Annotated in this window: 52 protein-coding genes (1 of these 52 running past the window's edge); 38 read left to right on the forward strand and 14 right to left on the reverse strand. The window is 63.5% G+C overall.

All coding sequences use genetic code 11. From position 1 onward, the window contains the following. Positions 1-23: 23 nt before the first annotated feature. Together AC56LH_RS13930 and AC56LH_RS13935 are read left to right on the forward strand one after the other, a co-directional pair. A complete protein-coding gene (locus AC56LH_RS13930) occupies positions 24-3,212 on the forward strand; it encodes an efflux RND transporter permease subunit (protein WP_499646938.1) in 3,189 nt (1,062 codons plus the stop codon). Continuing rightward, positions 3,209-4,657, forward strand: coding sequence for an efflux transporter outer membrane subunit (locus tag AC56LH_RS13935; protein WP_499646940.1), 1,449 nt, complete (start codon positions 3,209-3,211; stop codon positions 4,655-4,657). Before AC56LH_RS13930 ends, AC56LH_RS13935 begins: the two co-directional genes overlap by 4 nt. 100 nt (positions 4,658-4,757) lie before the next feature. On the opposite strand, the gene AC56LH_RS13940 is transcribed toward AC56LH_RS13935, so the two are convergent. The 4 genes from AC56LH_RS13940 to AC56LH_RS13955 form a co-directional block, all read right to left on the reverse strand. Beyond that, on the reverse strand, positions 4,758-5,018 hold the full coding sequence (locus AC56LH_RS13940) for a PAAR domain-containing protein (RefSeq protein WP_499646941.1): 261 nt from the start codon (positions 5,016-5,018) through the stop codon (positions 4,758-4,760). Further along, positions 5,011-6,393, reverse strand: coding sequence for a T6SS immunity protein Tli4 family protein (locus AC56LH_RS13945; protein ID WP_499646943.1), 1,383 nt, complete (start codon positions 6,391-6,393; stop codon positions 5,011-5,013). Before AC56LH_RS13945 ends, AC56LH_RS13940 begins: the two co-directional genes overlap by 8 nt. Further along, positions 6,390-8,129 (reverse strand): PGAP1-like alpha/beta domain-containing protein, encoded by a 1,740-nt coding sequence (locus AC56LH_RS13950; RefSeq protein WP_499646945.1) that lies wholly within the window; start codon positions 8,127-8,129, stop codon positions 6,390-6,392. Before AC56LH_RS13950 ends, AC56LH_RS13945 begins: the two co-directional genes overlap by 4 nt. A gap of 75 nt (positions 8,130-8,204) precedes the next feature. Beyond that, positions 8,205-10,937: a type VI secretion system Vgr family protein gene (locus AC56LH_RS13955; RefSeq protein ID WP_499646947.1), complete on the reverse strand. Its 2,733-nt coding sequence runs from the start codon at positions 10,935-10,937 to the stop codon at positions 8,205-8,207. A 282-nt stretch (positions 10,938-11,219) separates the two neighbouring features. On the opposite strand from AC56LH_RS13955, the gene AC56LH_RS13960 reads away from it, so the two are divergent. Then, positions 11,220-12,005 carry a zinc-binding metallopeptidase family protein gene (locus tag AC56LH_RS13960; RefSeq protein ID WP_499646949.1) on the forward strand — a complete coding sequence of 262 codons (786 nt, stop codon included), beginning with the start codon at positions 11,220-11,222 and terminating at the stop codon, positions 12,003-12,005. Between the two features lie 13 nt (positions 12,006-12,018). On the opposite strand, the gene hemW is transcribed toward AC56LH_RS13960, so the two are convergent. The 5 genes from hemW to AC56LH_RS13985 all read right to left on the reverse strand — a co-directional run bounded on the left by hemW (position 12,019) and on the right by AC56LH_RS13985 (position 16,632). Continuing rightward, positions 12,019-13,269 carry a radical SAM family heme chaperone HemW gene (gene hemW, locus AC56LH_RS13965; RefSeq protein ID WP_499646951.1) on the reverse strand — a complete coding sequence of 417 codons (1,251 nt, stop codon included), beginning with the start codon at positions 13,267-13,269 and terminating at the stop codon, positions 12,019-12,021. Position 13,270: 1 nt separating this feature from the next. Then, on the reverse strand, positions 13,271-13,861 hold the full coding sequence (gene rdgB, locus AC56LH_RS13970; protein ID WP_499504254.1) for an RdgB/HAM1 family non-canonical purine NTP pyrophosphatase: 591 nt from the start codon (positions 13,859-13,861) through the stop codon (positions 13,271-13,273). Between the two features lie 79 nt (positions 13,862-13,940). Continuing rightward, positions 13,941-14,672 carry a ribonuclease PH gene (gene rph / locus AC56LH_RS13975; protein WP_258835280.1) on the reverse strand — a complete coding sequence of 244 codons (732 nt, stop codon included), beginning with the start codon at positions 14,670-14,672 and terminating at the stop codon, positions 13,941-13,943. Between the two features lie 11 nt (positions 14,673-14,683). Further along, positions 14,684-15,613, reverse strand: a complete 930-nt coding sequence (locus AC56LH_RS13980; RefSeq protein WP_499646954.1) for a PP2C family protein-serine/threonine phosphatase — start codon at positions 15,611-15,613, stop codon at positions 14,684-14,686. 8 nt (positions 15,614-15,621) lie between these two features. Further along, positions 15,622-16,632, reverse strand: a complete 1,011-nt coding sequence (locus AC56LH_RS13985) for a serine/threonine-protein kinase (RefSeq protein ID WP_499646956.1) — start codon at positions 16,630-16,632, stop codon at positions 15,622-15,624. Between the two features lie 93 nt (positions 16,633-16,725). Here AC56LH_RS13985 and AC56LH_RS13990 point away from each other — a divergent pair, with 93 nt between their 5' ends. From AC56LH_RS13990 to AC56LH_RS14005, 4 genes are all read left to right on the forward strand, one after another. After that, complete coding sequence (locus AC56LH_RS13990) at positions 16,726-17,613, forward strand: YicC/YloC family endoribonuclease (protein WP_499580613.1); 888 nt, start codon at positions 16,726-16,728, stop codon at positions 17,611-17,613. Positions 17,614-17,749: 136 nt separating this feature from the next. Next, positions 17,750-18,397 carry a guanylate kinase gene (gene gmk / locus AC56LH_RS13995; protein ID WP_499646958.1) on the forward strand — a complete coding sequence of 216 codons (648 nt, stop codon included), beginning with the start codon at positions 17,750-17,752 and terminating at the stop codon, positions 18,395-18,397. 78 nt (positions 18,398-18,475) lie between these two features. Next, complete coding sequence (gene rpoZ, locus AC56LH_RS14000) at positions 18,476-18,679, forward strand: DNA-directed RNA polymerase subunit omega (protein ID WP_019922806.1); 204 nt, start codon at positions 18,476-18,478, stop codon at positions 18,677-18,679. Positions 18,680-18,757: 78 nt separating this feature from the next. Beyond that, positions 18,758-21,010, forward strand: coding sequence for a RelA/SpoT family protein (locus tag AC56LH_RS14005; protein ID WP_499646960.1), 2,253 nt, complete (start codon positions 18,758-18,760; stop codon positions 21,008-21,010). A 41-nt stretch (positions 21,011-21,051) separates the two neighbouring features. Here the strand turns inward: AC56LH_RS14005 and AC56LH_RS14010 are convergent, their stop codons facing one another. Further along, positions 21,052-21,654, reverse strand: a complete 603-nt coding sequence (locus AC56LH_RS14010) for a biliverdin-producing heme oxygenase (protein WP_499646962.1) — start codon at positions 21,652-21,654, stop codon at positions 21,052-21,054. Between the two features lie 28 nt (positions 21,655-21,682). Next, complete coding sequence (greB, locus tag AC56LH_RS14015; RefSeq protein ID WP_499646964.1) at positions 21,683-22,249, reverse strand: transcription elongation factor GreB; 567 nt, start codon at positions 22,247-22,249, stop codon at positions 21,683-21,685. 47 nt (positions 22,250-22,296) lie between these two features. Between greB and AC56LH_RS14020 the strand changes: the two genes are divergently transcribed. The 12 genes from AC56LH_RS14020 (at position 22,297) to AC56LH_RS14075 (ending at position 34,885) form a co-directional block, all read left to right on the forward strand. Continuing rightward, positions 22,297-22,989, forward strand: a complete 693-nt coding sequence (locus AC56LH_RS14020; protein WP_499646966.1) for a sensor histidine kinase — start codon at positions 22,297-22,299, stop codon at positions 22,987-22,989. After that, complete coding sequence (locus AC56LH_RS14025; protein ID WP_499646968.1) at positions 22,982-23,629, forward strand: response regulator; 648 nt, start codon at positions 22,982-22,984, stop codon at positions 23,627-23,629. Before AC56LH_RS14020 ends, AC56LH_RS14025 begins: the two co-directional genes overlap by 8 nt. Positions 23,630-23,730: 101 nt before the next feature. Further along, positions 23,731-25,341 (forward strand): GGDEF domain-containing protein, encoded by a 1,611-nt coding sequence (locus AC56LH_RS14030; RefSeq protein WP_499646970.1) that lies wholly within the window; start codon positions 23,731-23,733, stop codon positions 25,339-25,341. Between the two features lie 192 nt (positions 25,342-25,533). Then, positions 25,534-26,994, forward strand: coding sequence for a flagellin N-terminal helical domain-containing protein (locus AC56LH_RS14035; protein ID WP_499646972.1), 1,461 nt, complete (start codon positions 25,534-25,536; stop codon positions 26,992-26,994). An 85-nt stretch (positions 26,995-27,079) separates the two neighbouring features. Then, entirely contained in the window at positions 27,080-27,424 is a 345-nt protein-coding gene (locus AC56LH_RS14040; protein WP_258835290.1) for a flagellar protein FlaG, read from the forward strand. 180 nt (positions 27,425-27,604) lie between these two features. Next, positions 27,605-30,229, forward strand: a complete 2,625-nt coding sequence (gene fliD / locus AC56LH_RS14045) for a flagellar filament capping protein FliD (RefSeq protein ID WP_499646975.1) — start codon at positions 27,605-27,607, stop codon at positions 30,227-30,229. A gap of 26 nt (positions 30,230-30,255) precedes the next feature. Then, positions 30,256-30,708, forward strand: a complete 453-nt coding sequence (fliS, locus tag AC56LH_RS14050; RefSeq protein WP_499646977.1) for a flagellar export chaperone FliS — start codon at positions 30,256-30,258, stop codon at positions 30,706-30,708. Between the two features lie 8 nt (positions 30,709-30,716). Continuing rightward, positions 30,717-31,052, forward strand: coding sequence for a flagellar protein FliT (locus AC56LH_RS14055; RefSeq protein ID WP_499646979.1), 336 nt, complete (start codon positions 30,717-30,719; stop codon positions 31,050-31,052). Between the two features lie 22 nt (positions 31,053-31,074). Beyond that, a complete protein-coding gene (gene fliK, locus AC56LH_RS14060; protein ID WP_499646981.1) occupies positions 31,075-32,223 on the forward strand; it encodes a flagellar hook-length control protein FliK in 1,149 nt (382 codons plus the stop codon). Continuing rightward, a complete protein-coding gene (locus AC56LH_RS14065; protein ID WP_499646983.1) occupies positions 32,216-32,560 on the forward strand; it encodes an EscU/YscU/HrcU family type III secretion system export apparatus switch protein in 345 nt (114 codons plus the stop codon). The genes fliK and AC56LH_RS14065 overlap by 8 nt, the downstream gene beginning before the upstream one ends. Positions 32,561-32,569: 9 nt before the next feature. Next, complete coding sequence (locus AC56LH_RS14070) at positions 32,570-33,322, forward strand: flagellar brake protein (protein ID WP_499646985.1); 753 nt, start codon at positions 32,570-32,572, stop codon at positions 33,320-33,322. Between the two features lie 69 nt (positions 33,323-33,391). Beyond that, on the forward strand, positions 33,392-34,885 hold the full coding sequence (locus AC56LH_RS14075; protein WP_499646987.1) for an HD domain-containing phosphohydrolase: 1,494 nt from the start codon (positions 33,392-33,394) through the stop codon (positions 34,883-34,885). On the opposite strand, the gene AC56LH_RS14080 is transcribed toward AC56LH_RS14075, so the two are convergent. Both AC56LH_RS14080 and AC56LH_RS14085 read right to left on the reverse strand, forming a co-directional pair. Next, positions 34,882-35,466 (reverse strand): PEP-CTERM sorting domain-containing protein, encoded by a 585-nt coding sequence (locus AC56LH_RS14080; protein ID WP_499646989.1) that lies wholly within the window; start codon positions 35,464-35,466, stop codon positions 34,882-34,884. The two genes, AC56LH_RS14075 and AC56LH_RS14080, sit on opposite strands and share 4 nt — an antisense overlap. 35 nt (positions 35,467-35,501) lie before the next feature. After that, the gene (locus AC56LH_RS14085; protein WP_499646991.1) at positions 35,502-37,745 is read right to left on the reverse strand and encodes a phosphocholine-specific phospholipase C; all 2,244 of its coding nucleotides are present in this window, start codon (positions 37,743-37,745) and stop codon (positions 35,502-35,504) included. A gap of 298 nt (positions 37,746-38,043) precedes the next feature. Between AC56LH_RS14085 and AC56LH_RS14090 the strand changes: the two genes are divergently transcribed. The 15 genes from AC56LH_RS14090 (at position 38,044) to AC56LH_RS14160 (ending at position 52,118) form a co-directional block, all read left to right on the forward strand. Continuing rightward, the gene (locus tag AC56LH_RS14090; RefSeq protein WP_499646993.1) at positions 38,044-39,873 is read left to right on the forward strand and encodes an ATP-binding protein; all 1,830 of its coding nucleotides are present in this window, start codon (positions 38,044-38,046) and stop codon (positions 39,871-39,873) included. Further along, a complete protein-coding gene (locus AC56LH_RS14095; protein ID WP_499646995.1) occupies positions 39,870-40,247 on the forward strand; it encodes a response regulator in 378 nt (125 codons plus the stop codon). Before AC56LH_RS14090 ends, AC56LH_RS14095 begins: the two co-directional genes overlap by 4 nt. 27 nt (positions 40,248-40,274) lie before the next feature. Next, the gene (locus AC56LH_RS14100) at positions 40,275-41,828 is read left to right on the forward strand and encodes an HD domain-containing phosphohydrolase (protein ID WP_499646997.1); all 1,554 of its coding nucleotides are present in this window, start codon (positions 40,275-40,277) and stop codon (positions 41,826-41,828) included. Then, a complete protein-coding gene (locus AC56LH_RS14105; RefSeq protein WP_499646999.1) occupies positions 41,825-43,861 on the forward strand; it encodes an ATPase, T2SS/T4P/T4SS family in 2,037 nt (678 codons plus the stop codon). The genes AC56LH_RS14100 and AC56LH_RS14105 overlap by 4 nt, the downstream gene beginning before the upstream one ends. 5 nt (positions 43,862-43,866) lie before the next feature. Then, positions 43,867-44,991: a type II secretion system F family protein gene (locus tag AC56LH_RS14110; RefSeq protein ID WP_499647001.1), complete on the forward strand. Its 1,125-nt coding sequence runs from the start codon at positions 43,867-43,869 to the stop codon at positions 44,989-44,991. A 142-nt stretch (positions 44,992-45,133) separates the two neighbouring features. Next, the gene (locus tag AC56LH_RS14115; protein WP_499647003.1) at positions 45,134-45,688 is read left to right on the forward strand and encodes a prepilin-type N-terminal cleavage/methylation domain-containing protein; all 555 of its coding nucleotides are present in this window, start codon (positions 45,134-45,136) and stop codon (positions 45,686-45,688) included. A 17-nt stretch (positions 45,689-45,705) separates the two neighbouring features. Further along, positions 45,706-46,260: a prepilin-type N-terminal cleavage/methylation domain-containing protein gene (locus AC56LH_RS14120; RefSeq protein ID WP_499647005.1), complete on the forward strand. Its 555-nt coding sequence runs from the start codon at positions 45,706-45,708 to the stop codon at positions 46,258-46,260. Positions 46,261-46,274: 14 nt separating this feature from the next. After that, a complete protein-coding gene (locus tag AC56LH_RS14125; protein WP_499647007.1) occupies positions 46,275-46,721 on the forward strand; it encodes a hypothetical protein in 447 nt (148 codons plus the stop codon). Further along, positions 46,718-47,212 (forward strand): PilW family protein, encoded by a 495-nt coding sequence (locus tag AC56LH_RS14130; RefSeq protein ID WP_499647009.1) that lies wholly within the window; start codon positions 46,718-46,720, stop codon positions 47,210-47,212. The genes AC56LH_RS14125 and AC56LH_RS14130 overlap by 4 nt, the downstream gene beginning before the upstream one ends. Further along, the gene (locus AC56LH_RS14135) at positions 47,209-48,090 is read left to right on the forward strand and encodes a DNRLRE domain-containing protein (protein ID WP_499647011.1); all 882 of its coding nucleotides are present in this window, start codon (positions 47,209-47,211) and stop codon (positions 48,088-48,090) included. Before AC56LH_RS14130 ends, AC56LH_RS14135 begins: the two co-directional genes overlap by 4 nt. A gap of 16 nt (positions 48,091-48,106) precedes the next feature. Further along, on the forward strand, positions 48,107-49,243 hold the full coding sequence (gene pilM, locus AC56LH_RS14140; protein WP_499647013.1) for a pilus assembly protein PilM: 1,137 nt from the start codon (positions 48,107-48,109) through the stop codon (positions 49,241-49,243). Continuing rightward, entirely contained in the window at positions 49,236-49,898 is a 663-nt protein-coding gene (locus AC56LH_RS14145; protein ID WP_499647015.1) for a PilN domain-containing protein, read from the forward strand. The genes pilM and AC56LH_RS14145 overlap by 8 nt, the downstream gene beginning before the upstream one ends. Continuing rightward, positions 49,895-50,431: a GspMb/PilO family protein gene (locus AC56LH_RS14150; RefSeq protein ID WP_499647017.1), complete on the forward strand. Its 537-nt coding sequence runs from the start codon at positions 49,895-49,897 to the stop codon at positions 50,429-50,431. The genes AC56LH_RS14145 and AC56LH_RS14150 overlap by 4 nt, the downstream gene beginning before the upstream one ends. Beyond that, positions 50,428-50,772 carry a hypothetical protein gene (locus AC56LH_RS14155; protein WP_499647019.1) on the forward strand — a complete coding sequence of 115 codons (345 nt, stop codon included), beginning with the start codon at positions 50,428-50,430 and terminating at the stop codon, positions 50,770-50,772. Before AC56LH_RS14150 ends, AC56LH_RS14155 begins: the two co-directional genes overlap by 4 nt. Next, a complete protein-coding gene (locus tag AC56LH_RS14160) occupies positions 50,769-52,118 on the forward strand; it encodes a type II secretion system protein GspD (protein ID WP_499647021.1) in 1,350 nt (449 codons plus the stop codon). The genes AC56LH_RS14155 and AC56LH_RS14160 overlap by 4 nt, the downstream gene beginning before the upstream one ends. A 4-nt stretch (positions 52,119-52,122) precedes the next feature. On the opposite strand, the gene fliE is transcribed toward AC56LH_RS14160, so the two are convergent. Then, positions 52,123-52,497 (reverse strand): flagellar hook-basal body complex protein FliE, encoded by a 375-nt coding sequence (gene fliE / locus AC56LH_RS14165; protein WP_499580679.1) that lies wholly within the window; start codon positions 52,495-52,497, stop codon positions 52,123-52,125. A 188-nt stretch (positions 52,498-52,685) separates the two neighbouring features. Between fliE and fliF the strand changes: the two genes are divergently transcribed. The 4 genes in view from fliF to fliI are tightly spaced (at most 1 nt apart) and all read left to right on the forward strand, a layout consistent with a single transcriptional unit that may run on beyond the window. Next, on the forward strand, positions 52,686-54,386 hold the full coding sequence (gene fliF / locus AC56LH_RS14170; protein WP_499647023.1) for a flagellar basal-body MS-ring/collar protein FliF: 1,701 nt from the start codon (positions 52,686-52,688) through the stop codon (positions 54,384-54,386). Beyond that, entirely contained in the window at positions 54,379-55,383 is a 1,005-nt protein-coding gene (gene fliG / locus AC56LH_RS14175; RefSeq protein ID WP_482899802.1) for a flagellar motor switch protein FliG, read from the forward strand. The genes fliF and fliG overlap by 8 nt, the downstream gene beginning before the upstream one ends. Next, positions 55,383-56,126 carry a flagellar assembly protein FliH gene (gene fliH / locus AC56LH_RS14180; RefSeq protein ID WP_499647025.1) on the forward strand — a complete coding sequence of 248 codons (744 nt, stop codon included), beginning with the start codon at positions 55,383-55,385 and terminating at the stop codon, positions 56,124-56,126. The genes fliG and fliH overlap by 1 nt, the downstream gene beginning before the upstream one ends. A gap of 1 nt (position 56,127) precedes the next feature. Beyond that, positions 56,128-57,290 carry the 5' portion of a flagellar protein export ATPase FliI gene (gene fliI, locus AC56LH_RS14185; RefSeq protein ID WP_482899804.1) on the forward strand. Its footprint extends 262 nt past the window's final position, so the window shows 1,163 of its 1,425 coding nt (coding positions 1-1,163); its start codon is at positions 56,128-56,130; its stop codon lies off the right edge, out of view.

Genomic DNA, 57,290 nt, shown 5'->3' on the forward strand with positions numbered 1-57,290 from the left:
AATAAAACGAACAGGACTTTTCAATGGCACGTTTTTTTATTGACCGCCCAATTTTTGCATGGGTGATCGCGCTGTTCATCATGGTGCTGGGTACGGTCGCGATCAAGCAGTTACCGATCGCCCAATACCCATCCGTGGCGCCACCCGCGATCGTCGTCAACGTCACCTACCCGGGTGCGTCGGCGCAGACTCTGGAGGATTCCGTCATCTCGATTATTGAACGCGAGATGAACGGTGCCCAGGGCATGATCTACATGGAATCGACCAGCCAGGCCAACGGCACTGGCTCGATCACCATTTCGTTCGAGACCGGTACTGATCCGGAACTTGCTCAGGTTGACGTTCAGAACCGCCTGTCGCGCGCGACCCCGCGTCTGCCGCCGGCGGTGACGCAGCAGGGTGTGCGCGTCGACAAGTCGCGCTCGAACTTCCTGCTGTTTACGATCCTGTCGTCGGATGACCCGAAGATGGACAATATTGCGCTGGGTGACTACGCCTCGCGCAATGTACTGCCTGAAATCCAGCGTATTACCGGTGTGGGCCAGGCCCAGCTGTTCGGTACCGAGAAGGCGATGCGGATCTGGATCGATCCGACCAAGCTGGTTGGCTACAACCTGTCGCCAGCCGATGTCACGAGCGCGATCTCGCAGCAGAATGCCCAGGTCGCATCGGGCACGATCGGCGACTTGCCGATCACGCAGGGGCAGCAGATCAGCGCCACCGTCATCGTCACAGGCCAGCTGTCGAACGTCGAACAGTTCGGCAACATCGTGCTGCGCGCCAATCAGGACGGTTCGACCGTGCGCCTGAAGGATGTCGCACGCATCGAAGTCGGTGGCCAGTCGTATGCCACCTCGGCGCGTCTGAACGGCAAGCCATCGGCCGGTATCGGCGTGCAGCTGGCGCCAGCCGGTAACGCCCTTGAAACCGCCGATCTGATCAAGGCCCGCATGGCCGAACTGCAGAAGCTGTTCCCGGCCGGTGTGAAGTACTCGATCCCTTACGACTCCACCACCTTCATCTCGATTTCGATCGAGCAAGTGGTGCACACGCTGATCGAAGCGATCGTGCTGGTGTTCCTGGTGATGTACCTGTTCCTGCAGAACTTCCGCTATACGCTGATCCCGACCATCGTGGTGCCAATCGCACTGCTGGGCTCGTTCGCCTGCCTGCTGGCGATGGGCTTCTCGATCAACGTGCTGACCATGTTCGGCATGGTGCTGGTGATTGGTATCGTCGTCGATGATGCCATTGTGGTGGTCGAGAACGTCGAGCGCATCATGAGTGAAGAAGGTCTGCCGCCACTCGAAGCGACGCGCAAGGCAATGGGCCAGATCTCGGGCGCCATCATCGGCGTGACCGTGGTCCTGATCGCCGTGTTTGTCCCGCTGGCCTTCTTCGCCGGCGCGGTCGGTAACATCTACCGCCAGTTCTCGGTGGTCATGGTCACGTCGATTGCCTTCTCGGCCTTCCTGGCGCTGTCGCTGACCCCGGCGCTGTGCGCACACCTGCTCAAACCTATCGAAGCCGGCCACAATCACACCAAGAAGGGCTTCTTCGGCTGGTTCAACCGCAAGTTCACCACCGGCGCCAAGAAATACGAAGGCTTCGTCGGCGCCCTGATGCGGCGTGCCGGCCGCTGGATGGTCGTGTTTGCCGTGCTGGTCGTGGTAGTCGGCGTGATGTTCACGCGCCTGCCGAATTCGTTCCTGCCGAACGAAGACCAGGGCTATGTGATCGCCAACGTCCAGCTGCCGCCAGGTGCGACGGCTGAACGTACCGGCGCCGTCATGCGTGCAATGGAAGAGTTCGTGATGAAGCAGCCGGAAACGGCGAACATCGTGGCCCTGACCGGCTTCTCGTTCTCGGGCCAGGGCCAGAACATGGGTCTGGCGTTCATCCCGATGAAGGCATGGGACGAGCGCAAGGGTGACGGCCAGGACGCGCAATCGTTCGCAGGTCGCATCATGGGCCACATGGGCGCGCTGCGCGACTCGTTCATCTTCGTGGTGAGCCCGCCGCCGATCCCGGAGCTGGGTACCGGCACCGGCTTCTCGTTCCGCCTGCAGGATCGTGCCGGCAACGGTCACGCCGCCCTGCTGGCTGCGCGTAACCAGATGCTGGGCATGGCCTCGCAGAGCAAGATCCTGACGGGCATGCGTCCGGAAGGTCTGGAAGATGCACCGCAGCTCAAGCTGAACATCAACCGCGACAAGGCGCAAGCGCTGGGCGTGACCTTCGCCGCGATCAATACGGCGCTGTCGACGTCGATGGGTTCGTCGTACGTCAACGACTTCCCGAACGCCGGCCGCCTGCAGCGCGTGATCGTGCAGGCCGATGCGCCACAGCGTATGCAGCCGGACGACCTGCTGCGCATCAATGCGATGAATACCCAGGGCCAGCCGGTGCCACTGTCATCGTTCGCGACGACCGAATGGACCACCGGCCCGATGCAGACCAACCGCTACAACGGCTATCCGGCAATGAAGCTGACCGGTGAAGCAGCGCCGGGTTACTCGAGCGGCGAAGCGCTGGATGAAATGCAGCGTCTGGCCGAACGCCTGCCGGCTGGTTTCTCGTACGAGTGGACCGGCCAGTCACGCGAGGAACTGCTGTCGGGTTCGACCGTGTTCATCCTGATCGGCTTCGCGCTGCTGGCTGTGTTCCTGGCCCTGGCCGCGCTGTATGAAAGCTGGACCATCCCGGTGGCCGTGCTGCTGGTGGTACCGCTGGGTATTCTTGGCTCGCTGCTGGCGGCCAATATGCGCGGCTTGTCGAACGACGTCTACTTCAAGGTGGGCCTGATTACCATCATTGGTCTGGCGGCGAAGAACGCGATTCTGATCGTTGAATTTGCCAAGGATCTGCAAGCCGAAGGCAAATCACCGTTCGATGCGGCGCTTGAAGCGGCCCACCTGCGCTTCCGCCCGATCATCATGACGTCGCTCGCCTTCATCCTCGGCGTGCTGCCGCTGGTCCTCGCGGGCGGCGCCGGTTCGGCATCGCAACGTGCGATCGGTACCGGCGTGATGGGCGGTATGATTACGGCGACCGTGCTGGGCGTGATCTTCGTGCCGGTGTTCTTCGTCGTGATCCGTACGCTCTTCAAGGGCAGCGAACGCCAGAACAAGATGTACGCCCATGCGCAGGAAAAACAGCATGAGCTGGAGAAACAGGAACGCCAGGCCGCAGAACAAGGGAAACAACTATGATCAAGCACATCAAACTGATCGTCACGCCACTGGCGCTGTCGATGGCACTCGCCGGCTGCATGTCGCTGGCGCCGGACTATGAGCGCCCTGCTGCCCCGGTGGCAAGCGCCTTCCCGGCCGTGCCGCAGGCAGCCACGGCATCGACCAGCCCGGTGATCAACCAGGCCCCGGCCGCCGTCGCATGGCAGCAGTTCTTTGCCGATCCGCGGCTGCGTCAGCTGATCGACCAGGCACTGGTCAACAACCGTGACCTGCGCATCGCCATCGCCAACATCGAGCAGGCGCGTGCCCAGTACCGCATCACGCGCGCCGATCGCCTGCCTTCGGTGGGCCTGGGTGTCAGCGGCAACCGCCAGACCGTTGGTGAAGACCAGCCGATCAACAGCACCTACCAGGCCGGCCTGCAAGTCACGTCGTTCGAGCTCGACCTGTTCGGCCGGGTGCGCAACCTGAGCGAAGCCGCGCTGGCGCAATACCTGGCCACCGAAGAAGCGCGCAAGACCACGCAGATCAGCCTGATCGCGTCGGTTGCCAACGCGTATCTGCAACTGCTGGCCGACGAAGAGCTGCTGCGCATCACGCAGGACACGCTCAAGACGCGCCAGGATTCGGATCGCCTGACGCAGCTGCGTTTCGATAACGGCGTCGCATCGCGCCTGGATATCCAGCAATCGCGTTCGCTCGTTGAAACGGCCCTGGCCACGCTGGCGCAGCAACAGCGCTTCCGTGCCCAGGACATCAACCTGCTGACGCTGCTGGTCGGCCAGCCGCTGCCGGCCGATGTCTCGACCGGCGCTACACTGGCCAAGACCGAGCTGCCCGACCTGCCTGCCGGCCTGCCATCGGACCTGCTGGCCAACCGTCCGGACATCCGCGCGGCCGAGCAGGATCTGATCGCGGCCAATGCCAATATCGGTGCAGCGCGCGCGAACTTCTTCCCGCGCATCTCGCTGACGGCCAGCGCCGGCAGCGCCAGTAGCGAGCTGTCGGGCCTGTTCGAGAGCGGCACCTGGGGCTGGTCGTTCGCACCGCAGGCGATCCTGCCAATCTTCGACTATGGCCGTAACACCGCCACACTGGGCGCCGCCCGTGCCCAGCGCGACATCGCCGTAGCGCGCTACGAGCAATCGATCCAGACCGCGTTCCGCGAAGTGGCGGACGCCCTGGCCGGCCAGGCGACGTACAGCGAACAGCTGCGCGCGCAGGCAGCCGTGACCCAGGCCGAAGCCGACCGCTTCAACCTGTCCGACCTGCGCTTCCGCAGCGGCGCCGCCAGCCAGCTCGACCTGCTCGACGCACAGCGTTCGCTGTTCCAGTCGCAGCAGTTGTCGGTGCAGGCAAACCTGCTGCGTCTGCAGAACCAGGTCGCGTTGTATCGCGTGCTGGGCGGTGGTTGGGTGGAACCGGCGGCGCAAGCTGATGGAGCGCCGGTGGCGGTGAGGTAAGTTACCACGCTACTACTGACGTGAATAAGAACCGGGCCTGTTTGGCCCGGTTTTTTTTACATGTGAAGGTTGGCTGGGCAGGTACGACACATGGCTCGCCCTAGCTGTGGGTGAAGGTTGGGATGGAAGAGATTAACGTAGCGCCGCAGCTGGTCTTGTGGCCGTTATAAGCGACTGGCTTGCCATCGATCGTATGCATGGGCCCGCCCTCCACAATAGTGCCGTCACCGTGGATCGGGCATGCACATTTGTCGCCAATGCAGGCGACGGCGATGCCACCAACGATGAAAGGCGTAGCAGCGACGGCAGTGACCTTGCCGCCGTGGCTGGTGGGATCGTGCAGGCGGATGACGTTAGGCATGGCTATCTTTTGATTTGTGGATATCTTCGCAAAGACCATCGATTTCCTCTGCGATAGAAGACGGTGGGGAATAGGCTACCAATTGCCATTCAGTTTGAGCAATACGGTAAACGTCACCGATAAGTGTCCTTAGAAGACTCTTATGGCCCGCCACAATCACTGGTGGGATTTTCTCCCCTTCGCAGAATATACGAGATCGCTCCCCCTCGATTCTTCGCTTGTCAATGCATTGCCATTGCCCCGCTTGCGGGCATACGTTGCCTGATTGAATTGTAGTTCCTAGCGGTGCTTTTTGACTTAGCTTTTTGGCCACGGTTGCATCGCTTGACTGGCGTATGTCGATAGACGGCAGCAATCTGTCCCACAGAGCCAAGGCTTCGTCATCTGTAAGGGTGGGTTTGACCTTGGCTTTCGCGTCATCCTTTACGCCAGAATCGAGTCGAATATCCAGCAAAGGATGCAGCGAGTTGTTTGCCTCACCAACGCTGAAGAACCGGAATTCATGTGCATCTGTATCATTCTTGTAAGCCGGTCGCCTGGTGAGAATTTCTTCACCATGCCAGACTCCCAGTTGACGGGGTCCTTCTCGTAGCATTTTTATACTGGAGAAAAAGTTTCCTAATCCAAGATTGGCAGCATGTTCTTTCGCTTGTTGCCGCAACCGCCCCGGAGCACTATCCTCTTGCAAATGATCATGGTTTCTACGTGCTTCGATAGAAATTCGGACATCTGGAATCTCTTTTAGATAAATACCTATAGCACTGTTTTCGTATTCTGCATCAACTTCTAAAAACCCCCCTTCAACGCACATTCCCATTTCTTCAGGAATTTCATTCTCAGAGCGGGATCTAAGCTGACCAGCAATTTTATTTATCAATGAAACATTGTCCTCACTGGGCATTGCACTGCTGATGTAGTGAATAAAAAGGTCATTTTTCATCGGGATATAAGAATGAATCGAATAACTTACTGAACTTTTCGCCCCGAAGACAATTTTCTGACCTGGAATAACACCATCGACGACTTCTCCAATTTTTGGCAGTTTGGCGAGTGAGTAATCTGCCAAGTAGCTTTTTTCCACTTTGATTTCTTGCAAACGTGAATTTACCAATGTAGAGATATTCGAGGATTGGTCGGGGTAAAACTGTATATTTCCATCAACTGAAATAGGCCCGTAGATGACAGATGCGTCCTTCGGAATTTTTACGCGCAATCGTCCAAAACATACCATACGTGTATGCTCAAATATTTTATTTATTTTCTGAGACGCTGGCATCACCTTATCCTCTCTTCCGTTGACGATTATAATAACTAACAATATCGCCAGTATAAAAATCAACCATGCAAAAAAATGAGAAATAAGCCTTCTCATCATTTATCCCATTTCATTGTTGAAATTATTTTAAATAGACAATATAAAGTTGATGCCAATACAATAGGATTCGAGTAACTCCCCTGATGCTCGTAGCCTTGCTGTCGGAATACACCTTTAAATTTTCTACTTAAAAGCTGTGCATCTGCTGAATGCGACGGCACGGTTTGATCGCCAGGAGCATCTGGACCAAGCATCTCGACACTTAAAAAATTAACCTTTCTGACATCTTCTGGTGCTTTCAGATCGACCAGACTAAGACTTCCTTTTCGATTGTCTTCGACAATCTTTAACGAATCAATATTTTTTGAATCGACCACATCATCAACCTTCCAAGTCACTTTGTGCCAAGCCTTTCTATCAGGATCGACCCCATAGTGAGCGTAACTTTGATCGTGATAAGTATTCTCAATTTTAGCGTGGAAGCTCTTAGCGTCGTCCAATAAATTCAAAGTCTTTTGAATTCCAACTCCTATCGCATTTGCCGGATTAATCCATCGTTCTCGGAACAGACTAAACCACTTCGCTCTTACTTTATAAATTTCCTCGTATGGACACTGCGCAGGCCAGCTTTTCAATATTTTCTTTTCGTCTCGAAATTCCAGCCAATGAGCCCCGTAAAACTGATTTGGAAGCAGCTCTAAGGCACCTTGAGCATTCGCGAGTACTGCAGTTACGTCTTGTGCGTTATCTCCCAAAACCCCTGCTGTTATTCTTTCTGTCGGTGCTGTCCATTCGCCCTCAACGCCACAACGCATTCGCTTGTAGGCTGCCCCTGCACCCATGGCAGGCATAACTCCGTGAACGACCCCCAAGATTTTATCGTTTGCTTTTCCAATCGCAGGATGTATAACCGCGCGTGCGACTATCCCTCCCATCGAATGTGTTATAAGGATTACTTTTTCACATTCAAAGCCTTCACTTTTATACTTATCAATCAAAGCATTAATTTTTTTTGCAATAACAACACCAGATTCAAAATTTCCTTTAAGCCAGTTATAACCCATTGCATGTACTGGAAACCAACACCCTTTAACAGCGTCTCGCATGGAACTCTCATCAAGGGGGAGCATAAGAATGCTCGGATCTGCCTGCCACTTTTTTGGGTCGATTTTTAGAATGTTGGTCTGCAAATATAGATCCATTGCACCGCCTGAAAATGCAGAATTGAGCTTACTCTCACAGATCTCAAGAACTTTTTGATAACTTCCAAAATAAATTTCCCCCCAGCCTCGTTCCCGAGCTTTTTGGTCCTGGTTACGGCGATTTTTAGTCCCCGGCAAATCTGGCTGTAGTAGGGGCCCATCGAGTCTGTTCCAGCCTCTATATCCTCGGGTATATGTTACACTTTGATTGCGTAAGTCCGAACTTTCCTCAAGGTTTCCGGTCGTGTTTTTCAAAGGATCGTAGGTGTCAACTTCAGTGTTTTCTGGATCCAGACGCAATTGCCTCTCAATTGGACTATCGTTGTATTGCGCCACAGTCACGCTGGAATTATCTGGCCGCCAGGATATATTATGCATCCCATTAAGCTCTTTCTGGCGGGTTTCCGTCATTCTCAGATTTGACCCCATAATTCCCGGTATAAAAACGATTGGTAACACCCGCTTAGGCGGAATTTTTTGAACTTGTGGATTTTTGTCTTGTTTAGGTGTGACGAAACCTTGAGAAATTTTTCCTTGTTTTTTATCTGGATTGATTGGCAGCTTGTATCCATTTTTCTTTGGAACAATCTTCATCGCATACCTTTCTTGATTCTTACTGCTGATAGCATCAATGTGACATCTAATACTGATTTTTCACCTTTACTATAGTTAGTCGTCGATGGCTTCAATCCTATATTGGGCAAATGGGATATCCGACGAGAAGTGTTGAGTCACTCCATCTGCATTTGTACGCCCTTCCAATACCTGACCATCTTCAACGGTCACTCGATAACGTTGCTCCGCTAATGGCTCGCCGGTAGAAAAATCAACCAGTCGGACATGCTGATCGTATTCAACATCACTTTCATACATTTGCAACGAAAGCATCCCTCCATCCCCTGCACCTGAAAATTCTGCTTTAGCCGACTTAACCATAAAACTCCCCGTACACTGATGCGTAATCGCTCCATCCCCAAACGCTGCCTGCGCGCCCTGCGTCACCACGGTCACTTTCGGGGCCTGCAAAACGATCTCTTCCGTCGCCGTAAGAACAATCCTTTTCGCTGACGTGATCTCTACGTTGTCATCCTGAGCAACAATCTCCACCTTCCCGCTCGCCGCAACAAGCTTGGTTCCAAGCGAATGCGCAAACAGACTGATCCCCTGCAATGCATGCAGCATCAGTTTGCGACCTGCAGATAGCTGGGTATTCCGAACGCTGACCAGATCCACATGCGTCTGCGCCCCGATCGTGACACCAGCCTGACTGCCAACGATCACCCCCGCCGGTGCCTCGATCGCGACAACGGGCGCACCGGTCCCTGTTGCCGCTTGCCCCGCCGTGTTGCTGCCCTCCTCCCACTGTTCCAGATGCGACTTCACCTGCGACAACGACTCGCCTTCTAGCGCATCTGTTTCATGGGCTTCGGCCAGCTCGGCCAACTGCTTTTGTACGCTCGACAGCGCCTCGGCCAGTCCAATTAATCCATCGCGATCGAGCTGCCGTCCCGCCGCCCTCAGCGATGCATCCGCGCTGATCAGGACGCCTTGACCACCGCGCAACGCCAGTGCTGCGTCTGTCCGCAATTCAGCGCCTTCGCCACGTGGCACGGCGGCACCATCACAGCGTGGCTGCGTGAGATAACCCAGGTTGAGTTGACTGTGATCGTGCTCGCTCCCAATCTGCGCGCTGATTTGTCCGGGCGTATCGTCCATGCGCAGTTGATTCGCGCGTCCCCCCTCGTCCTCCCGGCTTACGATTCCTGATAGATGCCTATCCCTTGGCAGGACGCTGGTGCCGCTGAAGGACGGGGGCGGTGTCTGGTATCCATGAACGCTGCCAATCACGAGCGGCTTATCGGGGTCGCCGCCCAAAAATACGACGACAACTTCATCGCCTGCGCGTGGCAGTGAGATCGCGCCATATCGGTTGCCTGCCCAACCGGTCGCAACACGCACCCACGCCGAATCCCGGTCGCTCTCCGATGTGCCGGCACCGCTGGCATGCTCATGGTCTTGTGCGCGGCACGCCGGAAATCGCAGCTTGATTCTCCCCAGTGCATCGCAATAAATCTTTTGATTCGCAGGGCCGACAACGATGGCAGTTTGCGGCGCCGTGCGCGGGAGATCGATGCGTGGATCGAAGGCAGGGACGATTGGAATGCCACGCCGTACGCAAGTGAATCGGTTGGTATAACGTACACCCCGCTCGGCGCTGGCGCGCACCAGTTCGCCGCTCCAGCGATTCAGTGTGAATAGCCGGCCAGCGCGTTCATTCAGTGTCGTGGGCAGGTTGTTTTCAGCTTCCACGCGTAATTCGGTGCAGACAAATTCACGCTGCGCTTCCGGATGCGAATCGATTTCGCGGTGCCCGCTTATGCTGCGCCATTGCCCGACGCGCATCTCTCGGTCACCACTTTCTCCCTCGAAGAATTTGGCCTCATACTCTTTGCGCTGGATGCGCGCAAGGCCAAGATAGCGGTAGTCGTCCGAATTGTCGCCCGCGTGCGGCGAGTCGATCAGGTAGTCATCAAGGGAGGATGCGAACCGGTTGCCTGACTCGCCCTGATTCGCCAGGCTCGTATCCTGGCTGCTCATCGACCATGCATACCGATAGTTCCAGCTTTGGCGTTCCACTCGGCCGGCGGTGAGCCTGCGCACAGCATGCCAGGCAGTGATGCTATCGCGTTGCTCGGTAGCGTTGTCGCGGTGGTAGCGCGCCGGGCCGGCTGGATTCTGTTCCAGCGCGTTCGGCTGGTCAAACAGCACAAGCGTATGAACGGGCGTGTCGTCGCTTCCCCGTTCATTCGAAGCACCGGCGCGGATAAACCATGCAATGCCGCGCCTTTTCCACAGACGGCGCAGAAAGGCGGCATTGGACTCGTTGTATTGCATGGTGAATTCGCGGGCCGGATATGCCTTCAGCCCGCTGAGGTCGAAGCGAAATGCGGCGCTCACAATGGGATTGGATCGGCACCACTCGTGCAACATGATATTGGTGATATCGACCTCACTGCGATTGCGAAACACCCGTGTGTTGCAGGTCTCCTCCAACAGGGAAATCGCGTCACGGATGATCAGTTGGTAGGTGGCCAGACCGCCATCGCTCTGTCCTTCCGTTACGCCTCCGACAATGCCGCAGACCGTGCGCAGCGATCCGATATCGGTCACGAACTGCAGCTCGACCGGATTGGCAATGAAGTCCTTCAGCGCCAGGCCGGCTCTGAGACAGACGCACTGCAGCGCATATTCGATCCCGCCACACATCGTCTCAACCCCGCTCACATACTTCACCAGCAGCAGGTCATCGACGATGCCGTTGGCACCCGCCAGACGAAGACGTATGGCGCGTTTTGTATCCGACAATCCCATGACGCTCGCAGCAAGTTGATCGAGTTTCATTGTCATTGCCTCTGGATGACCGCCGCAGAGAACACGGCAACGCCCGATCTTAACGATGCAAAACTTTAGCGAAATTGACGATGCGCAACGTGCCGGCGGTCATCCTTCCCGCTGTTGCATCCACGCCGCAGTACGTTGTAGCGCAGCATTGCCCTCCCCCGGCGCCGCAGATATTGGCGGGATTGGCTACACTGGCTGCATCGATTGCCGACGACGCGCCGCAAGGCGCCGTGTGACGCCATGAGACATTTCTTCAGATCGCACTGGAAAGTCATCGTCGCGATGTTGCTTGCGATCTTGCTGGCAACGCTGACCGTCGAGACGCGGTCCGACGCCTCGCCTTTGGCGGCGCGCCTGCAAGCCCATGCCCGGGCTCTGGCGCCGGACGCGCCAAGCAGTCCCATGCAATACATCGACACATCACTGCGCCGGTATGGCTATGTGCTGAACAGGCAGCGGATCGACGGCGGCAGCGGTAGAGGCAGCGGCGGCCATCCCGCCCACAGCATCGAAGCAGCGCTTGCAAGCGTGACGCCAGGCGCCATCCCAGAACGCACATTCGTGATCGGCGCCCGCGTCGGGCCAGGGGGTGATGTGGGCGCTGCTGCCGTGCTCGAACTGGCGCGCGCCGTCAAGGATCTGCGGCCCGCACCGGGGACGGAGATCCGCTTCGTGTTCTTCATGGAGGCTGGGGAATCAGGCGCGGAAGACACGGGCGCCGGCAACTTCATCGCGTTCATCGGCACGCCCGATGGGGCGCAGCGCGTGCGCCAGGCGTTTGCAGCACTGCGCAGCGACCCGCAGCTGATGCACCACGGGCTGGCGACCTCGGCCCACGTGATGGGCTTGACGCTCTCGCGCCATGGCGATGGCGATCGCAGCCCCGCCACGACGACCCTCTTGATCACCGGCAGCGACTTTCTCGGCTACCCCTATTTCTACACCGCGCCATTGAACGCCGATGAAAGCGACGAGGCGCAGCAGCCCGGCGAATTCGACGGCCTGGCGCGCGTCGTGGCCGGCCTGACACGCACGCTCAGCGCGATGGCAGGCGTCGTGCAGGCCTGAAAAACCGGGACGCTTACTCGGCCAGGAACATTTCCTGCAAATCGTTCAGAAAACGCTGGCCCAGTTCTGTCGGTTTGATCAGCTTGTGATCGCGGTAGATCAGCCCCTTGGCCTCGGCCTCGTTGAGCGACTTCGTGATCGTGTTGATGCTCATCCCGGTGCGCTCGCCGAACAGGTTCGGATCGAAGCCGCCAGTCAGGCGCAGCGTGTTGAGCATGAATTCGAAGCCCATGTCGGTGCGGCCGATCTCGTGCTCTTCCTGCACCGGGTTGCCGCGCTTTGCTGCCTCGATGAACGATGCCGGCTGCTTGTAGCGGGCCTGGCGCAGGATGCGGTGCGGGAACGAGATCTTCGAATGCGCACCGGCGCCGATGCCCAGGTAGTCGCCGAACTGCCAGTAATTCAGGTTGTGGCGAGCGCGCCGGCCGGGCCTAGCGTAGGCCGACACTTCATAGTGATCGTAGCCGGCGGCGCCCGTCACCTCGGCGATCATGTCCTGCATGTCGGCGCTGAGGTCGTCGTCTGGCAGTGATGGCGGGTACTTGGCGAAGACCGTGTTCGGTTCCATCGTCAGGTGGTACAGCGACAGGTGCGGCGGCGCGAATGCGAGCGCCGTTTCCAGGTCGTGGCGCGCCTCGGCCAGCGTCTGCAACGGCAGCGCGTACATCAGGTCGAGATTGAAGTTGTCGAACGTGTTTTTTGCGATCTCGACCGCGCGCAACGCTTCGTCGCCGTCGTGGATGCGCCCCAGCGCCTTCAGGTGCGCCGGGTTGAAACTCTGGATGCCGATCGACAGGCGGTTGATGCCGCTCTCGCGATAACTCTTGAAGCGCTCGGCCTCGAAGGTGCCCGGATTGGCTTCCATCGTGATCTCGGCGTCGAGTTCCAGCGGCAGCAGGGTGCGCAGGTCGGACATCAGGCGATCCAGCCCCGCTGCCGACATCAGGCTCGGCGTGCCGCCGCCGATGAACACGGTGTGGATCTTGCGGCCCCAGATCAGCGGCAGCGACTGTTCCAGGTCCAGGCGCAGCGCGTCGAGGTAATCCTTCTCGGGCAGTTCGCCCTTGCCTTCGTGCGAATTGAAATCGCAGTACGGACATTTGCGCACACACCATGGCCAGTGCACGTACAGCGACAGCGGCGGCAGCGCCGTCAGGTTCAGCGCGCCCGGCTGCAGGTATTGCAGCGCGGCCGTGGCGGGCGAACGGGGCTCGCCGGCCAACGGTTGGGCTACGTTCTCGCCGACGAATTTAATGGGGATCATGTCACGTGTTTTTCAGTTTCTCGACCAGCGCGCGCAGCGCCTGGCCACGGTGCGACAGCGCGTTCTTCTCGTCGGGCGCCAGTTCGGCCGTGGTCTTGCCCAGCGACGGAATCAGGAAGTACGGGTCGTAGCCGAAGCCGTTCTCGCCACGCGGCGTGGCGATGATTTCGCCATTCCAGCGGCCGTCGGCGATGATCGGCTGCGGGTCTTCCGGGTGGCGCACATAGACCAGCACGCAATAGTAATAGGCGGACTTGTCGCTGAGTGTGGACAGATCGGCGACGAGCTTGCGGCTGTTGTTGGCGTCGGATTTCGGTTCTCCAGCGTAGCGGGCCGAATACACACCGGGCGCGCCGCCGAGGGCATTGACGCAGACGCCCGAATCGTCGGCCAGTGCCGGCAAGCCGGTCAGGCGCGACGCATGGCGTGCCTTGGCCAGCGCGTTTTCAACGAAGGTGCCAAACGGCTCTTCTGCTTCCGGGACATCGAATTCGCCCTGCGGATGCAGGTCGAGGCCGATAGGGCCGAGCAGCTGGGCGAACTCCTTGAGTTTGCCGGCGTTGTTGGAGGCGAGGATCAGGCGCTGGGTCATGGTGTTCACGGTGCTGGTGAGGAAACCGGTCATTTTACCGGCTTCGCGCGCCCACCGCGCAGGAACCGGGCAACCGCAGTCAGCCCACGCGCAGCGCCTGCTTCTGCAAATGGATCAGGTCGGCGATCCCCGCCTGGGCCAGGTCGAGCAGGCGGTCCATGGCGGCGCGGTCGAACGCGGCGCCTTCGGCTGTGCCCTGCACTTCGATGAAATGGCCCTGGTCGTTCATCACCACGTTCATGTCGGTGTCGCAGTCCGAATCTTCCGGATAGTCCAGGTCGAGCACCGGCACGCCGTTCACCATGCCGACCGACACGGCGGCGACGAAGTGCCGTACCGGCAGCGCCGTGATCGCGCACGACGACAGCAGCGTGCTGAAGGCGTCGTGCGCGGCCACCATCGCGCCCGTGATGGCGGCGGTGCGGGTGCCGCCGTCGGCCTGGATCACGTCGCAATCCAGATGCAGCGTGCGCTCGCCAAATGCATGCAGGTTGAACGCGGCGCGCAGCGAACGGCCGATCAGGCGCTGGATTTCCTGCGTGCGCCCGCTCTGCTTGCCGCGCGCCGCTTCACGGTCCATGCGCTTGTGGGTCGAGCGCGGCAGCATCCCGTATTCGGCGGTCAGCCAGCCCTGGCCCTTCCCTTTCAGGAAGGCAGGCACCTTGTCCTCGATGCTGGCCGTGCAGATCACTTTGGTGTCGCCGAACTCGATCAGCACCGAGCCTTCGGCGTGCCGCGTGTAGTTGCGGGTGATGACGATCGGGCGCAACTGGTCTGGCGCGCGGCCACTCGGGCGCGGTGGGTAGGTCATGGGGTCGGTCCTTACTTGAGCAGCTGGGAGGATTTTTCGATCGCTTCGCGGATCTCGGCGATGGCTCTTTCGATATCATCTTCGTCGAACGCGTCGCTGCCTTCGGGCAGCGGGTCACCCGCGACGATGGTGGAGCTCACGGCATCTTCGGCCAGCATCTGGGTCGAGATCACATTGAGCGAATCGGCGTCGATCGTGCCGGCCGCCCCCTGCCAGGCGATGGCCAGTGCAGTCGTGTTGTCGGCCTGCGCGCCGCCGATGGCGGCCGCCATCTGCACCAGTTCCGGCACCGCCTGCACGACGCCGCTCGTGGCCAGGCGGTGCACGATCTCGGTTTCGGGCAGCACGGACCACAAACCGTCCGAGCATAGCAGCAGCATGTCGCCATGCTGCAGGCTGTGCTGCTGCGACAGCTCGATCTTCGGTGGGCTGGACGCGCCAAGGCAGTTGTAGAGTTTATTGCGGTCGGGGTGCGTGTTGCGCTCGGACGGGTCGGCGCGGCCGCGTTCGAGCAGGTACTCGAAATGCGAGTGGTCGCGCGTGCAGGCCAGCACCTGCTTGCGGCGCACCCAGTACAGGCGCGAGTCGCCGACGTGCGCCCACACGGCGCAATTATGCTGGATCAGGCAGGCGACAACGGTGGTGCGCGGGATCTCGGGCAGGCCGTGGCTGGCGGCATAGGCCTGGATGTCGTGGTGCGCCTGCAGCAGCGCTTCTTCAAGAAAGCGCTCGGGCTTTTTCACGTACGGACGCGCCTGCAGGCGGAACATCGCCGACACCGTCTGCAGTGCGATGGTCGCGGCGATCTCGCCGCCCAGGTGGCCGCCCATGCCGTCGGCCAGCAACAGCAGCAAAGCGTCGCGGGTGTAGCAGTAGCCCATCCGGTCCTGGTTGACCTTGCGTCCGCCAATATGGCTTTGTTGATAGACCGAGAATTGCATGACTTCCTTTAATCGCGCCGGAATGCGCCCAGACGGTCGACCAGGCCGCGCCAGCCGCCGCGTGCTTCATGTGCGTCCACCGCCGCGTCGGCTTCGGTCGCCAGCGCAGCCGTGGCCCGCGCCGGGGGTGGCGCGGCCGGCGCCGCTTGCAGCACCTTCTGAATCTCGAACACGCTTTGCGGCCGCATCAGGGGATCGAGTGCCAGGCACCCGGCCACCAGTTTGACCAGCTCCGGTGAATAATAGCCTGCCAGGCGCGCCAGGTGGCGCGGCACGTGATCGTCCATGCGGCGCGCATCGACCGGCGGCGGCGTCGAGCGGCTCATGCAGGCAAGCATGGCCGCGCCCAGACTGTAGATATCGGTCCAGGGGCCGAGCGCCGCGCCGCGTGTGTACAGGTCGGGCGCGGCGAAGCCCGGCGTGTACATCGGGGCGAGCATCGGAGCGTCGGTATGCAGCGTCTGGCGCGCGGCGCCAAAGTCAAGCAGCAACGGCGAGCCGTCAGTACGCAGATAGATGTTGGCGGGCTTGAGGTCGAGGTGCAGCAGTTTGTTAGCGTGGACTTCGCGCAGGCCGCTGCAGACGCCGTGGAACACCTGGCGCACGAAGTTTTCGCTCAAGCCATTGCCTTTGGCGGCGGCACGCGCGATGTGTTCCTGCAGCGAGTGACCGGACTCGTAGGCCATGACCATATACACGGTCTCATGCGCGCGGAAGAAATTGAGTACCCGTACCACGTTCGGGTGCACGATGCGCGCCAGGGCGCGGCCTTCTTCGAAAAAACACTTCAGGCCGATGCGAAACACCGCCAGGTGCGGCTTGGCCACCACGGGGATCAGTTGACCAGGCTGGCGCAGCGCCAGCGCGCTTGGCAGGTACTCCTTGATGGCCACTGCATTGCCCTCGCTGTCATAGGCAAGATAAACAATACTGAACCCGCCGGACGCAATTTTCTTTACAATGCGGTATCCGGCAATTTCGAGTCCTGCGGGCAGAGGAGCGTTATTCTGTGCAGCCATCCAATTGGGTTTCCTTGCTAAACAGCGCGATTGTGTGGATAAATGTCGGCTTTGTAAAGAATAAAACCGGGGATTTCATTGAGCATTTCAAGCATGACAGGTTATGCGGTCGCCACCAGCGAAGGCGCTGCCGGAACCCTCACGATCGAAATCAAGAGCGTCAACTCGCGCTTCCTCGATTTGCAGTTCCGCATCAATGACGATTTGCGCGCGCTGGAACCCGATCTGCGAACGGCCATCATGGCCGCCATCCAGCGCGGCAAGGTCGAAGTGCGTGTCTCGTTCGGCCGCAAGGTCAGCGGCGGCGCCGCAGCACTCAATCAGGAACTGCTGGCCGACCTGGCCCGGCTGCAAGGCGAAGTGACGCGTCACTTCGCGCAGGCCGCGCCCATGACCGTGGCCGAACTGCTGCGCTGGCCCGGCGTCATCGAAGAATCGACGATTGGCCAGGAATCGCTCCAGGCCGACGTCGCCGCGCTCACAGTGACCACCATCGCGGCGTTCGTCGACAGCCGCCGGCGCGAAGGCGCGGCGCTCGAAACGATGCTGCAATCGCGCATCGAATCGATGGAAGCGATCGTCAAGCGCATCACGCCACTGATCCCGCAAGTCATTTCGCAATTCCAGAACAAGGCCATCGACCGCATGCAGGACGCATTGGGCCTGGCCGGTCACGGCAATCCGTCGACGCTGACGCGCCAGGAAGTGCTGGAGCGGATTCGCCAGGAAGTGACCCTGTACGGCATCCGGATCGACGTCTCCGAAGAATTGTCGCGCCTGTCGGCGCACCTGAACGAAACGCGCCACATCCTCAAAAAGGGTGGCCAGGTCGGCAAGCGCCTCGACTTCATGATGCAAGAGCTCAATCGCGAAGCCAACACGCTGGGCGCCAAGGCGTCGGTGAAGGAACTTGCTGACGCGTCGATGGAGCTCAAGCTTCTTATCGAGCAGATGCGTGAACAGGTGCAGAACCTCGAGTAAGCACCAGAATTGAATCGGTAGCGATACCAGCGCCGGTTGAACGCGTGGACGGGTTTCCCGTCCACGCGTTCAACGTTAACATGACCACCCGCGACACCATGCTCGCGCACATACCGTACTGACAAAGGACCCCGCCATGCTCCCACAAGCCTTTTCCGGCAGCCTGTTCGTCGTCGCCGCGCCATCCGGCGCCGGCAAATCGACCCTGGTCAACGCCCTGCTGGCGAATGAACCGGGCATCAAGCTGTCCATCTCCACCACCACCCGCGCACCACGCCCGGGCGAGCAGGATGGCCGCGAATACCACTTCACGAGCGCCGACGATTTCGTCACGCGCGCCGACCGGGGCGAGTTTCTCGAGTGGGCTGAAGTGCACGGCAATTACTACGGCACGAGCCGCCTGTCGGTCGAGCAGGAGATGAAAAACGGCACGGATATCCTGCTCGAAATCGACTGGCAAGGCGCGCGCCAGGTGCGCAAGCTGTTCCCGGATGCGGCCGGCATTTTCATTCTGCCGCCATCGATCGAAGCACTGGAAGAACGCCTGCACAAACGTGGCACCGACGAGCCGCACATCATCACCCGGCGCCTGCTGGCGGCGGGCGGCGAGATCGCTCACGCACCCGACTTCGAATATGCTATCATCAACGAAGAGTTTAACGTCGCCCTGGCTGAGCTGCAGGCGATTGTCAAAGCGACACGTTGCCGATTTGCCCAACAAGCTGCCCGCAACGCTACGCTGTTTGCCCAGCTGGGAATCCACGCGAATCAACCACAATCTTGACGAGCGCGCCGTTACAGGCGCGCCGCACGCGTTGTTTTCTCTCATTGTCACCTTACATTCAGCAACCCAGGAGCACACATGGCCCGCATTACCATCGAAGACTGCCTCAAGAACATCCCGAACCGTTTCCAGCTGACCCTGGCAGCAACGTATCGTGCGCGCCAGCTGCTGCAAGGCCACACCCCGAAGGTCGAAGCCAAGGACAAGCCAACCGTCGTCGCCCTGCGCGAGATCGCCGCTGGTAAAGTCGGCATCGAAATGCTGAAAAAAGTCCCGATGTAATTCCATTCGGGGTTGCCTGAATTTGCGTTATCCCGTCTTCTGTTATTCTGATCTCACCGCAGCCAGACGATTAACGTAATGAACCTGTTACCTCCAGATTCACCCGCTTCACGCAACCCCGCTCCGCGCGAGCGGCGGGCGGACAATCGTCCGCCCGACTTCATCGAGCCCGCCGGCCCCATCGTGCCGGGCGTGGCCTCGGTGACGCAGCTGATCACCAAGCTGTCCGAATACCTTACCCCCGCCGAACTCAAAAAGGTCAAGGAAGCCTACCGCTTCTCAGACGAGATGCACCTGGGCCAGGTCCGCAAGTCGGGCGAGCCGTATATCTCCCATCCGATTGCCGTCGCCGAAATCTGCGCCGAGTGGAAACTCGATGCGCAAGCCATCATGGCCGCGCTGCTGCATGACGTGATCGAAGACCAGGACGTCAAGAAGGATGAGCTGATCGAGCGCTTCGGCGCGCAGGTCGCCAACCTCGTCGACGGCCTGTCCAAGCTCGAGAAAATCGAATTCCAGAGCCAGCTCGAAGCGCAGGCGGAAAACTTCCGCAAGATGCTGCTGGCGATGGCGTCGGACGTGCGTGTCATCCTGATCAAGCTGGCCGACCGCTTGCACAATATGCGCACGCTCGGCTTCATGATTCCGGCCAAGAAGCGCCGCATCGCCGGCGAGACGATGGAAGTGTATGTGCCGATCGCGCATCGCCTTGGCCTGAACAATATCTACCGCGAGCTGCAGGACCTGTCGTTCTCGCACCTGTATCCGGTGCGCTACCAGACGCTGTCCAAGGCGATCAAGTCGGCGCGCGGCAACCGGCGCGAAGTGGTCAAGAAAATCCTCGAAGCGGTCAAGAACCAGCTCGAGGCCGGCGGCCTGAAAGCCGAAGTGCACGGCCGCGAAAAGACCCTGTACGGCATCTATAAAAAGATGCGCAACAAGCACTTGTCGTTTTCGCAGGTGCTCGACGTGTATGGTTTCCGCGTCGTCGTCGACAGCGTGGCTGAATGTTACGTGGCCCTGGGCACCCTGCACGCGCTGTACAAGCCGATGCCGGGCAAGTTCAAGGATTACATCGCCATCGGCAAGATCAACGGCTATCAGTCGCTGCACACGACGCTGATCGGTCCGTATGGCACGCCGGTCGAATTCCAGATCCGCACGCAGGACATGCACCGCACCGCCGAGAGCGGCGTAGCGGCGCACTGGCTCTACAAGACGGGCGAATCGAATATGTCCGAGCTGCAGCAGCGCACCCATGCGTGGCTGCAGTCGCTGCTCGACATCCAGCAGCAAACGGGCGACTCGGCCGAGTTCCTCGAACACGTCAAGGTCGATCTGTTCCCCGATTCGGTTTACGTGTTTACGCCGAAGTCGAAGATCATCGCCCTGCCCCGCGGCGCGACGGCGCTCGACTTTGCCTACTCGATCCACACCGGCATCGGCGACCATACGGTGGGCGTGAAGATCAACAACGAAGAACAACCGCTGCGCACCGAGCTGCACAACGGCGACATCGTCGAGATCATCACGCAGCCCGATTCGCGCCCGAGCCCGACCTGGCTGACGTTTGTCCGCACCGGCAAGGCACGTTCGGCGATCCGCCATCACCTGCGCCTGGTCGACGTCAACGAGTCGGCCGAGCTGGGCCTCGAACTGCTGACGCAGGCGCTCGCCGTGCGCAACATCAAGCCGGATCTGCCGGCCAGCGTCGTCGAGCGGTTGCTGGCCGAGTCGTCGGCCAATTCGATGGATGAAGTGTTTGCCGACATCGGCATCGGCAAGCGCATGCCGACGCTGGTGGCGCGCCAGATTTTCGGCCTGATGGAAGGCGACCCCGATCTGCTGCCGTCGCACAAGCCACTGCCGGCCAGCGACATCGCACCGGTCACGATCTACGGCAGCGAAGGCGTGGCGGTCCAGCTGGCGCCATGCTGCCTGCCGATCCCGGGCGACCAGATCACGGGCCAGTTGCGCCGCGACCAGGCACTGGTGGTGCACACCTGCGATTGCCAGACGGCCAAGCGCCTGCTGGCAAAAGAACCCGATCGCTGGATCGCCGTGCAGTGGGGCGACGATCTCAACCGCCGCTTCGACTGCCGGATTCGCCTGCTGATCAACAACGAGAAAGGCATCCTGGCACGTGTGGCTGCCGAGATCGGCGAGTCCGACGCCAACATCACGTATGTGGGCATGGACGAAGACGACGAAAACATGATGACGCAGCTGCGCTTCACGATCCAGATCGCCGACCGGGTGCATCTGGCGCAATTGATTCGCAATCTGCGCCGCGTGGCTGGCGTGAATCGGGTGGAGCGGGAACGGACGTAAGCGCCGTTTGCTCGTAGCGTGGACGGGAAAACCCGTCCACGCTACTTTTTATCCAGACTCAGCTTCAAAATACTCTCGAACGCCGCGCAGGCGCCCGCGCAGGCATCGGCAATCTCGTCCGGTGACCTTACATGCTCCTTCAACGCCAGCATGAATGCGCGCCAGCGCGGGCCTGGCCCGGTGTCGCTGCCCTTCAGATAGCGCAGCGGATGCGGCGCTAGTGAACCCGCCAGCTTCCCGTACAGCACCTTGCCGCCAAGTTGCGAGCCTTCGATCACATAGCACACGCCCCACCGATACGCAGCGCTGGCATCGCGTGGCCACGCATGGGCCGGTGCCGGTGCGCGCAGCGGCGGCATGCCCGGTTCGTTCAGGTCCGCCCCGATCAGCGCCAGGCGTTCGACCGACGGCAAGACCAGCTGCGGCCCATCCGCAAACGATGCCAGCCAAGACTGCAAAGGCGTGAGCCAGTCGCGCACCATCGTCAGGTGCGCCGCATAATCGTGCAAGTCAGGTGCAGGACCGGACAACGGCAGGCCGCTGTCGAGCCGTTCGTGTTGGTCGTTGGTTGCGGCGCGCAATGCCGCCAGGGGATCTGTGTGCTCGGGTGCCGGACTGTGCGCCGCTTCGTGAGGTCGGTTCATGCGCACATAGTAGCACCGGGCTGCACGGTCAGTCGGTGACGGGCTCGGGATAGTCGACCGAGATGATCTCGAGCTCGTCCATGCCCAGCGGCGTCTGCAGCTGCGCCACGTCGCCTTCGCGGCACTTGGTCAATGCACGCGCGACGGGCGAGACCCAGCTGATCTTGCCGTGCAGCGGATCGAGCTCGTCGATGCCGACGATGGTGATGGTGTGCTCTTCGCCAGCACCATTGACATAACGGACCGTGGCGCCGAAGAACACCTGGTCGCTGCCATGCTGGATGCTCGGGTCGACGACGAACGCCGAATCCATGCGCTTGGTGAGAAAGCGGATGCGACGGTCGATCTCGCGCAGGCGGCGTTTGCCGTAGATATAGTCGCCATTCTCGGAGCGGTCGCCATTGGACGCGGCCCAGTGCACGATGCGCACGACTTCGGGCCGGTCGACGTCGATCAGCTGCAGCAGCTCATCCTTGATGCGCTGGTAGCCGGCCGGGGTGATGTAGTTCTTGGCGCCGTCAGGAATCGCCTGCGCCAGCATCAGGGCTTCATCATCGTCGTCGTTGTCGGACTCTTTTACAAATGCCTTGTTCATGGATGCATTGTAGCGAGACTTGCGCGCCCTTGTCGTATCATTCGACCATGCACCAGCCCACCCTGCTCCAGCACGCCCTTGACGACGCCGCCCGACAGGATGAGCGCAGCCGGATCGCGCGCGAACTGCACGATGACCTGGGCGGCAACCTCATCGCCATCAAGATGGCGCTGGCGCGGCTGGCGGCGCGCGTGCCGGCCGATCAGCCCGGTCTGGCCGGTCAAACCGGGTACATCGACGAGCTCGTCGATCGCACGATCGACACTGTGCATCGCATCTCGTTCGGCCTGCGCGCCGCCGCGCTCGACCTGGGGCTGGCGGCCGCGCTCACTTGGCAGGCACGCGAATTTACCCGCCAGACCGGCATCGCCGTGATCACGCACTGCCCCGATGCGCTGGCGCACGAGCCGGCGCCGGACCACGCCAGCGCCCTCTTCCACATCGCCCAGGAAGCGCTGACCAATATTGCCAGGCATGCAGGCGCAACGCAGGTCACGCTGACGCTGCACCTGGCCGATCGCCACCTGACCCTGTCCATCTGCGACAACGGCCGCGGCATCGACCCGGCCGTGCGCACCAGGCCGGATGCATTCGGCCTGCGCGGCATGCACGAACGCGCCGGCGCGCTGGGCGGCGTGCTGTCCTTGTCGCCGGCGCCCGGAGGTGGCACGATGTTGACCGTCAAGACCAGACTGGCGCCGCCCATGGCCCCGGCACAGAACAAGAAGCAGAATGAGTGAAAAAGTAACCATCCGGGTATGCATCGCCGATGACCACGCCATCGTGCGCGAAGGACTCAAGCAGATCCTCGCCGACGAGCGCGACATCGTTGTTGCCGGCGAGGCCGAGGACGGCCACGATGCCGTCCGCCTGGCCGGCAAGACGCGCTGCCACGTGATGTTGCTCGATATTTCGCTGCCCGACCGCAATGGCATCGACGTGCTCAAGCAGATCAAGAAGGACAAACCCGAGCTGTCGGTGCTGATGCTGTCGATGCACCGCGAAGACCAGTACGCGATCCGGGCGCTCAAGGCCGGCGCGGCCGGCTACATTACCAAGCAAAGCGCGCCGCGCGAGCTGGTCACGGCCATCCGGCTGGTGGCAGGCGGACAAAAGTATGTCAGCGCCGCACTCGCGCAAGCCCTGGCCAGCGCGATCGGCGACGATCATGAAAGCGCCGCCCACGAGGGGTTGTCCGACCGCGAATATCAGACCCTGACGATGATCGCGTCAGGCATGACCGTGACGCAGATCGCGGGCGAACTGTCGCTGTCAGTCAAGACGATCAGCGAATACCGCGCCCGCTTGTTAGTAAAGATGAAACTTCGGAGCAGTGCCGAGCTGACCACGTATGCGATCCGCAACGGCCTGGTCGACTGACACCCCATTGCATGCCTCGGCGCTGAATAATTGTTGATGCGAGGCAAATAAACTGCCTATCATGTCGTCAATCCCGCAAACCCGGCACCGCGCTGCAATCCATGTCCACTCCGTCCACACCCGTTCCCGCTGTACCTGGCGCCGGCGCCGCTGCCACTTCTGCTGCAGGCGCGGCGGCAAACCCTGCCGACATCGCACGCGAGGCATTCCGTCGCCTGGCCACGCGCCGTATCGCGCCGACGCCGGACGCCTACCGCGCCATCTATGACGAGATCGCCGGCACGCCACCACCGCCACCCGCACCCGCGCCGGATGCAGGGGCCATCGAAGTACTGAACGGGTTCGCGCGCCGCATGCTCGATACGCCGGGCGAGCTGGCCGAGTACGGCCGGCGCATGACGCGCGCCGTCAAGACGGGTGACTGGAGCAGCTACACCCAGGCACTGGGCCAGTTGACCGAGCGGCATCTGCGGCGCAACACCCCGGTGATGGCGATGGGCGACGAAGAGCCAGAGACGCGCCTGCTGCGCGACATGCTGGCGCGCACGCTGTCGTTTGCCTGCGCCTCGCTGCTGAGCGACAACCCGGAACAGGTGCAGGAAGCCGAAGCGCTGGGCGCCCTGGTCAAGACGGCCGTTGGCGAGAGCGAATTGCACGATATCGAAGCGCGCCTGAAGCAGCTGTGCTTCCAGATCGAGCTGCGCAAGGACGACAGCGCGGGTCAGCAGGAACTGCTGCTGCGGCTGTTCCGCCTGCTGCTCGACAATATCGAAGGCTTGCTCGAGGACGACAACTATATGCGCGGCCAGGTGGTCGCGGTGCAGGAACTGATCGCCGGCCCCGTGGACACGCGCGCGCTGGAAGACGCCACGCGCAGCCTGAAGGACGTGATCATCAAGCAAAGTCATCTGAAACATGGCATCGCCGACGTGCGCGCGACGATGAAGAACATGATGATGACGTTTGTCGACCGCTTGGGCTCTGTGGCCGCCGCGACCGGCGACTACCATGCCAAGCTGGGCGACTTTTCCGAGCGTATCGGCGGCGCCACCGACATCAGCGAACTCGATACCGTCCTGAACGACGTGCTGCGCGAGACGCGCCTGGCGCAGGATGAAGCACTGGCCTCGCGCGACCGCATGGTGGGCGCGCACCGCGAAGTGCAGGAAGCCGAGCAGCGCATCCGCGAACTGGAAGCCGAGCTGCAGCATATGAGCGAGCTGGTGCGCGAAGACCAGCTGACCGGCAGCCTGAACCGCCGCGGCCTGGATGACGTGTTCGAGCGCGAAAGCGCGCGCGCCGACCGCCGCAACACGCCGCTGTGCGTGGCGCTGCTGGACCTCGACAATTTCAAGCGTCTGAACGACACCTACGGCCACATGGCGGGCGACGCCGCGCTCAAGCACCTGGTCAAGGTCGTGCGCGAGACGCTGCGCTCGATGGATGTGATCGCGCGCTTCGGCGGCGAGGAATTCTTGATCCTGCTGCCCGAGACGAACGTCGACGCGGCAGCGGCGGCCATGGTGCGGGTGCAGCGCGAGCTGACCCGGCACTTCTTCTTGCACGATAACGAAAAGATGCTGATCACCTTCTCGTGCGGCGTGGCGCTACGGGTGCAGAACGAGGAACAGGCATCGCTGATGGCGCGGGCAGATAAAGCGATGTACCAGGCCAAGAGCAGCGGCAAGAACCGGGTAGTCGTGGCGGAATGACAAGTTCTGAAGGGGTGTTTTTCCAGACAGGTAAAAAAAACGATTTATTTTGCGTCCGGCCCTAAACTTTTTCCACAGGGCACCGTTACCAGCAACAACAGCGGTTTGAACGTCACTGAATAACGCGACGGACCAAAGTGAACAGCAGCACGGTCGCTGCACCCCTAGTAAGACCTAGTCTGGAGAAACACCATGGCATCAGTAATCAACACCAACGTCGCATCCCTGAACTCGCAGCGTAACCTGGCGACCTCGCAGTCGCAGCTGAATACCTCGATCCAACGCCTGTCGTCGGGTATGCGCATCAACAGCGCCAAGGATGACGCCGCTGGTCTGGCGATTTCGGACCGCATGAATTCGCAAATCAAGGGTATGACGCAAGCTACCCGTAACGCCAACGATGGCGTGTCGATGGCGCAAACCGCTGAAGGCGCTCTGTCGAGCTCGGGCGATATCCTGCAACGTGTCCGCGAACTGGCTGTCCAGTCGTCGAACTCGTCGAACTCGGCCAGCGACCGCAAAGCACTGCAGACTGAAGTCACCCAGCTGACCTCGGAACTGAACCGTATCGCCAACACCACCGAATTCAACGGCCAGAAGCTGCTCGACGGTTCGTCCGGCACCTCGAACTTCCAGGTTGGTGCCAATGCTGGCCAGCTGATTTCGATGACCGGCGCAAACTTCAACACCTCGACCTACGGCAACAACCAGGTCGCTGGCGATGCAGTCCAGGCCGCTGCGACCACCGGTGCTGCAGCTGGTTCCGTCACGGTGTCGGGTTACCTCGGTGGCAGCGGTGCCATCAGCACGACGGCTACCGATACCGCAAAAACCATCGCATCGAAGATCAACAACAAGTCGGGCGAGACCGGTGTAACGGCAACTGCCCGTACCGATGCGCTGCTGAAAAGCACCTCGACCGACGGCGCATTCGCCATCGACGTGAAATCGGACAACGACACGGCAGTACGCGTATCGTTCTCGGTCTCGGGTACCGGTAGCAAGGCCGATGACTACGCTGCAGGTATCAGCGCAATCAATGCCCAGACGGCAAAGACTGGCGTCACCGCTCAGTACGATGCTGAAAACGGCGGTATCAAGCTGACCAACTCGTCTGGCGCAAACATCCAGATCGATAACAAGAATGCCACCGGCGGCGCCGCCCTGAGCCTGGGGACCTACAAGGCCGATGGCGATGCAAACGCAACGCCAGTCGCTCTGGCTGCCGCTGGCACCGCTGTCGCCAATGGCCGCGTGACCATGGACTCGGAAAAGAGCTTCTCCGTGGCCGAAGACACCGATACCGGCTTCGCCCTGGCTGCTTCGTCGAGCCTGAAATCGGTGGCCAACATCGATATCGGTTCCTTTGATGGCGCCCAGGCTGCCATCAAGGTGGCTGACGCTGCCCTGGCAGCAGTCAACGGCCAGCGCGCTGAATACGGCGCACTGCAGTCGCGCTTCGAATCGGCGATTTCCAACCTGTCGTCGACCACCGAGAACCTGTCTGCATCGCGCAGCCGCATCGTCGACACCGACTTTGCTTCTGAGACCGCAAAGCTGACCCGTGGTCAGATCCTGCAACAGGCTGGTACGTCGATGCTGGCCCAGGCCAACTCGCTGCCGAACGGTGTCCTGTCGCTCCTGCGTGGCTAATCGCTAACGCGAAGTAACAGTACCACTCGGTAAGCGGTTCCCCGGCTGAAGAAATTTGGCTGGGGAATTTTCGTTAGGATACGCCATGCAAATTCCATCCATTGCGTCGTCGCCCCCCGCCAAACTGGACGAACGTCCAGCGCTCGCGAGCGGGCCGGCTGCCCCGGCACCACGGGCAGCGCCGGAGAAAGCCGAAGCCAGGCCAGACCGGGACGAGGTGTCGTCCGCCGTGAAGAAACTCAACGAAGCGCTGCCGCAATCGGCGCAGAGCCTCGAGTTTGAAATCGACGAAGAGAGCAAGGACCTCGTGGTCAAGATCATCGACCGGGATACGAAGGAAGTCGTCCGCCAGATGCCGACCAAGGAGGCACTGGAAATGGCCAAATCGATCGACAAGATGGTGGGGCGCCTGCTGAATCAAAGCGCCTGACACGATCCGCCGCTCACCCGAAGCGCCGCCCCCCACCGGGTGCGGCGCTTTTTACATGGCGCTTCGACATCGTTCGTGACAATCCCGGCCAAAATAAAAAGAGAGCCGCCTTTACCGCTCTTAAGTACCGTTTGTTTCTGCCGATAATGACTTACATTATTGCTTTCACCGGAGAAACATGTGGCCAACCTCGACATCGATGGCATAGTAGCGAAGCTGATGCAGGCTGAATCCAGGCCGCTCGACAACTACGCCAAGAAGACGGCGGCGCTGCAGCAGAAGAACAACGCCCTGAGCCAGGTCAGCGCCGCCGTGGGCGCGTTCCAGGGCGCCCTGACATCCCTGAACCAGTCGAACACCTTCCAGGGTCTCAGTGCGACGCCGTCCAACAGGGATGTCTTCACCGGCACTGCCGGCGCTGGCGCCGTTCCGGGCAAGTACAAGGTCAATGTCATCCAACTGGCCCAGTCGCAGAGCCTTAAAACGACTGGTATGGCCAGCAGCACCGCCACGATCGGCTCCGGTTCGCCAACCAATCTGACGTTCCAGTTTGGCACCATTACCGGTGGCACTTTTGGCGCGACCGGCAACGCATTGGGCCTGGCAGCAGCTGCTGGCGGCATTCCCAACGGTTCACTGAGTCTGAATGGCGTGGCGATCAGCACCACGCCGACGACCCGCAGCGCCCGTGCACTGGCCGAAGCGATCAATGCCCAGAGCGAGAAAACGGGTGTCGTCGCCACCGCGGGCAGTACCGAAACTGCGGCTGACCTGTTCGCCGGCTTTGGCCAGGTGAGCGTCGACAGCGGTTCGAGCTACGCGCTGTCCGTTGGTGGCGTGCAACTGGCGAGCCTGAACACCGGCAGCGCGCCATTGACCGGTGCCGCGCTCGACACGTCCCTGGCCAGCGCCGGCACACGCAATGCGCTGGCCGCGGCCAACATCAGCGTCAGCGGCAGCGCCGCCGACGGCACGCTGCAATTCAAGTCCGCAGACGGCAATACCATCGACGTGACCGAAACGGTCACCGGTACCGTGCGTGGCGGCCTCAAGCACGATGACACCACCGTCAACACCGGCGCCACGACGACCGCCACGGCCGCCGTCACCTTGCGCTCGAACGACGGCAACCAGATCCTGGTCGGTGGCAACAACCCGGCCTCGGCCGGCTTCGCCGCAGGCAGTGTCGGCTCGCACCAGGGGTCGGGGTTTTCCCTCAACGGCGCGCTCAACAGCAAGACCATCACGCTGGAAGCAGGCGACCAGACACTGCAAGGCATTCGCGACGCCATCAACAAGGCGGACATGGGCGTGACCGCCACCATCGTGTCCGACGGCAGCAGCAATCCGTTCCACCTGGTGATGACGTCCACCAAAACTGGTGAAGCAACGTCAATGAAGATCGGCGTCTCGGGCGAAGACGGCTCGGCAGCCGACCCGGCTCTGGCCGCCCTGCTCGGCTACGACCCGGCCGGTGTGCAAGGCATGACCCAGACCGCCGGTGCCCAGAGCACGCTGCTGAACATGAACGGCATCGAGATCAAGAGCGACAGCACCAGCGTGAAGGATGCGATCCAGGGTGTGACGCTTGACGTCAGTGCGGTCGGCAGCAGCACATTGACAGTGACGAAGGACACGGCGGCGATCAGCACGGCGGTGAACGACTTCGTCAAGGCATTCAACACGCTCAACTCCACGATGAGCGGCATGACCAAATACAACGCCGAGACGAAAAAAGGCGGTGTCTTGCAGGGCGACGCGAGCGTGCGCGCAATCCAGAGCCAGATGCGCCGGCAGATCAGCGCAGTCATGGAAGGCACCGGTGGCAAATTGAACTCGCTGAGCCAGGTCGGCATCTCGTTTCAGCAGGACGGTAGCCTGAAACTGGATTCGGGCAAGCTGAACAAGGCAATTACCGACAATACTGCCGACTTCGGCGGGTTATTCGCGGCCATGGGCTCGACCACCGACGGCCTGGTCAAGTTCGACAAGTCGACCGCGGCAACCAAGGCCGGCACGTATGGCGTCAACATCACCAGCCTGGCTTCGCAGGGAACGCTGGCGAGCAGCGCCGCACTGGGCACGACGACGACGATCGCAGCGAACACGGTGTGGCGCGTCACACTGAACCAGACCGATCCGGTTACCGAAAGCAAGTCGCAGGAGATCAAGCTGCCCGCCGGCACGTACAGCAAGGACGACCTGGCCGCGCTTCTGCGCTCGTCGATCAATGGCAACGCGACGTTTGCCGGCGCTGGCGATGCGACCGAAGCAAAGGTCGGCGAGGACGGCATCCTGACGCTGTCCTCGAGCAAATACGGTTCGACGTCGAACATTGCGATTACCGGCATCAGCGGCAGCGCGGTCGAATCGATCTTTGGCGGCGCCGCACCAGTCAAGGGCGCCGACGTCATCGGTACGATCGGCGGCGTGGCCGCCACCGGGAACGGCCAGTCGCTCACTGCAGCGCCAGGATCGAACGCCGAAGGCATCCAGGTCTCGATCACGGGTGGCATCCTGGGCGATCGCGGCGCGGTCACCTTCTCGCAGGGTTTCGCGTTCCAGCTCAATAACCTGGCGACCGGTTTCGTCGGCAAGGACAGTCTGCTCAAGAGCAAGACCGACGGCCTGAACGTGTCGATCAAGACCATCGCCGACCAGGCCTCACGCTTTGAAACACGCCTGGACAGCATCGAAAAACGTTACCGCGCCCAGTTCGTCGCACTCGATGCGACGCTGTCGTCGATGCAGTCGACGTCGGATTACCTTACCCAGCAGTTGGCGTCCCTGGCGGCCAACCGATAAATTTCAGCATCACCGGAGAATCTCATATGTTTGGAACCCCGAAACGCGGCGTCGGCGCCTATGCAACGGTTGGCCTGGAAACCGGCGTTGCTGCCGCGTCGCCACAGAAGCTGGTCGTGATGCTGTACGACGGCGTGATCGTCGCCCTGCTCAGCGCGATCAACCACATCAAGTCGTCGAACGTGGCAGCCAAGGGCGCCTCGATCTCGAAGGCCATCACGATCATCGACAACGGCCTGCGCGCCTCGCTCGACAAGAAAGCGGGCGGCGAGATCGCACAGAATCTCGATGCGTTGTACGATTACATGAGCCGCCGCCTGCTGCAGGCCAATATCAAGAACGATATCGCGATCATCGAAGAAATCCACGGCCTGATGTCCGACCTGCGCGAAGCCTGGGTCCAGATCGGCGAAAAGAGCGATGCACCCGAGCAGGCCGTGCCGGCCATCCAGCGTGCCCCTACCCTGATGAGCGCATAAGGTTGACGATGACGATGACGATGAACGGGCAAGAAGTGGTGTCGGTCTACGAAACGATGGTCGGCATCACCGAGCGCATGCTCGCCGCGGCCACTGCCAGCGAATGGGATCGCCTGGCCGAACTCGAGCAGGAATGCGCTGCCCACGCGCGCCGCCTCAAGGCCAGCGAAGGCGTCGGGCCGCTGGCCGGCCAGGAGCGTGTACGCAAGGTCGATGCGATCCGCCGCATGCTGGACGCCGACCGCCGCATCCGCGACCTGACCAGCCCATGGATGGCGCACCTGTCGTCGCTGATCAACAGCAAGTCGACCGAACGCCGCGTCGCGCGCGCCTACGGCATCTGATGCGCCCGGCGGGGGTTGACTGATGCTGCCCCGCGACCTTGTTGGCGGCGTCACGCGCGTCACGCCGGCCCAGGCCGCCGAGCAGGCGGTCGATCCGCGCCAGCAAGCCTTTGCGCGGGCCGTCGCGCCGCTGCTGGGCAAGGCGATCCACGGCGAAATCCAGGCCAAACTGACTGACGGCACCTTCATCGTCAAGTTCGCCGATACCCAGGCGCGCATGCAACTGCCCCCCGGCGCGCTGGTCGGCGCCGACGTGCCGCTCACGCTGATCGGCCTGCATCCCCGCCCCACCTTCCAGGTCGGCACCCAGACCACCGCCACGGGCTTTGCCGAAGCCGGCCCCGCACCGCAATCCGAGACGGACGCCCCGGGCGCGCCGCTGGGCTATCGCGAAGGCGCCGCCCTCGGGCGCGCCGGCGCCCTGCTGGCATCGGGCGGGGGGCTGGGTACGCAGGCGTTCGCCGGCGGCACCGAAGCAAAAAACACCACGCTCAGCCCCACTGGCCAGGCCCTGGCCGGCGTGCTGGCGGCCGCCCAGAAAGCCGAAACAGTGCTCACCGCCGTCACCGGCAGTGCGCCGGTGGTGGCCACGCCGGACGCCGATCCGGCGGCGCTGGCCGCCGGCCTGAAACAGGCGTTCGGCAAGAGTGGTCTGTTCTACGAATCGCATGTGGCCGAATGGGCGCAGGGATCGCGCGCGCTGGCCGAACTGGCGGGCGAACCGCAGCAGCAGGCCGCGCAGGCCGGCGCGCGCCCGAACCTGCAGGACCCCGCTACCGCGCAGTTCATCAGCCTGCAACTGGCGGCGCAGGAACAATCGCAACTGGCGTGGAAAGGCCAGCTCTGGCCCGGCCAGCCGATGGAATGGGACGTCAAGCGCGAAGCCCACGGTGGTGGCGGCGACGATGACGGGGCGATCTGGAACAGCCGCCTGCGCCTGCGCTTTCCCGAGCTGGGCGAACTGGATGTGCAACTGCGGATGGTGGGCGGCGCCTTGCAGATCGGACTCGCAACCGGCGACGACGCCACTGCCGCCCTGCTGCGCCAGCACGCGCCGAACCTGGCCGGCGCACTCGAATCGGTGGGCACGCCGCTGGCGGGGTTCGACGCCCGCGCGCGGGCCGCGGCGACGCCGACGAACGATGATGATGGTGATGGTGATCATGAATAAGCTGGCCAACGGGCGCATGAAGAGCGCGGTGGCGATGGCCTACAGCGCTGGCGAAAAAGCGCCGACGGTCGTGGCCAAGGGCTCCGGCATGGTCGCCGAACAGATCATCCAGCGCGCCCAGGATGCGGGCGTGTTCGTGCACGAATCGAAGGAACTCGTGTCGCTGCTCATGCAGGTCGATCTGGACCGCGAAATTCCGCCAACGCTGTATCGAGCAATTGCGGAACTGTTGGCATGGCTATATCATATTGAGTCGGCTAAAAAGAACGGTGAGTCAATCCCCACCGCACCTGATCCGACGCCCCACCTCCCCCCGGAACAAGCGTCAAGGACATAAAGCCTAGCAATGGATGAAGCAGAACTGGAAGACTGGCACGACTACGAAGTCGCATCGCGCCGCGAGATCGTCTCGCTGCTGCGCCAGATCGGCGAACACAACCAGCTGATCCGCCTGCTGATCAGGGGTGAGGCCGACGTCTGCGTGACCTCGATCCTGGCCGTGGACGAAGACAGCAACACGCTCGTGCTCGATCGCTCGATCGATCCGGCCCAGAACCAGCGCATGACGGGCGCAGCGCGCGCGAAATGCGAAACCACGCTCGACAAGATCCGCATCCTGTTCGGCGCTGCCAACCTGGCCCCGACAGTCTGGCGCGGCGAGCCGGCACTGCGGGCCGACATTCCCTCCACCCTGATCCGCCTGCAGCGGCGCGAGTACTACCGCATGGCCACGCCGGTCAGTAATCCGGTGCGCGCACTGATTCCGGTGCCGATGGATGGTGGCACCGGCGGCATGAGCGTGTTCGCGCTGCATGACATCAGCGTCGGCGGCATTGCCCTTCTCGACAGCAAGCTGCTGCTCGATACCACCGTCGGGCGCGTGATCGCCAACTGCCGCATCGAACTGCCCGAGATCGGCCCGATCGCCACCTCGCTCGAGATCCGCAACTCGCTCGAGCTCACCCTGCTGAACCACAAGACCACGCGCCGCATCGGCTGCCAGTTCGTCGACATCTCGCGCGGCGCGCTGGCCGGGGTGCAGCGCTACATCACCAAGCTCGAACGCGAGCGCAACGCGAAGCTGGCCGGGCTGGCCTGACTTTTCAGATACCCGCACGGTCGGCTCCGCCCCGCCGCTAAAGATACGGCTGGCTATACGATCGGCTTCATGCACACGACCACCCAGGCACCACGGCCTTTACTCTCGCCCGCCAGCGCCGGCCTGCACGGCCACGATACGGTGACGCTGGCGCAGGCCATGGGCCTGCTCGCGATCGTGGGCGACCTGGCCATGGGCCAGCCCATCGATGCGTCCGCGCGCGCCGCATGTCTGGCCGCACACATCGCACTGGCTGCCGGCGGCGACGCCACTGCTGCTGCGCACGCGCACATGGTGGCCCGCTTGCGCTGGTCCGGCAGCACCGCCACGGCCACCGGCTTTGCCACGCTGCTGGGCGACGACATCGATGGCCGCCACGCGATGCTGACCCGTACACTCAGCGCGCAGCAGGCCGCGCGCCTCGACCAAATCAGGCATCACCTCACACCACTGGCTGCCATCCACTGCGAGGTCGCGGGCGACATCGCCGCCATGCTGGGCCTGCCGGCTCCGGTCGAACACGGCCTGCGCCATCTGTTCGAACGCCACGATGGCCGCGGCCTGCCCCATGGCCTGGAAGACAATGGGGTGCCGGCAGTCGTGCAGTACGTGGCGCTGGCCGGCGACATCGAGATCCTCACGCGCGCACATGGATTCAGCGCGGCGCTGGCGATGGTCACGCGCCTGGGTGGCGTCAGGTATCCGGCAGCGCTGGTCGCGCAGGTGACGCCGCACGCGCAGGCGTGGCTCGACGCACCGGGCGCGCTGGAGGAGCCGGCGCTGCTCAGCGAATTCCTGCCGCTGTCGGTGCCGCTGACACTGGTGGCCGACAGCGTCGAACTGAAGCTGCCCTGGCTGGCGGGCCATGCGCGCCGCGTGGCGCGGCTGGTACAGATTGCTGCGCAAGGGATCGGTCTGGCGGACGCCGACCAGCGCAGCCTGGCGCGCGCGGCGCTGCTGCACGGGATCGGGCGCGCGGCCGTGTCGAACACCGTCTGGGAACGCCGGAGCAAACCGGGTAGCGCCGACTGGGAGGCCATCCGCCGCGCGCCCTACTGGACGGCCCGCATCGGCAACCGGATCGACGGCATCGAGGCCGACGCACAGCTGGCATCGCAGGTGCATGAACGGCTCGATGGCAGCGGCTACTTTCGCAGTCTCGATGCCGCCACGCTCGGCATGCCGCAACGCCTGCTGGCGGCAGCGACGGTCTACGCCGCCCTGCGCTCGCCGCGGCCATGGCGCGCCGCGCACGAACCGGCGTCGACGCTGGCGCTGCTCGAAGCGCAGGTGACGGGCGGACGGCTTGACCGCACTGCGGTGGACGCCGTGCTGGCGGCGGCGACCGCGTCAATCGCACCGCCAGCGGACCAGCCGTTGTCAGCGCGCGAGGTCGACGTCCTGCAGCGCCTCAGCCTGGGCGAGTCAGGCAAGGACGCCGCGCGCGCGATGCGCATCAGTACCGGCGCCGTGCGCACGCATGTCGAGAGCATCCTGGGCAAGCTGGGATGCGCGACCCGCGCCGCCGCGACCTTGCGCGCGCTGACGCTGGGGCTGATTTAAGACTGCGTGCGGCGGAGGCGCAACGCGCCGGCCATGGCCAGGCCCGCCAGCAGCAGCGCCAGCGAGCCTGGTTCCGGCACTTCGTTCACATTGGCAAAGCTGAAGTCGTCCATCGCATACGAACCCTGCGCGCCACTGGAGACGACCACCGTGTCAATGGCGCCATCCCAGCCGGCGTCCAGGTACGCAGCCACGCCGGACAGTTGCAGCGCCGCCGAACTGGCGACCAGCAAACCCTGGAAGTACAGATCGAAGCGCACGCTGCTGTCCTCATAGCCCGAGAACCAGGCACCCTCGAACACGGTGGGCGCCAGGAAGCGGATCGTGCTGGCCACCGGCCCGCCGTCGATCCAGTCGGTGGATACCCGGCCCGTGCCGGAATGGGCGGCAAACGGCTCTTGCTCGCTCGTGAAGACATTCAGGCCGGCGCCCGACCAGTCGAGGCCACCGTAGTTGGCAGGCACGGAAGCATAGCCATCAGCACCGGTGATGTCGTCGAAGTCGAGCACGGTGGCCGAGGCGAAGGGGGCGCACAGCGCGAAGGCGACGGCTGCGGCCGCGTTACGAAGCATGGGATGCATGGAATTCCTGTTGATGGTGATGGAAGCGGACATGGTCAGACCAGGCCCAGCGCCGGATCGCTGACCGTGTGGCGGCCGGTTTCGACGCGCCCGGCAAAGCGGCGCAGGTAGTCGGGCTGGCCCGAGACCGTGGCGCTCAGGTCGTACCAATAACCATTGGCCGCCAGTGGAATGCGCACGAGCAGTTCGGTGCGCGGCGCCAGCGTGTGCAGCTGGCGCAGTTGCGCATAGGCGTTCGCATTCAGGTTGAACGTGCACGGCGCCGCACCGGTATTCATCAGGCGCAGTACCAGTTCGCCGGTGGCAGCATCGCAGCGCACGTGGACGTCCGGACGCGCCTGCCCTGCCGCGACGGCGCGCAGCGCGCTGCCGGTAAAGTGGCGGTGATAGCCGTTCGGACCCAGCACCCACAGATCGTAGGCCCCGCCCACTGCCGGCGTCCAGCTGTCGGCCAGCGATTTGCCTGCCTCGACGGTGTAGCGGCGTGGTACGGCGGCCAGGTTCTTGCGGTCGTAGACGTGGAAGACCGCGCCCTGGCGCCCGCTATTGATGAAGTTCAGCGTGACCTGCACGGCAGCCATCGTGGCGCCGGGCTGCACCTGGCAGGTAGTGGCCAGTTCATAGGGCAGCGCGCGCGATGGCCGCGTGCCCGGGGCCTGGACCGGCATCTGCGGCGACGCCGGCGGCGCGATCTGCGCCAGGCGTTGCTGCGCGGCGCGCAGGGCGTCGGCCTGGCTGCGATTGGTGCGGCCCTGCAGTGTTGGCAGCGCCTCGTCGTTCGGCGTCGCAAAATTGAAGGCGCTGGTCAGATCGCCGCAGACGGCGCGGCGGTACGCGCTGATATTCGGCTCGATGACGCCGAACCGTGTTTCCAGGAAGCGCAGCACCGACGTGTGGTCGAACACCTGCGAATTGACCCAGCCGCCGCGGCTCCACGGCGAAATCACGTACATCGGCACGCGTGGGCCGGGCCCGTAGACGCGCCCGTCCGCCGCCGGTTGGCGGGTGCTGCCGGCAGGCCGGGGGTGCGTGTAGTATTCCGGCCCCAGCGCGCCAGGCGACAGCGTGGTCTTGCCGGCATAGCCGCCCTTGCCGTCCGGCGATGGCGCCGAGGGCGACGGCACGTGGTCGAAGTAGCCATCGTTCTCGTCGAAGTTGACGATCAGGACCGTCTTGCTCCAGACCTCGGGATTGGCCGTCAGCGCGTCCAGCACCTCTTGCAGGAACCAGGCACCCTGCACCGGGCTGGATGGCCCCGGGTGTTCGCAATAGATCGATGGCGCGTTGATCCACGACACCTGCGGCAACTTGCCTTCGCGAATGTCGCGCTTGAAGGCGTCCAGATATTGCTCGGGCTGGGTACCCGGCAAGGTGTTGGCGATGCCCTTGTAGAGCGGATTCTTCGTGTTGTCGGTGGCCGCATCGTAGGCGTGGTACGGCAGCGCCTGGCCCGTGTTGGTGTATGGCTGGCCGGGTGCGCCGCCGCTGGACACCGGATAGCCCGACGCGATATTGGCGCGCCGGAACTGGCGGAACGCGCCCAGCATGTTGTCGCCCCATTCGTCGGGCATGTTCTGGTAGCTGATCCAGCTCACGCCGGCCGCTTCGAGACGCTCGGCATACGTGGTCCAGGTGTAGCCGGTGTTGACGCCACCCGGGAGGCCGTCGATCGCGTCCCACTCGTTGGAGACGAAGGCTGTGCCGGTGGGCCCGGCGCCATTGGTGCCGGTCAGGAAGAACGAACGGTTAGCATCGGTTCCGGTGTGCATCGCGCAGTGGTAGGCGTCGCAGACGGTGAACGCATTGGCCAGCGCAAATGCGAACGGGATCTCGCTTTCCTTGAAGTAGCCCATCGAGATGGGATTCTTGTAGCGCGGCCACTGGTCCATGCGGCCGTTGTCCCAGGCCAGTTGACTATCGACCCAATCGTGCGGCGTGCCATTCACGCGCTGGGCGTTGCCACGGCTGGCGTCCAGGTGGAACGGCATCACGACGTTGCCATTGGCCAGGCGCTGCTGCCAGACACTGCGCCCTTCGGACAAGGGGATCGTGAAGCGGTCACCAAAGCCGCGCACGCCCTTGAGCGTACCGAAATAATGGTCGAAGGCGCGGTTTTCCTGCATCAGGATCACGACGTGCTCGACGTCGCGGATAGTGCCGGTCGCGTTATTGGCGGGGATGGCAAGGGCGCGCTGGATGGCAGGCGGAAAGGCGGCAAACGTGCCGGCGGCGATACCCGCGCGCGCACTATTGCGCAGGAAACTGCGTCGTGAGGTCATAGGATCTATCCAAAGACGTAAGTGTTTTAGTCAGGAAACTTATATTGCAAAGTGTTGTCTTGCCGACATGATGCAAGACGCCGCCAGCGTACGCCCCGATCGTGACGACGCCATGACACATTCCTGAACTGCCGGGAAACCTCGCAGCAACCTGAAAACAACATTCGCCGTTGTCACGGAATTATTTTTTTAAAGAAATGTTGCGCACGATTGGAATTGTATTTGCCTGTTTGCAACCCGACACCTATAGTTTCGATCGTTACAGTTCGTTAGATTCCATTTTCCCAAGTCCAACCGCATGAAACTCAACCGCATCGGCATCATCCTCATCGCCTGTGCGCTGGCTGCCATCACCCTCGTCGTCGCATTGCTCGTGGTCCGGCAGCAGGCCAGCCAGGCGGCGCAGGTGCGCAACAAGGGTGTCGGACTGGTCAAGGCGCTCAGCACGGTTCCGATGTCCCTTCTCGCCGACAGCAGCGGCCGCGGTGGTGTGCTTGCCGCCGTGCTTGCGTCGAACGCTGACAGCGACTTCGCCTATGTGACGATTGGGGATGCGAACGGCCGCACGCTGGCCGAAATCGCGGGCAGCGGCAGCATCACGCCTGCCACGCCACTGCCTGCCGATGCGCGCACCGGCTTCGGCGAACGGACGCTGCCGGCAACGAACGGCGGCGCCCCGCTGCGCGAATTCTATGGTCCGCTGGCCGACGCCAGCGGTGGCCCGGCATTCGTCCGGGTGGGCTTCTACCAGCCCGGCTTTACCGTGCTGGCGCAGGACGTTTCGTTCCTTGCGCTGCTGGCGCTGATGATGTTTCTGGTCGTGCCCGTCATGTACGTCGTCATCAAGCGCGAGATGGCGCCGCTGGCGGCGCTCAGCCAGCAACTGCGCGGCCAGTTGCGCCAGCTTGCGGCGCCCGACAGGCCGGCTCAGCCGGGCGCCGACGACATGCGCGAACTGATCACGAACATGCAGCACTATCTCGACCAGGCCGGCGCCCGCATCGTCCAGCTCGAGGAAGGCTCGCTCAACACCACCGCCGACAACCGCCTGCTGCAATACGGCAGCAAGAAGCTCAATGCGGCGCTGCAGTCGCTGCCGGACGGCCTGTTGATGCTCGATCCGGCCGGCGACGTCACGTTCGCGTCCGGCAAGGTCGAGCCCCTGCTGGGTATCCCGATGGCCCAGATCCTGGGGCAGCCGCTCGATGCCTGGTGCTGCGATCCGGCGCTGCGCACGCTGTTTGGCCGCTACAGCGGCGACCTGCGCGACAACGCCCGCTCGCACAAGATCGATTTCGCGCCGCTGAATGTCGAAGGCCGGCAGCTGAGCGCCACCGCGCAGCCGCTCAGCGGTGGCCACGGCACGATGTCGTTCGGCACGCTGGTCGTGCTGCGCGACGTCACCCGCGAATACCTGGCGCGCCAGGCGGGCAATGACTTCGTGGCCCATGTCTCGCACGAACTCAAGTCGCCGCTCAACGTCATCGGCATGTACGCCGAGATGCTGGCCGACAGCGACGACGAAAGCATGCGGGTCGAATCGCTGAACGTGATCCAGGACGAGATCGAGCGCATGAATGCACTGGTCGGCAACCTGCTCAATGTGAGCAAGCTGGAAACCGGCAGCATGAGCCCCGAACGCAACCGCGTGCGCCTCGACGACATGCTGCGCGACGCATATGAGCAGGCGCTGCCGCGCGCCGAAGGCAAGCAGCTGCGCGTGCTGCTCGACCTGCCGCGCGAACTCGAGGCCGTGGCCATCGACAAGGACCTGTTCCGCATCGCGCTGAACAACCTCCTGACCAATGCCATCAAATACAACCGTCCGGGCGGCAGCGTGACGCTGGCGGCCCGCAATGAGGACAATGAAATCGTGATCAGCGTACGCGACACCGGCATCGGCATCGCGCCGGAAGCCCAGGACCGCATCTTCGAGAAGTTCTACCGCGTCAGCGAAGCGGGCGCCGCCACCCAGCGCGGTGGCCACGGCCTGGGCCTGTACCTGGCCGCCCAGATCGTCGAACTGCACCACGGCCGCCTGGTCGTCGAGAGCGAGCCGGGCGTGGGCAGCACCTTCTCGGTGCACCTGAAGATCGTTTCCGCGCCGGCCGGCGCCGCCGTGTTATGAAGCCGCGCCACCTCCTGCTCGTCGACGACGAGCCCCATGTCCTGCGCGTGCTGCGCCTGTCGCTCGAACGCGAAGGCTATCTCGTCGTCACCGCCAGCGATGGCAACGCGGCGCTGGCCTGCATGGCGCAGCAGTTGCCCGACGTTTTGATCAGCGATATCCAGATGGACGGCATGGACGGGCGCACGCTGTGCCCGCTGGCCCGCGCCACCTATCCGGACCACCCGTTCCTGATCCTGGTCATGACGTCGATGACCGCGCTCGACGAACGGACCTGGGCGCGTGAACTGGCCAATACCGAATTCCTTGAAAAACCCCTGAGTCCGCGCCAGCTGGTGGCGCGGTTGTCCCGCCATTTCGCGGCCCTGGCGTGACGCCGCGCCAGCCACCAAAGCCTGCCCATGTCCCTTGATCTTCTGCCGACCCTCGACTACACCCGCCACGAGCGCTGGCTGCGCCGCAGCACCGGAAGCGATTATTCACTGGCCGTCTGCGACGCCACTGGCGCGCCTTGCTGGAGCGCGCCTGGTGACAGCTCGCTCGCATCATGGATCACGGCGCTCAATGCGGGCGGCTTTGCCTGGCCGTCCACGGGCGACGGTATGCAGCGCCACGATGCCGGTGACGCCACCCTGCTCTACACGCCGATCATCGCCAAAAGCGGCCTGATCGGCTACCTCGCGGTCCGTGCAGACAAGGCTGCCACGACAGCCAGCGACGTGCCGTTCGCCTGGGACGCACTGGCCGAAGCGCTCGAAGACATCGCCAGCACGATTGCCGACGACTGCCGCACGCAGGGCGAGCTCGATGCGATGGCGGACGAACTGTCAGACCGCTACGAAGAGCTGCACCTGGTGTACGCGATCGACCGTCAGGTGCAGGACATGACCACGGGCGAAGACCTGTTCGGCGAGCTGCTCGAAAGCTGGGCTGCCCACATGGACGCCGACGTTGCCGCCTTCATCAAGCCGGGCGAGAACCTGTGCGTGTCGGCCACCAACCTGTCGGCGCCGATCCACAACCTGGATCTGGTGCTGGTCGAGATGCGCGGCGATTTGTACCGCTTCTCGCATTCATCGCGCCAGCCGATCGTCATGAACGAGCCCGACGATCCGCGCCGTGCCTACATCTTCACCGACATGCCGTTCAAGATCCTGTGCTGCCCGGTCTTCCAGGACAAGTCGGTCGTGGCGATCCTGGTGCTGCTCAACCATGCGAACAAGGAAGACTTCAGCAACAGCGACCGCAAGCTGGGCGAAGTGCTGGCCAATCACCTGTCGAGCCTGTCGCGCATGCACAGCATGCTGGCTGAAACGAGCAAGTTCAACCAGCAGATGGCGGCCGCGCTGATCGAGGCGGTCGAAGCGAAAGACCCGTACACGCGCGGCCACAGCGAGCGTGTGCACCACATCGCGATGGAAATCGGCCGCGCCCTGCGCCTGCCGGCGCGCGAACTGGACAACCTGTTCTGGGGTTCGCTCCTGCACGACGTGGGCAAGATCGGCATCCCCGACGCCGTGCTGTGCAAGCCGGGGCGCCTGACGCGCGATGAATTCACGTTCATCATGGTCCATCCCGAGCGCAGCTACGAAATCCTGCGCCACATCGACCGCCTCAAGGGCGCGGTGCCGGGTGCGCGCCACCACCAGGAAAAGTACGACGGCACCGGCTATCCGCATGGCCTGGCCGGCAACGACATTCCGTACAACGCGCGCATCATCGCGGTGGCCGACACCTATGACTCGATCACCAGCTCGCGCGCCTACCGCGCCGGGCGCAGCCATGAAGTGGCAATGGCCGAGATCGCGCGCTGCGCCGGCACCCAGCTCGACCCGGGCGTGGTGGCAATGTTCGAGACGGTGTGCCGCGCCGAACCGGGCTGGATCGCCGAGTTCCGCATCGCCCGTGATCCAGCGCCGGCAGCGGCGCCGGCGCAGGTTGCCGTCACCGCATGAGCGAGACCACCGCCCCCGAGCGGATCACCCGCAGCCGCATCGGCGCCATGACGTACCTGGCGCCGCTGACGGCGCTGGTGGCCGACGAGGCCGTCCAGACGCTGCAGGCGGCGCTGAACGAATGCGTGGCCCAGCACCAGGTGTCGATCGTGGTCGACCTGGGCAAGGTCACGCTGCTGTCCGGGCGCGCGCTGAGCATGATGGCCGACATGGGCGAACGCCTGAGCGGCCTGGGCGGCTGGCTCAAGCTGGCCTACCCGAATCCCCTGCTGCAGGACATCCTGGCCGCCACGGGCCTGCTGGAGCAATTGCCGCTGTTCGACGCGCGGCCCACCGCGCCGCGCCGCGTGCGCGAACCAGGCAGCAAGCTGGGCGACATCCTGGTCGAACGTGGCGCGGCCAGCGCCGAGCAGGTCGCCGAGGCGGCGCGCCTGCAGGACCAGACCGGCAAGCGCATGGGCCTCATCATGGTCGAGCGCAAGTGGATCACCGAAGCGGCGCTGTACCAGGCGCTGGCCGACCAGCTGGGCCTGCCGTACGTGCAGCTGCGCACCGGCCTGTATGACCCGGGCGCGCTGGCGCTGCTCGAACGCGATGTCACGCGGCGCCTGAACGTGCTGCCCCTGTTCCAGGTGCAGGGCACGCTCACGGTGGCCAGTGCCGAACCGCAGGCCATCCACAGCATCGACGAACTGCGCGCCCGCACCGGCGTGCGCATCCGCATCGTGGTCGCGCCGCCGGCCGATATCCGGCGCCTGGCCGACGAAGCGTATGGCGGCGCGCTGCCCGATTTCGTGCAGACCGAGGCCAGCGACCTGGAACTGATCGAGTCGACGATTCCCGACGACTACACGCAGATCGACGAAATGGCCGGCGCCAGCCCGGTCATCAATATGGTCAACGCCGTGATCCAGCGCGCGATCCGCGATGGCGCCAGCGACATCCACATCGAGATCTCGCGCAACCGCGCCCGCATCCGGCTGCGCATCGACGGCGTGCTGTACGAAGTCATGTCACCGCGCGTCGACCAGCACCCGGCCATTGTCTCGCGCCTGAAGGTCATGGCCAACCTCGACATCGCCGAGCGCCGCCTGCCACAGGACGGCCGCATCCAGGTGGCGACCCAGGGCCGCACGGTGGACCTGCGTTTTTCATCCCTGCCCGGCATCTACGGCGAAAAGGTCGTGCTGCGCGTGCTCGACAAGAACCAGTCGATCCTCGATGTCGACAAGCTCGGCATGAATGCGCATGCGGTCAGCGCGTTCAAGCGCCTGCTGGGCCGCAGCCATGGCCTGATCCTGGTCACCGGCCCGACCGGCAGCGGCAAGACCACCAGCCTGTACGCGGCGATCAGCCACCTGAAAAGCATCGAAAAGAACATCGTCACGATCGAGGACCCGGTCGAATACCAGCTCGACATCATCAACCAGAACCAGGTCAACGATGCGATCGGCTTGAGCTTCCCGAAGATCCTGAAACACGTGCTGCGCCAGGACCCGGACATCATCATGATCGGCGAAGTGCGCGACCGCCAGACCGCCGAGATCGCGGTGCAGGCGGCGCTGACCGGTCACCTGGTCTTGACCACGCTGCACACCAACGACACGCTGGGCGCGGTCTCGCGCCTGGTCGAGATGGGCGTGGAGCCATACCTGCTGTCGTCGGCGCTGATTGGCGTGATGGCCCAGCGACTCGTGCGGCGCGTGTGCCAGGGGTGCCGCACCAGCTACCTGGCCACGCCCGAAGCGACCGCTGCCTACCGCTGGCGCGGCCAGGGCGACCTGCGCCTGATGCGCGGGCGCGGTTGCCCGGCCTGCTATGACTCCGGCTACAAGGGCCGCATGGGCATCTACGAGCTGCTCGAAGTCGGCCCGGACCTGCAGCGCATGATCGTGGCCAATGCCAGCAAGGACCAGCTGGCCGCGCACGTGGCCTCGACCGGCCACCACGACCTGTACGCCGACGGCATGGCGCGCGCTTTTGATGGCCACACGACGCCCGAAGAAATCGCGCGCGTCGTGCATTCGCTGTAACCGCCATGCCGATCGAACTCGACGCCCCCGTTGCAGGACCGGACCCGGCCGGCAAGACCGCGCCGTCAGCCGCCTCATGGTGGACGCTGGGCGCGCGCCCGCCGGGCATGCGCGAACGGGCGCTGTTCACCGAGCGCCTGGCGCTGCTGCTCGAAACCGGCGTGCCACTGCACACGGCGCTGCAGTCGCTGCACGACCAGACCGAACCGGGCCAGTTGCGCACGATGATCGGGACCATCGGCGACGACATCCTGGCCGGTGAACGTTTTTCGTCGGCGCTCGGGCGCCATGCGCTGTTCCCGGGCAGCTACGTCAACCTGATCGCGGCCAGCGAGGCCGGCGGCTTCATGGCCGAGGTACTGGTGCAACTGGTCGAGCTGGATGAAAAAGAGGAGCGCCTGCGCGCCATGCTGGTCTCGGCCCTGTCGTATCCGGCGATCCTGCTGACGTTCTCGTTCGGGGTGGTGGTGTTCATCCTGACGTTCGTGTTTCCCAAGTTTGCCGTCATGTTCGCGTCGATTCACGACCAGTTGCCGATCACCACGCGCGCGCTGCTGGTGGTGAGCCAGGTGCTGACCGGGCATGCCGCGATTGTCATGGCGCTCACGGCCGGCGCCATCGGCGCGGCCTGGATGCTGATGCGCCAGCCCGGCGTGCGTATCGCGATCGACCGGGCCAAGCTGCGCCTGCCGGTCTTGCGCGACGCGTTCGCCAAGATTTATCTGACGCGCCTGCTGCGCGTGATGGGCATTTCGCTCGAACACGGTGTGACGATCCTGGCCACGCTCGAGGCCTGCCGCGCGGTGGTGACCAATGCCGACTTCCAGCGCTTCATCCTCGATCTCGAACGCGACGTCACCGAGGGCAAGGGCATTGCCGCCGGCTTTGAGCACAGCAATTTCGTGCCGCTGTCGGTGCGCCAGATGATCGCCACCGGTGAGGCAACCGGCACGCTGGGCCGCGTCATGACGCGCGTGGCCGACTCGTACGACCGCGAATTGACGCGCCTGCTGGCACGCCTGACCAAGATGGCCGAGCCGGTGATGCTGCTGGTAATGGGGGTCTTGGTCGGCACCATTGTCAGTTCGCTCATCTTGCCGATATTTAAATTATCACGCGCTGCGCACTGAATCGTTTCTCAAAAACCACACATTCTTCGCACGATACATTTCGCCATTCCATGTGGAAACATCGATATGTTACCCTGTGGCACTGTCAATTTTTACAAATCAACACCCTTCACCAAGGGGTGTTCAACTCCCGAAAACTACCATGTCCCGTTCATTCAAGCGCACCGCCGCAGCCGGTTTTACCCTGATCGAATTGCTGATCGTCGTGATTATTCTTGCAATTATTTCTGCGATTGCGATTCCGCAGTTTTCGGCGGCGACGTCGGATGCGCAACAATCGGCACTCGATACCAGCCTCGCTAATATCCGCAGTTCGCTCGAACAATATCGCGTGCAGCATACCGGCAACGTTTTCCCTGGCGCGAACACGGCAGTGCCAGCAGGCGGCTGCGCGACTGGCATCAAGGGGACCGGCGCGGCAGGCACCGAAACCGCCATGAAGGAGCAACTGATGTACCCGTCGAACGCAGCGGGGCAGACGTGCTCGATCGCCGATACCACCTTCCGCTACGGCCCGTACCTGCGCCAGGGCATTCCGGCCGAGCCGATCAACAATGATGCTGCCGTCGTGATCTCGACAACCGGCACGATGGCTGCAACGACTGGCAAGGGCTGGGCGTACGACACGAAGACCGGCAAGTTCATCATGAACAGCGACGCGCTGGATCCATCCAACAAAGCGTACTCGGCGCACTAAGCCGCGCCGCTGGCTCCGTGAACACGCGTCGCTGCGCAGCCTATACGCTGGTCGAACTGATGATCGTGGTCGCGGTGCTCGCCATCGCCGCCGCCGCCGCCATACCGACATCGCAACCCGTGGCGGAATTTCGTGCCGATGCGGCCGCCGGCGAAGTGGTCAACGCGCTGCGCTTTGCCCGCGACAACGCGCAGTACAGCGGCGCACAGCGCTTGTTCGACTGCGACGCCATGGCCAACACCATCGCGGTATTCGCGCTCGAAACCGACAAGACCACCACACGGGCGGCGCGCGACCCGGTTGAACACCCGTTCAACCGGGCCCCTTATCTGCTCAACCTGAACGCTGCCCCCGCCGGAAACACCATGGCCCTCGTGCGCTGCACCTTTACCTTTAACGATAACGCCAGCGCCACCACCGTCGCATTCGATGAGGGCGGCAATCCGCTGCGCGGTGTCGGCAGCGGTACCGCGCGCGAGAGTGTGCTGCGCACGGGCCAGGTCGTGCTCGGCAACGGCAATGTCGAGCGCACCATCGCCATCGACACCACCGGTCGCATCACGGTGTCCTGACGATCTCGCCGACCATGCACGCTCTCCCATCGCGCACCAGGGGCGCCGGCATGACGCTGCTCGAAGCAGTGTTCGCCCTTCTGCTGCTGTCGGTCTGCCTGATCCCGGCGGCTAATGCGCTGCGCGGCGCCATCAACGTGCCCGCCGACAGCGCGCTGGCGGCGCGCCAGCTCGACTGCGTCAGCACGCTGATGGACACCGTGCTGGCTGAACCCTACGTCGATCTTCTCAGCGCCGCCGGAACGTCCGACGCGCCGTCAGCGTATTCGACACCGGGCGGCGCCCGCGCGCCGGCGATGCCGACCCATTGCCCGGCGCTGACCGTCACCATCACGCGCTACGGCGTCGACAGCACGCGCAGGATCGGCCCCGGTGGCACGGGCGAGCATCTGCTGCGCGTGACCACGGCGCTGGCCGCGCCTGACGGCCGCTGGCCGCTAACCACACTGGTGGCGCGATGACGATGCCCCGCCCTGCGCACGGCTACACGCTGCTCGAACTGATGATCGGCCTGACCATCGCGGCGCTCGTGATGCTACCGCTGAGCGAGATGCTGCGCGCCGGCGCCGACAGCGCGCGCTTCGTGCGCGCCGGCCTCGATCAGAACGCGGATGCCCGCTTCGCTATCGGCCGCATCGTCGCGCAAGCCGCGAAAGCACCGCAACCAGATGACACGAATCTCGGCAACCCTGCAGCCTACTGGCTCGCGCCACTCCAGTACACACTCACCAATGGCGCGCTGGTCGAAACCGGTCCGGACGGCAAAACAGTGCGCAATTCGGTGCTCGCCACCGGCGTGCGGGCGTTCAATCTGAACGTACCGGATGTGGGCGCCGGGCGCCCCGTCCTGCGCATCGACCTCGTGTTCGACCGTCCGGATTGCGACATCAGCCGCGGTCAGGACTGCAGCGTCGCGTATGCGCGCACTGTCCGGCTCGGGCCAGCGCCATGATGCCGCGGCGCCAGGAAGGCGCGTTGCTGCTGATGGTCGCGCTGCTGCTGGCCACGCTGGCGGCGCTGGCGTTCGGCATCAACCGCGCGGGCAGCGTGGAACTGCGTTCGATCAACGACGACTACGAGGGCCGCGCCGCCGCCTACCTGGCCGAGGCCGGCGTTGCCGCCGCCAGGTGGTCGGGGCAGGTTGGCGCCTGCGTCACCCGGCCGGTCGGCCCCATTGCCCTGGGCGCCGGCACGGTGACCGTGGAGATCAAGAAGGAAGACATCATCGACGTCACTGCCACTGCCACCGTCAACGGGGCGACGCGCACGGTGAAGCGCCCCGGATTGCAGCTGTACGATTTGCGGCAGACCGAGCGCGTCGACATGTCGGACAACACGACCGATACCACGATCGTGACCCCCGGCGCGGGACCGCTGGAGAAGGAGCAGACGCTGCGCCTGGTCTCCGGTCAGTCGCACATCCTGATGAACTGGGACCTGAAGCCGATCACCGGCAATGTGCTGGTGCTGTCGGCCACGCTGAATCTGATGCCGACCACCATCAGCGGCGTCGTGCGCCAAGTGGCCGCGTACCGCGTCACGACGGGCTGGGACAAGGGCGCCACCTGGATCAAGGCGCGCCCGGCATCGAACTGGAACGGCGGCGACTACGCGGACGCCGTGCTGGCCTCGGCAGACGTCGGCAGTCTCGCTGTCAACTGGGACCTGACCGGCCTGTTCGATGGCTGGGCCAGCAAGCGCTTGCCCACCAATGGCGTGCTGCTGCGCCTGGTCAAGGATGGCCAGAGTGTTACTTTCCATAGTCGCGAAGCGTTCTTCGCGTCCATGCGCCCACTGCTGCAGATCGTGCGCGCCAAGGGGTGCGGATGATTGACGTGAGCCCATCATGACACTGCGCCAACTCGTGACGACCATCCAGCACCGGCTGCGGCCATCGGCAGCGCGGCCGATCGGCGCCGATTTTGCCGCCAACCGGCTCAACCTGGTACAGGCCGACTGGCGCGACGGCGGCTGGCGCCTGCGCGCCGCGAGCTCCCTGCCCTATCCGATGCCGCGCGACGTGCTGCTGGCGTCCCCGAAAGCACTGGTGCAATTCGTCGATGCCGCGCTGGCGCAGGCGCCTTTCCAGGGCCGCCGCGTGATTTCCGCCCTGCCCCCGGCCGACGTGCGCATCCTGCCGCTCACGGTGCATGTCGCCGCTGGCCAGACCGAGGCGCAGGCCGTGGGCCGCGCGGTGAGCGAGCAACTGGGCGAACGCGCCGGCCAGCACGTCATCGATTACTACCAGGTGCGCGGCGCCGACATGGACGGCGGCGAGCGGCAGGTGCTGGTCGCCGCCGCGCTCAAGCACCGGGTGCTCGATTACCTGGCGATGCTGGAACACGCGCGCCTGGAGCCGGTCGCGCTGGACATCGGCCCGGCTGCCATCGGCCGCCTGCTCGCCACGCTGCACGGCAGCGACGTCGGCCAATCGGTCGCACTGCTCAATTTCGGCGCCGCCAAAAGCTACCTGACCGTGATCTGGGGCCGGCGCCTGATGCTCGATCGCGAGATCGCGTTTGGCGAAGACATGCTGGCGGGGGCCGTCGCTGGCGCGCTCGACCTGCAAGCGGATACCGCCGCCAGCCTGCTGCGCCAGCACGGCATCGGCGCGCGCCCGGGCATGGCTGTCGACAACCCGCACATCGAGCTGCAGCGCGCGATCCGCGCCATCCTGCACCCGGCCTGCCAGTCCCTGGCAGACGAACTCGCCCATACCCAGGTGTACGTGGCCTCGCGCACGCGCGGCAGCTCGATCAGCCGCCTGTACCTCAATGGCAGCCTGGCGCGCTACCCCGATATCCAGTCGCGGATCGGCGAGCTGATCGATGTGCCGGTGCACCTGCTCGATCCGTTCGGTGCGTTCCCCGAGTCGGCACGCGATACGGCACGCGATGCGACAGGCAACCCGGCAGGCGAACCGGCGACGACATCGCTCGCGCTGGCCACCGGCCTGGCGCTGCGCGGAGGCGCCGATGGCTGATATCGACATGATCCCGCGCAGCTACCGCGACGGCGTGCGCGTGCGCCGCACGCTGCGCCGCACAGGCCTGGCGCTGGCGGCGATCGTTCTGGTTGCAGTGGCCGGCAGTGCGGCGCTGCGCTGGCACAGCGAGGCGCTGGAGCGCCGCACGGCCACGCTGCAGCAGGCCGCCAGCGCGGCCACGGCCAGCCAGGCACACGCGGCGACCGAACAGGCGGCGCGCGAGCGCGTATTGCAGCAACAGGGCCTGCTGCGCGCGCTGCGGCGCGAAGGCGAACTGGCCGCGCTGGCCGCCGCCATCGACAGCGCGCTGCCTGCGACGGCCTGGCTGACCGCCATCCATCTGCAGCGCGACCTGCAACAGGCCGCGGCAGCGGCCCCAGCCTCGGCGGCGACGCCGGCCCCGGTACCAGATGGCCGGGCGACGACGATCGCCACCGGCAACGCCGACGGCAGCACGCTCGTCATGGTCAGCAGCGTCGAGCTGGCCGGCCAGGCGGCGGACTACAACGGCATCACGGATTTCCTGTCGAACCTGGGGCGCGTGCCGGGCATGCACGGCGTCGAGCTGCTCTCGAGCAGCGCCAGTCCGACCACGCCGGCGATCGATTTTCGCGCCGTGGTCACGCTGCTCCCGCCGCCGGAGGCGCCATGAGCCCGAAACTGCGCGACCTGCTCGTCGCCCTGCCCGCACGCCAGCTCAATCTGATCGTCGGCGGCGCGGTCGTCATCGTGCTGTTGCTGGCATGGACGCTGGCCTTGCGCGCGCCCCTGGCCGCCTACCGGCAGCACAAGACGACGCTGGCCGCCATCGAAGCGGCGGGCGCAGCCGCGCCGGCCGCCCCGTCACCATCACCGTCGGCGCCCGCCCCTGCCATCACACCCGCGGCCGCGCCCCCGGAGCCGGTGGCCCTCATTGCCGCGGTCAGCCGCAGCGCCACCCAGTCCGGCGTGGCCGTGCTGTCGGCAGCGCAAGGGGCGCAGCGCACCGTGGCCGGCGTGCGCCTGCTCACGGTCGAGATCGTGGCCAGCGGCGGGTACATCGCCGTGCTGGACTGGCTCGCCACGATCGAACGACAACAGCCGACCGTCGGCATCCAACGACTGACCGTGGAAGCCGCCCCCGATACCGACGACCGCGCAATCACCCTGCAGCTTGTCATCTACGACACTGGAACACCACCATGAAACACACCCTGACACTGGCGCTGGCGCTCGGCCTGGCCGGCATGGCACTCAACGTGCTGGCCAACCCGCCCCGCAGCCTGCGCGATCCGTTCGTCAGCCGGCTGCCGGCCAGCGCGCCACTGGAAGCCACCGCCGCCGCCGCCGTGCCTGCCACACCGCCACGCCTGCGCGCGCTGGTGCTCAACGGCGCGCAGTCGCTGGCCAATCTGGATGGCAATGTCGTGGCCACCGGCGAGCGCGTCGCCGGCTACAAGGTCGTGCGCATCGATGCGCGCGGCGTGCTGCTGACGCATGCCGGCAGCGAGCACCTGCTGACGATGCAGGACAAGGACACCCAATGACACCACGCTACCTGCTCGTCGCCCTGTGCGCAGCCTGGGCGGCGCTGGCGCTGGCTCTGCCCGCGACCGCGAACACTGCCGCGCCGGCCGTGGTGACGAAGAGCACGGGCACCGCACCAGTGCCCCTGGCCCCGGTGACGATGTCGTACACGTTCCGTGACACGCCCATCGAAGAATTGTTCAACATGATTGCGCGCAGCGCGCGCATCAATATCGTGCTGGGCAAGGGGGTTGGCGGCAACGTCTCGATCAACCTGTACGACATGACGGTGCGCGAGGCGATCGAGGCGATCGCCGAAGCCGGCGGTTATGCGGTGACGGAACGCGCAGGCGGCTTTCTGATCTCGGACCCCAAAACGGCGCTCCCCGAGCGCAGCGCCATACTGCAGGTCAAGGCGATGAAGGTGCGCTACGCCGATGTGACCAAGGTGGGCGCCATCCTGGCGCGCCAGATCGGTGTGCCCGGCACGGTGACCGTGCTCGACCAGACCAAGACGCTCGTGGTCGAAGCGACAGCGGCGGGCCTGGAGCGCGCGGCGCTGGTGCTGCGCGAAATCGACCGCGCGCCGCAGCAGATCCTGATCGAAGCGAAGATCCTGGAAATCACGCTCGACCAGAACGAGAACTTCGGGGTCGACTGGTCACGCGTGTTCAGCGGCGACGGCCCCGACACGGTGGGCACGACCGGCTTTGCCACGCGCGCCGGTCCGCGCTTTTTCCTGAACCTGGTCAACGGGAATATCGAGGCCTATCTGAGCGCGCTGAGCAACAAGGGCCGCGTGCACACGCTGGCCACGCCGCGCCTGCTCGCCCTCGAGGACCAGGAAGCGAGCACGAACGTCGGCGACCAGCTGGGCTATCGTTTGACCACGACCATCAACAACGTCACGTCCGAATCGATCGAATTCCTCGACACCGGCGTGATCCTGCGCGTGACGCCGTCGGTCGACGCAGACGGGCGCATCATGATGAAGATCCGGCCCGAAGTCAGTTCCGGCTCGGTGTCGGCCGGCATCCCCTCGAAAAAAACCACCGAAGTGAACACGCAGCTGGTGGCCAGCGACGGACAGCCGGTGCTGATCGGCGGCCTGATCAAGCGCAGCCGCACCTACCGGCGCCTGGGCATCCCGCTGCTGTCGGACATTCCGGTGATTGGCGGCGCGTTTGGCAGCACCGACGACGGTGGCGCGGCCACCGAGACGATTGTCGTGATCACGCCACGCATCGTGCCTGCGAGCGGCCCGGCCATCGACGGCGTCACCGAACGCACGCTTCAGCAGGCCGAGCAAACCATGCGCACGCGCGGCGACGTGCTCGACCGCAAGCTCGATACGCTCGACCGCTAGTGCATTACACCTGCATGTTCATGATGTCCTGATACGCGGACATCATCTTGTTGCGTACCTGCACAGTCGCCTGGAACGCGATGCTGGACTTCTGCATCGCCACCATCGTGTCCGACAGGCTGACCGTGTCGTCGCCCATCGTAAACCGCTTGCTCAGGGCTTGCGCCTCGGCCGAACGGTCGCTCACGCCCTGCAGCGTACTGTGCAATGCTTCCGCAAAATCGAGCTTGACCGCGGATTTGCCCCCGATCGCGCTCGCGCCGCCCACGCCACTGGCTGCCTCGGGCGCCGCCGACGCCTTGGTCGCTGCCGCCTTCAGCTGTTCCATCATGGCCTGGATCCGGCTTGTATCAATGCCGCCGATGCCGCCAATACTCATCTTGCCCTCCGCTTGTGTTCGCCTTGCAGATTGGTCTACAAATGCACTCAGGAAAGCAGAATAGCAGCGCCGAAGCGAATCCGACGGGCGAATCAGGCCCGTAAACGCCCGCTATTTCGGGGTTTGAATGTTGCCCGGTGGCTCCATAATGCTGGCTATCCCACCCATTTTGACCAGGCCCCTCCACCATGGCAGCAACTGCTGAAAACCTTATCGACACGCCACCAGGCACGCCGGCCCCCGCTACCCCGTCGTTTTTCCAGACGACCATGGGCAAGCGCGTTGCCGTGGGTGGTGGTGTCGCGCTCATTCTGGCGTTGATGATTGCGGTCTGGATGTGGAGCCAGGCGCCGGAATACCGGATCCTGTTTGCCAACTACAGCGATCGTGATGGCGGCGCCATTACCGCGTCGCTCGACCAGATGGGTGTGCAGTACAAGTTTTCGGAAGGCGGCAATGCGATCCTCGTGCCGGCCGAGCATATCCACGACCTGCGCCTCAAACTCGCGGCCCAGGGCTTGCCGAAAGGCGGCAACGTCGGCTTCGAGCTGATGGAAAACCAGAAGCTGGGCGTCTCGCAGTTTCTGGAACAGGTCAATTACCAGCGCTCGCTCGAAGGTGAGCTGGCGCGTTCGATCCAGTCGCTGGGCTCGGTCGCCGCGGCGCGCGTCCACCTGGCGCTGCCAAAACCATCCGTCTTCGTGCGCGACCAGCAAAAGCCGACCGCGTCCGTGCTGCTGAACCTGCAGCCGGGCCGCGCGCTCGATCCGGGCCAGGTCAGCGCCATCGTCCACCTGGTCGCGTCGAGCGTGCCGGAACTGACCACAGGTAACGTCACCGTCGTCGACCAGAACGGCGCACTGCTGTCCGATACCAGCAACAAGGGCGCGGGCGGCAAGTCGCTCGATCCGACCCAGCTCAAGTACGTTGATCAGGTCCAGCAGAACATCATCAAGCAGGTCGAGTCGATCATCAAGCCGCTCGTGGGCGAAGGCAATGTGCGCGCTGAAGCCACCGCCGAAGTGGACTTCGCCCAGGTCGATACGGCCGCCGAAATGTACAAGCCGAACTCGCCACCGGAGCCGCAGGCGATCCGCAGCACCCAGAGTTCGGAAGTGGTCGGCGCGGGCGGCGCGGCATCCGGCGTGCCGGGCGCGCTGTCAAACCAGCCGCCTGGCGTGAACACGGCGCCGATCCAGGGCGCACCACCGGCCGAAGCAGCCGCACCGAGCGCCCCGACCAGCAAGAACTCGACCACGAATTACGAAGTCGACAAGACTATCCGCTACGAGCAGCGTCCGATGGGCGGCATCAAGCGCCTGACGGTCGGCGTGGTCGTGAACCACCGTCGCAGCGTCGACCCGGCCACCGGCAAGGTCACCGTGCGTCCGCTGGCCGCGGCCGAAGTGGCCCAGATCAATGAGCTGGTCAAGCAGGCCATGGGCTACAACCAGGCACGCGGCGACACGTTGAACGTGACCAACGCGCCGTTCGACGGCGTGGACAAACCGGCCGAGGCAGTGGTAGAACCGACCTGGTGGAGCGATCCGGCGAACTTCCCGCTGTTCAAGGACCTGGCCCGCTATGCCTTCGTGGCTGCCGTGATCGCCTTCCTGTACTTCCGCTTCCTGCGTCCGCTGCTGCGCCCGGCCATCAAGAAGTTCGACGAAGCCACCGCCGTGCCGGAAGAGCCAAAGGAAGAAGAGAAGGACGAGAACGCCGAAGAAGAAGTCGCCGACACGCCGGCCGAAGAAGCGATCAAGGAAGAAGAAAAACTACGCCAGGACATGGGCTACCGCGCCAACCTGAAAATGGCACAAGAGCTCGCAAGCAAAGATCCGCGCATCGTCGCCAACGTGATCAAAGGATGGTTGGGTTCAAATGAGTGATAAAGACAAAGACAATACCAACAAGGCCGCCATCCTGATGCTGGCCCTGGGCGAAGCCGAAGCGGCCGAGGTGATGAAGTTCCTCGGCCCGCGCGAAGTGCTCAAGCTGGGCGCCGCGATGGCGCAGATGAAGGCGGTGCAGCACGACCAGGTGGTCACGGTGCTCGAAGACTTCGTCACCGAAACCAATCTGCATTCCACCGTGGGCCTGGATTCGGACGAATACATCCGCCAGGTGCTGACCAAGGCGCTGGGCGACGACAAGGCGGCCGTGCTGCTCAATCGTATTCTCGGCGGCAAGGACGCGTCGGGCATCGAGAGCCTGAAGTGGATGGACTCGGTGTCGGTCGCCGAACTCATCCGCAACGAGCACCCGCAGATCATCGCCACGATCCTGGTCCACCTCGAGCGCGACCAGGCCTGTGAAATTCTGGCAAACTTTACGGAACGGTTGCGCAACGACGTGGTGCTGCGCATCGCGACGCTCGACGGTGTGCAGCCGGCTGCGCTGCGCGAGCTGAACGACGTGCTGACCAAGCTATTGTCGGGCAACGAGCACATCAAGAAGTCGTCGCTGGGTGGTGTGCGTACGGCGGCCGAGATCTTGAACTTCATGAGCGGCGAGCAGGAATCGGCCGTCATGGACAACATCAAGAACTACGACAACGACATGGCGCAGAAGATCATGGACGAGATGTTCGTGTTCGACAATATTATCGATATCGACGATCGTGGTATCCAGTTGCTGCTGCGTGAAGTACAGTCCGACATGCTGATCATCGCGCTCAAGGGCGCGTCGCAGGATCTGCGCGAAAAAGTGTTCAAGAACATGTCGCAGCGTGCCAGCGAAATGATGCGCGAAGACCTGGAGTCGAAAGGTCCGGTGCGCTTGTCTGAAGTGGAATCCCAGCAGAAGCAGATTCTGCAGATCGTGCGGCGGCTGTCCGATGAAGGCCAGATCGTCCTGGGTGGTAAAGGAGAGGATTCGTTCGTCTGATGGCAATTCCAAAAGAACAGCAGAGCGCCTACCAGCGCTGGGAGATGGCTTCGTTTGGCGACGAGCGCCCCAGCACGCTTGCACGGCGCGCGGCTGAAGCATCACCGCCGGCGGGCGTGTCCATCAACGGCCTCGACCTGCCGCCGAACGTCATGCTGCCCAGCGTCGAAGAACTCGAAGCGATGCGCGAGGCGGCGCGCCAGGAAGGCTTCCAGCAGGGCCTGGACGAAGGCCGCACGCAGGGGCATACCGAAGGCCACGCCGCAGGGCATGCCGCAGGCTTTGCCGCCGGCAGCGCCGAAGGCGAACAAGCTGCCAGAGAAGAACTCGAGCAATTGCGTACGGTCGCCGCCAGCTTTGGCGAGGCCGTGGCGCAGGCCGACGAGACGATCGCAAAAGACGTGCTCGACCTGGCGCTGCGCCTGGCGCGTGGCATGGTGCGCACCGGTCTGGACGTGCGGCCCGAGCTGATCATGTCGGTGGTGCGCGACGCCATCAACCAGCTGCCGATCCTGCAGCAGCCGGCCCTGCTGACGCTCAACCCGCACGACGCCGAACTCGTACGCCATGGGATGGCCGAAGAACTGGCCACCGGCGGCTGGCGCATCGTCGAGAATGCAACAATCGCGCGCGGCGGCTGCCGCGTCGAGACGGCCAGCAACCAGATCGATGCCCAGGTCGAGGCGCGCTGGCAACGCCTGACCCATGCGCTGGCCGCCAACGTCGACTGGCTGAGCCCATAATATGGACGACCACACCGCCCCGCACCCGCCCCAGGTGACCTCGCACGACCGTCACACGGCGCGCTGGAAAGCCTATATCCGCGACTGCGACACGCTTGTCAGCTTCGCCGAGCCGCTGCAGATTTCGGGGCGCGTCACGCGCGTGGCGGGCCTGGTCATGGAATGCGTTGGCCTGCGCCTGGCCGTGGGTGCAGCCTGCACGATCCCCACCGCCAGCGGGCAGATCGAGGCCGAAGTCGTCGGTTTTGAAGGCGAGCGGCTGTTCCTGATGCCGCAAAGCGACACCGAAGGCGTCGTGCCCGGTTCGCGCGTGTTTCCTGTCGAAAGCGTGCTGCCGCCACCGGGCAGCGTGCCGCACGGGCGGCGCCGGCCGCAGGACCGCGCACGCCACCTGCCTGTGGGCATCCAACTGCTGGGTCGCGTCGTTGATGGCGCCGGCCGGCCGCTCGACGGCCTGGGTCCACTGGGCACGTCCGACATGGCGCCGCTGAACGCCCGCCCCGTCAATCCGCTCGACCGCGCGCCGATCAAGGACACGCTCGACGTTGGCGTGCGCGCCATCAATTCGATGCTGACGGTCGGCCGCGGCCAGCGCCTGGGCCTGTTTGCCGGTACCGGTGTGGGTAAATCGGTCCTGCTCGGGATGATCGCGCGCTACACCGAAGCCGAGATCATCGTCGTCGGCCTGATCGGCGAACGGGGCCGCGAGGTCAAGGAATTCATCGACCAGATCCTGGGCCCGGAAGGCCGCGCGCGCTCGGCCGTGGTCGCCGCCCCGGCCGACTCGCCGCCGCTGCTGCGCCTGCAGGGCGCGGCCTATGCCACCGCCATTGCCGAGTATTTCCGCGATCAGGGCAAGAACGTCATGCTGATCATGGATTCGCTGACCCGCTACGCGATGGCGCAGCGTGAAATCGCGCTGGCCATCGGCGAGCCGCCGGCGACCAAGGGCTATCCGCCATCCGTGTTCGCAAAGCTGCCGGTGCTGGTCGAACGGGCCGGCAACGGCCTGGAAGGCGGCGGCTCGATCACGGCGTTTTATACCGTGCTGTCCGAGGGCGATGACCAGCAGGATCCGATCGCCGATGCCGCGCGCGGTATTCTCGACGGCCACATCGTGCTCAACCGCCACCTGGCCGAAGCGGGCCACTATCCGGCGATCGA

Source organism: Telluria sp. LT1R51-2 (assembly GCF_059685775.1).

Excerpts from the sequence above, each read along its gene's own strand:
- rph (WP_258835280.1), bottom strand. The coding sequence starts at position 14,672 with ATGACCTACCCACCGCGCCCGAGTGGCCGCGCGCCAGACCAGTTGCGC.
- rdgB (WP_499504254.1), bottom strand. The coding sequence starts at position 13,861 with ATGACCCAGCGCCTGATCCTCGCCTCCAACAACGCCGGCAAACTCAAG.
- fliE (WP_499580679.1), bottom strand. The coding sequence starts at position 52,497 with ATGAGTATTGGCGGCATCGGCGGCATTGATACAAGCCGGATCCAGGCC.
- AC56LH_RS13955 (WP_499646947.1), bottom strand. The coding sequence starts at position 10,937 with ATGAAACTCGATCAACTTGCTGCGAGCGTCATGGGATTGTCGGATACA.
- fliK (WP_499646981.1), top strand. The coding sequence starts at position 31,075 with ATGCTGCCCCGCGACCTTGTTGGCGGCGTCACGCGCGTCACGCCGGCC.
- AC56LH_RS14110 (WP_499647001.1), top strand. The coding sequence starts at position 43,867 with ATGCCGATCGAACTCGACGCCCCCGTTGCAGGACCGGACCCGGCCGGC.
- AC56LH_RS13930 (WP_499646938.1), top strand. The coding sequence starts at position 24 with ATGGCACGTTTTTTTATTGACCGCCCAATTTTTGCATGGGTGATCGCG.
- AC56LH_RS13940 (WP_499646941.1), bottom strand. The coding sequence starts at position 5,018 with ATGCCTAACGTCATCCGCCTGCACGATCCCACCAGCCACGGCGGCAAG.
- AC56LH_RS13960 (WP_499646949.1), top strand. The coding sequence starts at position 11,220 with ATGTTGCTTGCGATCTTGCTGGCAACGCTGACCGTCGAGACGCGGTCC.
- AC56LH_RS14065 (WP_499646983.1), top strand. The coding sequence starts at position 32,216 with ATGAATAAGCTGGCCAACGGGCGCATGAAGAGCGCGGTGGCGATGGCC.
- AC56LH_RS14025 (WP_499646968.1), top strand. The coding sequence starts at position 22,982 with ATGAGTGAAAAAGTAACCATCCGGGTATGCATCGCCGATGACCACGCC.
- fliS (WP_499646977.1), top strand. The coding sequence starts at position 30,256 with ATGTTTGGAACCCCGAAACGCGGCGTCGGCGCCTATGCAACGGTTGGC.
- AC56LH_RS14125 (WP_499647007.1), top strand. The coding sequence starts at position 46,275 with ATGCACGCTCTCCCATCGCGCACCAGGGGCGCCGGCATGACGCTGCTC.
- pilM (WP_499647013.1), top strand. The coding sequence starts at position 48,107 with ATGACACTGCGCCAACTCGTGACGACCATCCAGCACCGGCTGCGGCCA.
- AC56LH_RS13945 (WP_499646943.1), bottom strand. The coding sequence starts at position 6,393 with ATGATGAGAAGGCTTATTTCTCATTTTTTTGCATGGTTGATTTTTATA.
- AC56LH_RS14095 (WP_499646995.1), top strand. The coding sequence starts at position 39,870 with ATGAAGCCGCGCCACCTCCTGCTCGTCGACGACGAGCCCCATGTCCTG.
- AC56LH_RS13950 (WP_499646945.1), bottom strand. The coding sequence starts at position 8,129 with ATGAAGATTGTTCCAAAGAAAAATGGATACAAGCTGCCAATCAATCCA.
- AC56LH_RS14085 (WP_499646991.1), bottom strand. The coding sequence starts at position 37,745 with ATGACCTCACGACGCAGTTTCCTGCGCAATAGTGCGCGCGCGGGTATC.
- AC56LH_RS13980 (WP_499646954.1), bottom strand. The coding sequence starts at position 15,613 with ATGCAATTCTCGGTCTATCAACAAAGCCATATTGGCGGACGCAAGGTC.
- AC56LH_RS14100 (WP_499646997.1), top strand. The coding sequence starts at position 40,275 with ATGTCCCTTGATCTTCTGCCGACCCTCGACTACACCCGCCACGAGCGC.
- AC56LH_RS13985 (WP_499646956.1), bottom strand. The coding sequence starts at position 16,632 with ATGGCTGCACAGAATAACGCTCCTCTGCCCGCAGGACTCGAAATTGCC.
- fliF (WP_499647023.1), top strand. The coding sequence starts at position 52,686 with ATGGCAGCAACTGCTGAAAACCTTATCGACACGCCACCAGGCACGCCG.
- AC56LH_RS13990 (WP_499580613.1), top strand. The coding sequence starts at position 16,726 with ATGACAGGTTATGCGGTCGCCACCAGCGAAGGCGCTGCCGGAACCCTC.
- AC56LH_RS14030 (WP_499646970.1), top strand. The coding sequence starts at position 23,731 with ATGTCCACTCCGTCCACACCCGTTCCCGCTGTACCTGGCGCCGGCGCC.
- AC56LH_RS14160 (WP_499647021.1), top strand. The coding sequence starts at position 50,769 with ATGACACCACGCTACCTGCTCGTCGCCCTGTGCGCAGCCTGGGCGGCG.
- greB (WP_499646964.1), bottom strand. The coding sequence starts at position 22,249 with ATGAACAAGGCATTTGTAAAAGAGTCCGACAACGACGACGATGATGAA.
- AC56LH_RS14040 (WP_258835290.1), top strand. The coding sequence starts at position 27,080 with ATGCAAATTCCATCCATTGCGTCGTCGCCCCCCGCCAAACTGGACGAA.
- AC56LH_RS14135 (WP_499647011.1), top strand. The coding sequence starts at position 47,209 with ATGATGCCGCGGCGCCAGGAAGGCGCGTTGCTGCTGATGGTCGCGCTG.
- AC56LH_RS14010 (WP_499646962.1), bottom strand. The coding sequence starts at position 21,654 with ATGAACCGACCTCACGAAGCGGCGCACAGTCCGGCACCCGAGCACACA.
- AC56LH_RS14005 (WP_499646960.1), top strand. The coding sequence starts at position 18,758 with ATGAACCTGTTACCTCCAGATTCACCCGCTTCACGCAACCCCGCTCCG.
- AC56LH_RS14150 (WP_499647017.1), top strand. The coding sequence starts at position 49,895 with ATGAGCCCGAAACTGCGCGACCTGCTCGTCGCCCTGCCCGCACGCCAG.
- AC56LH_RS14155 (WP_499647019.1), top strand. The coding sequence starts at position 50,428 with ATGAAACACACCCTGACACTGGCGCTGGCGCTCGGCCTGGCCGGCATG.
- AC56LH_RS14020 (WP_499646966.1), top strand. The coding sequence starts at position 22,297 with ATGCACCAGCCCACCCTGCTCCAGCACGCCCTTGACGACGCCGCCCGA.
- AC56LH_RS14080 (WP_499646989.1), bottom strand. The coding sequence starts at position 35,466 with ATGCATCCCATGCTTCGTAACGCGGCCGCAGCCGTCGCCTTCGCGCTG.
- rpoZ (WP_019922806.1), top strand. The coding sequence starts at position 18,476 with ATGGCCCGCATTACCATCGAAGACTGCCTCAAGAACATCCCGAACCGT.
- AC56LH_RS14130 (WP_499647009.1), top strand. The coding sequence starts at position 46,718 with ATGACGATGCCCCGCCCTGCGCACGGCTACACGCTGCTCGAACTGATG.
- AC56LH_RS14075 (WP_499646987.1), top strand. The coding sequence starts at position 33,392 with ATGCACACGACCACCCAGGCACCACGGCCTTTACTCTCGCCCGCCAGC.
- AC56LH_RS14105 (WP_499646999.1), top strand. The coding sequence starts at position 41,825 with ATGAGCGAGACCACCGCCCCCGAGCGGATCACCCGCAGCCGCATCGGC.
- AC56LH_RS14090 (WP_499646993.1), top strand. The coding sequence starts at position 38,044 with ATGAAACTCAACCGCATCGGCATCATCCTCATCGCCTGTGCGCTGGCT.
- fliG (WP_482899802.1), top strand. The coding sequence starts at position 54,379 with ATGAGTGATAAAGACAAAGACAATACCAACAAGGCCGCCATCCTGATG.
- AC56LH_RS14115 (WP_499647003.1), top strand. The coding sequence starts at position 45,134 with ATGTCCCGTTCATTCAAGCGCACCGCCGCAGCCGGTTTTACCCTGATC.
- AC56LH_RS13935 (WP_499646940.1), top strand. The coding sequence starts at position 3,209 with ATGATCAAGCACATCAAACTGATCGTCACGCCACTGGCGCTGTCGATG.
- AC56LH_RS14035 (WP_499646972.1), top strand. The coding sequence starts at position 25,534 with ATGGCATCAGTAATCAACACCAACGTCGCATCCCTGAACTCGCAGCGT.
- AC56LH_RS14145 (WP_499647015.1), top strand. The coding sequence starts at position 49,236 with ATGGCTGATATCGACATGATCCCGCGCAGCTACCGCGACGGCGTGCGC.
- AC56LH_RS14055 (WP_499646979.1), top strand. The coding sequence starts at position 30,717 with ATGACGATGACGATGAACGGGCAAGAAGTGGTGTCGGTCTACGAAACG.
- hemW (WP_499646951.1), bottom strand. The coding sequence starts at position 13,269 with ATGATCCCCATTAAATTCGTCGGCGAGAACGTAGCCCAACCGTTGGCC.
- AC56LH_RS14070 (WP_499646985.1), top strand. The coding sequence starts at position 32,570 with ATGGATGAAGCAGAACTGGAAGACTGGCACGACTACGAAGTCGCATCG.
- gmk (WP_499646958.1), top strand. The coding sequence starts at position 17,750 with ATGCTCCCACAAGCCTTTTCCGGCAGCCTGTTCGTCGTCGCCGCGCCA.
- fliH (WP_499647025.1), top strand. The coding sequence starts at position 55,383 with ATGGCAATTCCAAAAGAACAGCAGAGCGCCTACCAGCGCTGGGAGATG.